Raw genomic sequence first — 57,671 nt, 5'->3', positions numbered from 1 at the left:
GTAACCACAGTGAGGTCCACCGTATGACATTGGTATACCAAATGGTTGCACGTCCCCAACAACAATATCTGCACCTAAATTACCTGGTGCTTCTAGAACACCTAAAGCAAGCGGATTTGCTGATACAATAAGTAACGCTTTTGTATCACTCATGGCTGCTTTAATTTCTTTCAGATCTTCAATCGATCCAAGGAAATTAGGGTATTGAATAATAACAGCAGCAACGGAGTCATCTAATTGCTCTTTAAGCTTTTCAATATCTGTCACATCATTTGCTAAAGGAATTTCATTCACTTCATATTCCTTACCAAAGCCATATGTGTTTAAGACATCAATCCCCTGTGGGTTCACCCCTTGAGATATTAAGATTTTTGATGATTTTCTTACAGAACTTATTGCTAAATTCGCTGCTTCAGCAATAGCATTATATCCGTCATACATCCCACAGTTTGCCACTTCCATCTGAGTCAACTCTGCAATCATAGATTGCCACTCAAATAAAGCCTGTAGCTCTCCTTGGCTAATTTCAGGCTGATACGGAACGTATGCTGTTAGAAATTCTTGTCTAGATATTATCGCTTGGACAATAGAAGGAATATAATGGTCATACGTCCCTGCCCCAATAAAGTAAGGCATCTGAGTAGCATTTGTGTTCTTACTAGCTAGCTCACGAGCGTGTTTAAGTAGTTCAAATTCACTTAACTCTTTAGGTAGATCCATTCTTTCCTGGGTTCTAACTGCTTTTGGGACGTCTTCATATAATTCATCCACTGACTTAACGCCAATGGTATTTAACATTTTTTCTCTGTCTTCCTCTGTATGAGGTAAATAACGAAATTTTTTCAACTCATTCATCCTCTCACATTTAAACATTCATTCTGATTACTGGATTGAAAATAAACTTAATCTTCTACAAATTCAGTATATTGTTCTAATGATATTAAATGAGATGTATCAATAGCTGATTCACTTGTTAATTCACAAATCCACCCTAATTCATAAGGGTCTTCGTTAACATTCTCAGGTTCATCTTCTAAAGTTTCATTCACTGCAGTTACTTTCCCAGCAATTGGTGCATAAATTTCTGACGTAGATTTCACTGATTCAATGTTTGCGAATGCTTCTTCTAGATCATATTCCTCATCCATCTCGGGTACTTCAACATAAACGATGTCCCCTAATTGTTCTACAGCGTAATCTGTAATTCCGATACGAACAGTATTGTCATCTAATACTTGAACCCATTCGTGATCTTCTGTGTAAAATAATGTATTTTTATCCATTTTTCTTCCTCCAATTATTTATTTTTTAACCAATCTTTTTTAGTAATCTTCGCTGGTACGCGTTTATTACGAATCTCAACAAAAATTCGATCGTTTATTTTGGCAAATGGTTTTCTAATTTGTGCAAAACCGATTGCTTTTTTAAAGGTTGGTGATTTTGTTCCAGATGTTACTTCCCCAATGACTTTCGTACTTTCTTCTAATTCATAGATTTTAAATCCTTGGCGGGCAATCCCTTTTCCAGTAAGTTCAAAGCCACGAGACATATAACGATTCGGATCGTTCATCACTGTCTCAAGGGCTTCCTTACCAATAAAGTTCTCCTTATTTAAATCAACTGCAAAAGCAATCCCACCTTCTATCGGTGTAATTTCTTCGCTAAGATCATTGCCGTATAAAGCCATACCAGCTTCAAGTCGTAAAGTGTCTCTTGCTCCTAGACCACATTCTTTCAGTCCATAAGACTCACCTACGTTAAGCAACGTCTCCCAAACTTCGGCTGTCTCTGACCATGGAATATATAATTCATAACCCAATTCACCTGTGTAACCTGTCTTAGAAATACGCACTGAATCAACACCCGCAATAGTTTGTTGACTGAACATTTGGAAATTATTTAATTCTAACACTTTAGGTGCTGCAATTTCCTTTAATACTTTTTCAGAATTTGGACCTTGAACCGCAATCAATCCGTATTCTGCTGATTGATCGACGATCTCTACTGTGTTATCGGAATTATGCTCATTTAACCATGCTAGAATTTTGTCTTTATTTCCAGCATTGGGAGTGACAAATAATGTATTCTCTGCAACATAATAATAAATCAAATCATCTAAAGTATAGCCATTCTCATTCACGATGGCAGTATACTGTGCGTCGTTTAATGAAATCTTTTGTGTATCGTTCGTGATGATTTGATTAAACCATTCAAGCACATTTGAACCTTTAATTAAAATTTCCCCCATATGAGAAACTTCAAAAATCCCAACCGTTTGACGCACCGCATCATGTTCTTCTTGAATTTTTGTGAATTGGATTGGCAGCGCCCAGCCTCCAAAATCAGTTAATTTTAACCCTTTCTCAACATAATAATCAAAAAGTGGGGTTTGTTTTAAATTTTTTTCAGCCATTCTTAACTACCTCCATCGTATTATTACAGCTTTTATATTGTCAGCTACACACTTTATATTCGATTCTAATAAATTCCTGTCTGTTTTTTAATTATAAGACACCTAGTAAACCTTGCAATACTTCTACGCACGAACATTAATAAAACAATCATATTGTTCGTTATAACTTAGTTTTTTTCAGAAAACCCACTGTAGTATAAGCGTTTTTTAAATATCGTGTGTAAATTTTAGTAGCGGTCTTTACACATTCTCAATTGTATTATAGCCAATTTTTAATCGACTAACAATAAAGGACACACAAGCGGTAAAGCTTGAAAATATACTGAAATAGGAATAGGATGATTTAAGTAAGAAAAACCTTAGGAGGGAAATAATGTTAGAGAAATTACTAGCAAAAATTGAAGAAAATAAAGATCAGATGATTGATATTCGTCGCTACTTACACGAAAATCCAGAACTATCTTTTGAAGAAGTGAATACTTCTAAATACATCGCGGACTTTTACAAAGATAAAGATGTAGATGTTCAAACAAATGTTGGTAATCACGGGGTTAAAGTAACGATTGATTCTGGTAAACCAGGTAAAACGTTAGCTATCCGTGCTGATTTTGATGCACTACCTATCGAAGAAGCCACTGGTTTACCCTTTGCCTCTAAAAACCCAGGTGTGATGCATGCATGTGGACATGATGCCCATACTGCTTACATGCTTATCGTAGCTGATGCTTTAATCGAATTAAAAGATGAGTTCGAAGGTAAGATTGTTATTATTCATCAAGATGCTGAGGAAGTTCCACCCGGAGGGGCTATCGGTATGATTAAAGATGGTGTCTTAGACGGTGTTGATAATGCCTTTGGTATCCATGTGATGTCTAACAAACCATATGGAGAAATTCATTATGTCCCAGGTGAAGCACAAAATGGTCGTGCGAAATTTGTTCTTAAAGTACAAGGTGTTGGTGGACATGGTTCAAGTCCTCACGAAGCGAATGACGCGATTGTTGCGGCTAGTTACTTTGTTACAGCGATACAAACAGTTGTTTCACGTCGTTTAAGTCCATTCGATACAGGTGTTGTAACCATCGGTTCTTTCGACGGTAAAGGGTCGTTCAACGCTATTAAAGATTCAGTAGTCCTTGAAGGTGACGTTCGTGGTATGTCTGAAGAAGTACGTAAAAAAATAGAAGACGAAGTAAAACGTATCATTAAGGGGCTTGAAGTTATGTACAACGTCACTTGCGAACTTGACTACGCAAATGACTATCCTGTTCTATACAATGATCCAGAATTAACAGAACACATTGGTGCAGTTTTATCTGAAGCTAATCTTGAAGATGTTACAGAAGTTGTTAAAGCAGGACCAATGTCTCCATCAGAAGACTTCGCTTACTACGCTAAAGAAGTTCCAAGTTCTTTCTTCTATGTTGGTGCAGCCCCAGTAGATAAAGAAGCTTTCCCACATCACCATCCTAAATTCGATATCGAAGAAGGCTCAATGATGATTGCTGCCCGTGCAATGGCGACGGTTGTAGCTGATTACTTCAGTAATGATCAAAGCGAGAACAAATAGATGATTACAGGCGTAGAGATTGATTTCGTTGTTGAAGACTCACTAAAAGCACTTGAAATGTATCAAGCAATCTTTGCTGATGCATTAGAAGTCATTGAAAAAACAAGTTTCCCTACAGGTTTAAACGAAGCAGTGTTTACTTTATACGGCACTCGCTTCCATCTTTTAGATGCTAATGCTGAGTATAATTTATTAGCACCTACAGAAGATGATCCTAAAACTTTATGGTTCAATGTGATGGTACCTAACATTAAAGACACGTTCCAAAATGCAATTGATAATGGCGCTTCTGTCATTCAAGAACTTATGCATATGCCTAAGATGGGTGTAACTAATGGAATGTTCTTGGATAACTCAAATTACATTTGGATGTTACATGAAATCCACGAAGAAGTTAGTTTTGAAAAACGCGAAGAATTTTTCAAAGATGAATTTAATTTAGATTAGTAACATTTACATAAATACACCTTATTATTCAAATGAGTAAGAATATTGAATAATAAGGTGTATTTGTATGTATATAATAAGTGCTGATTAATCGAAACTATCTGAATCGGTCATTAAACGCTCGCGTTCTTCCATATTCGCGTTCTTTACTTCCCAGTGAACGACAAAACTTAGAACTATTCTTAGAATTACAACTACGGTTAATACAATCAGTTCTTGGAAATCTCGAATAACGACCGTCTTAATAACCTCTGCCCCAAGTTTAAACTGTAAACTCAAAGCGAGGACTTCACCTAAAGTAATCGTAATCGCCTTATCATGAAAGTTAAAGCCAGATTTCATAAAAATCCAAAGTACCTTTAAACTACCGAAAAAAAATAATAAAAATTCCGATTAATTCTAATATATGAATAATGGGTGGGCTAACAATTTGAATCAATTCTTCTAGGAACACTGATTCACAACTCCTTATACTTTTTATTTAATTTTACCGATATCTATCTAAAAGTACAAATGAAAAATAAGTTTGACAAAAAGAAATGAGATTCTTAAAATGAATGCATATTAAACTATTTTTTTATAACTAATATATTATAAAGTGAGGTAAGTAACTAACATGGAATATATTCAAATTCTTGGTCCGAATCATTTATTATATATTGCTGTTTTAATTTTCTTTACCTGCCTCTTATTTATGAATCAATCGTATGTTAGAGACCACCGCAATACTATTTCAAAATACATTGTGACTATTTCAATCCTTCAACAAATTTTATTATACGGTTCTTATGTCCTACTCGGTGAATTTACATTACAAGAATCCTTACCCTTCCACATTAGTCGGATTAATACCATTCTAGGTATCATTTTCTTATTTACTAAATCTGAAAAATTATTTAACATCGTTGCCTATTTCTCAGTGTTTGCTTGGTTAAGTTTCTTAGTACCATCAAACATTGAACCGATTACGCATCCTAGAGGGGTAAGTTTTTTAACGAATCATGTTATTACATTGCTACTACCCTTCTACGGTATGATTGCCTATAACTATAAAGTTTATGCATCCGCACGTAAGCGTGTCATTCTATTGTTTTTAGTATACTTTGTCTTCGTGGCGTTATTTAATCCAATTGTTAATGGTAATTACTTTTATCTTAGAGATAAACCCATCTTTTCTTCCGTACCTATTATCTTTTATTATCCGGGCTCAATTTTAGTATCTATCTTGCTGTTCTTTATCATTGAACAGATATTTCACTTAGTTCAAAGCAAATTTATTCACAAACAAACAGAGGAACGAGTTCTATTATGATCTCGTCCCTCTTTTATTATATTATTTAAAAACTTTATTTAACCAAGCTTTTGCTTGCATAGCTGTTTCACCATTTAACTCATGGGAATTTACCCAAAACGTTGTGACTTCTGCGCCGCGTGTCTCGAAGATATCAACAACATTCTCGCTATCATTTAACGAAACGATGGGATCATTTTCTCCCATTGATAAATAAATTGAAACATCTTTCATATCTTTTGTATTATGAGACACGTCCACTGGATACATTGGTGCAAAGAGTGTCCCTTTATTCACTTGACTGTCTTCTCTTAATAAGATATTCATTGCAATGTTTGATCCGTTTGAAAAGCCAACAAAGACTGCATCATCTAAATTAAAGTTATATTCTTTACTCGATTCAACGATAAACTGATGTAAAGCTTCTCCGCGTTGATTTAAGTCTTCAACATCATATACGCCTTCTTCTTTACGTTTAAAGTAGCGTAACATGCCATTCTCTACAACATCTCCACGGATGGCTAAGATTGCTGCCTCAGGATCTAAAATCTCACCTAAGGGTAGTAAATTTGTTTCATTTCCACCCGTTCCATGCAACATAATGAATACAGGATGGTTTGCTTTTCCTTCTCTAAAGATATGTTCCATAAATTATTAACTCCTTTAATCTGGTCGAACTAAATCAAATTGCGAACCTAATTTGGCATAATCCGCACCGGCTAATCGACTCACAGGTTTCAGTTTGTCTGCTATAATATAGCCTGTGTCAACATCGTAAATCTCTTCTGCAAGATGAAAACCAACCACCTCTAGGATGATTAAATCCGCAACGATTAACCCTGATGCATCCGTAATTTCAACAGCTTTGTACAACTGTGTCTCATAGCGGACGAGGGCTTCTTTAATCCCTGGTGTGCCAATCAATTTTGAGTCAATTAAGTTAAAGTTTGATACACTTAACTCACTCTCATCTGTAGACAATGTTGCTGATGTTGCATTTGCATCGTTTACGATTTGCTCATCTACAACATGAACCGTCGCTTCTTTCTTTGCGAGAATATTTCTTGAAGTGTCTTTTAGTTCACCATTCGATCGTTGTATCGCAATCGAAATGAGAGGTGGGTTGTTAGAAACAATATTAAAGTAACTAAAAGGTGCAATATTAATGACTTCATCAAATTGCGTCATCACTAAGGCAATCGGCCTTGGAATAATTGTTCCTGCTAATTTCTTTTTATTGTCCTTAGAGGACATATTATCTGCTTTAAAAAAATGCATAAACCCCTCCTATAATCGACTTTTGGTAAAGTTCGCTCGATTTCTTCTCGATGGCTTTCATATTGTTCTGGAAGCATGAGCTTTTGGCCTAAGGCATCTAAAGGTTCATCGACAGCAAAGCCTGGACCATCGGTCGCATATTCGAATAGAACATGGCCTTTTTCTCGCATGTACATCGCATTAAAGTAATTACGATCCTTAACATCTGTCACGTGGAATCCTTCATCTTGTAGGTATTCACGCCATTCTTGCTGTTTAAGATCGTCTTCCATTGACCAAGCCACGTGATGAACTGTTCCAACACCGTCTCTACCTCTCGCTGGTGCTTCTTTAGGTATAATAATGTGATGACGTTGTTCTCCCACTGTTTCTAAGTGGAAGAATTCTAATGTGGCTTCTAATTCCTCTAAACCGAGTTGGTTACGTAATGTATCTCTTGTTGCTTCTGGTTGGCTTGATAGCAACTCCACGCCGTAGAAACCTAAGATATCTGAATCATTATTCTCTTCATCAGTTTCGACGATTGCTAGGCGTAAAGTATGATTATCTTCAAAGATAATTCCACGATTTCCAAACATATTCGATTCTTCAAAAATAACATCATGAGTTTCTAAATGTTTCTTCCAATTTTCTAATGACCCATTAGGTACTGAGAAAGCAATTCTTCCAACTTGCCCACTACCTTTAACACCACGATTACGTGTATCCCATGGGAAGAACGTTAAGATTGTTCCATCATCCATACCCTTATTTGAGAAATAAAAATGATATGTATTTACATCGTCAAAATTAACTGTTTGCTTAATTAATTTTAAGCCTAAAACATCACGATAAAAGTGTAAATTTTCTTGAGGTGGACCTGCAATCGCAGTAATATGGTGTAAATGTTTCACCGGTTCCATATTATCAGCTCCTTATATTGTATTAAAGATTTCAAAGTCGCCTGGCTATTATTTATTGCGCGTTGTATCAAATGGACGTACAGATGCTTCGATTTCGTCACGTTTTTCTTCTAAGAATGGCGGTAATGATAATTTTTCTCCTAATGTTTCATATGGTTCGTCGCCCATGAAGCCTGGTCCATCTGTTGAGATTTCAATTAAGATGTGGCCAATTCGTGCATATAGTGCTTCAAAGAAGAAACGATCTACCCAACCAGAGTGGCGAACACCGATTTGGTCATATTTTGCTTCCCATGATTTAATTGCTGCATGGTCTTCAACTCTAAATGAAACGTGGTGAACTTCTCCGTAACCTTGGATTCCAACGGGTGTTTCCTCATCTTTACGTAAGATAACACGACCACCATTTCCACCTTCACCAACTTCAAAGACTGCAACTTCCTCTTCTTCAATCATTGGTTTCATATTATAGATTACTTGTAATAATTGTTTGAAGTCATCAAAATAACTTACAGTAATTTCAATCGGTCCAAGCCCGTAGATAGCTTTATCTGTTGGTACTGGTCCATCTTGCCATGGTCTTCCAGCCTCTACTCCTTCATTATTCTCATCTGAGAATAAACGGTAGCGCTGCCCATCTTCTTCTTCAAATTCTAAAACTTTCGTACCGAATAAATCTTCAATTTCGCCGTGTTTTACATCAAATTCTTCAAAACGGTTTAAGTAGTATTCTAATGCTGCATCGTTAGGAACACGTAAGCCAATACGCGAAATTGAGTTTGATCCATAAGTTCCTGAAGGAATATTCGGAAAATCAAAGAATGTTAAATCCGTTCCTGGTGATCCGATGTCATCCGCAAAGAATGTATGATACGTTTGGATATCATCTTGGTTTACTGTCTTTTTAACTAAACGCATACCTAAAATATCCGTGATAAATTTATAGTTTCTTTCAGCACTATTCGTAATCGCTGTAACGTGGTGAATTCCTTTAAGTTCAAAATTGTTCGTCATAATAAAACGCTCCTTTATTTGTTGTCTATGCCGTTCATTTTCTTCAATAAGAACCGTAGTTGTGTGAGTTCATCATCCGATAATTTATCAAATGATTCTCTAATCAATTCAGCATGCGATGGGAAGATGCGTTCAATTAACTCTTTCCCGCTAGGTGTTAAAGAGGCACGAATGATACGACGATCTTGTTCATTTACAATTCGCTCAACAAGTCCCTTTTCACATAATTTATCAATTAAGTAAGTAGTACTGCTGCTCGCAATTAGAATTTTCTCTTTTATTTGTTGAATGGGTTGTGGCCCTTTATTCAATAATAATTCTAGTACGGCAAACTCATTTAAGTTTAGACCGTGTTTTCTTGAGTCTTTTCTAACTGTTCTATCTAAAGTTTCGCTTGTTCTTTGGATCCCTACAAATGCTTTTAATGATTCATCGGTTCTGTTCATTGTTGCTCCTCCTAAAAGATTGTTCATATTTTGTTATCTCGTTTTCGAATTATAAGTTAATAATTATAACCGAGCAAAAGCATTTAAAATTTTACTTTAAATGTTTACATCTCGATTTCGAATTAATATTAACATGAATCAATTTAGAGGTCAAGTCTTTCACTTTTATTAGTGATCAATGAAGTGTTATCTCGACTTCGAAATAATACTAACATGGATATTTGTTCAATGCAAGTATTATTCTTGAATTCGTTTGAATGTCTTCAAATTGACACCCTCCACCATTATTGATAAATTCAATAGAGGAATAATTAAAGGATTGGTGAACGAAGTGACAATGAAACAAACGTTAAAAACAAATATCAATGTAATTAAAGAAACGATTGAAAATCATCTACCCGCTGGAAACAAGGAGCCTATTGTAGTTGCGGTCACTAAGACCGTTGATGAAAAAACGATGCGTGATTTGCACGCTCTTGGAGTAAAACACTTTGGGGAGAATCGCCCCGATGTATTCTTAAAGAAATATGAACATTTGGCAGATATTAATGACGAGATTCAATGGCATTTTATTGGTAATTTACAAACGAGACAAGTGAAGAAGATCATTAATGATATTGATTATCTCCATTCTCTGGACCGTCTCTCTTTAGCAAAAGAAATTCAAAAACGCGCTGATAAGCCAGTTAACTGCTTCATTCAAGTTAATGTGAGTGGTGAAGATAGTAAATCTGGTTTCCACCCCGACGCGTTGGATGACACTTTAAAAGAGTTAGAAGCATATGATAAGTTAAATATCATTGGCCTAATGACGATGGCTCCTATTGATGCCAGCCAAGAGGAAATTCATGAATATTTCCGTTCTTTAAAGGCATTACAAGTTAAAGTGGAACAAGGTAACTTTTCAAATGCTCCTTGTACCGAAGTTAGCATGGGCATGAGTCAAGACTACCCCATCGCTGTAGCTGAGCGAGCTACTTTTATTCGTGTAGGTACTGCCTTTTTCAAAGATACTTTATAAGTAAAAAAAACAACAGTTCAAAAAATTCGAGCTGTTGTTTTTTGTATATTAATAATATGGTTGACCATTCGATTGTGTCCAAAGCACAACTTTATCTTGCGCCAAACTCTGTTGGACGTCGATAATACGTTGATTTGTACTGCCTCTGAATTGCCTTGTGAGGTCTTTTTTATTAATGTCAAAACGCCCATCGACTAAAACATCGATAAGGGATAATAGTTCCAACTTATCTTCAGATTCTGAAAGTAATTCTTCCCATGTATAACCAGTCCATGACCAAATATCTTTAGTCTGCTGGTATTTTTCTCGGATTGCTCTACATAAAGGGACTACGATATTAGTATTTAACATAGGCTCGCCGCCTAGTAAAGTTAAGCCTTGGCAATATGATGCCGCGAGATCTTCAATGATTCGCTCTTCTAGTTCTTGCGTATAAGGTGTGCCGTAGTTAAAGTTTTGTGCGACACGATTGTAACAACCGACACAAGCAAAGGGACAACCACTGACGTAAAGACTACATCTGACTCCTTCACCATCCACAAAATTATACGGTTTGTAATCCGCAATCTTACCTAGACTTAAATCTTCAGCTAGCCATTCTTTGGGTTTTGGATTTTTCATTCGAGTACGCTCCTTGAGTCGTTTGATAATTTCGCTTTCTGATTGCGTTTCAATTTCACGACGCTATCCGGAATATGTTTCACTCGTGCGTTGATTTCTTTATGTCTTCCACGAACCATCGGTCTTTTCTGTGGATTGCCTAAATAACCACAAGTTCTCTTTACAACGTCTGAAGTGTCAGGATTTTGATTGCCACATTGAGGGCATTTAAAACCGCGTTCGGTCGCTTCAAACTCTCCATCAAAATCACATTCATAACAATGATCAATCGGTGTATTCGTTCCTAGATACCCAATCTTGTCATAAGCAAAGTCCCAAACTGTTTCTAACGCTTTTAAATTTTGGCGCATATTCGGATATTCACAGTAATGAATAAACCCGCCACTACAGTATTGTGGATAGTCTTTTTCGAATTCGATTTTCTCAAAGGGGGTTGGATTTTTTCTGACATCATAATGGAAAGAATTCGTATAATAATCTTTATCAGTAATATTAGGAATCGATCCAAATCGTTCTTTATCCATCCGACAGAATCGGTCTGTTAAACTCTCTGAAGGAGTGCTGTACACACTGAAGTGATAACCGTACTGTTCACCTAGCTCATCTGCCTTGGCTTTAAGAGTTTTAATCACTTCTAGTGTAAAATCTTTAGCTTCTTTATTCTCTTCCCAATCGGGACCATAAAAAGCAGTTGCCACTTCATATAATCCGATATAACCCAGCGACACTGTTGCGCGTTTGTTTTTAAATAATTTATCAACGGATTCATCTTCATTCAATCGTTCACCAAATGCACCATATTGATATAAGATAGGTGCATTCTCTGGTAAAGCTTCCTTCACTCTTTCAACGCGATATACTAAAGCATCTGTCATAATATCGAGTCTTTCCTCTAATATTGACCAAAATTGTTCTTTGTTCTCGCTAGATTCAATCGCTATTCTCGGTAAATTCAGTGTGACAACACCTAAGTTCATACGACCGTCATTGACTTCATTTCCATTATCATCTTTCCATCCTTGCAGAAATGAACGGCAACCCATTGGCACTTTAAAGCTGCCTGTTAGCTCAACTAATTTGTCATACATTAGAACATCCGGGTACATTCGTTTAGCAGTACATTCAAGTGCTAACTGTTTGATATCATAATTCGGATCTACTTCTTTTAAGTTCACTCCGTCTCTTAATGTAAAGACAAGTTTAGGGAAAATTGCAGTTCTTTTCTCGCTACCCAAGCCTTCTAATCTAACTTTCAAAATAGCAAATTGGATTTCCCTTTCAATCCATGAAGTCCCTAGACCAAAGCCCAGTGTCGTAAAAGGCGTTTGTCCTTGAGACGTATACAGTGTATTAATTTCATATTCCAAACTTTGCATCGCATCATAAATATCTTTTTTCGTCTTGCTCACCGCAAATGCTTTTTGTTTATCCTCATCTTCAATCCACTGATGCGCCATCTTTAAATTCTTATGATAATTTTTTTCTGCATAAGGAGCTAAAATCTCATCAATTCGGTTGGCACTTGTTCCGCCGTACTGACTACTTGCAACGTTGGCGATGATTTGAGCCATTTGAGCCGTAGCCGTTTGGATCGATTGGGGTGACTCGACTTGGGCATTTCCAATTGTAAATCCTTCATTAAACATTGTTTCAAAATCAATCAAACTACAATTTGTCATCGGTGCATAAGGTTGATAATCCAAATCATGGTAGTGTATTTGCCCTTTTAAATGTGCGTTAGCTACATGAGGTGGAAGCATCTTTAACCCAATTGCTTTAGCCGTGACACCTGCAGTCAAATCTCTTTGAGTATTAAAGACACGACTATCTTTATTCGCATTCTCATTCATTAGTGTACTTTCTTTTGCAGTTAGGGCTTTGATACTTTCATTGATATCAACAGATAGCATGCGTTCTTGTTCTCTTTGTACCCGGTAGCTAATGTAAGCTTGGGCAACTTCGTTGTATTCAGAGGCCACTAGTACCTCTTCTGTTACTCGCTGTATTTGATTAATCGTCAATTCTTGACCATATCTAGTAGATAGTTTTGTGATGATGTCTTTAACCAATTCCGATATTTCAGCATCCTCGCTTGAATATACATGAGTAAATGCTTTGTTAATCGCTGCTTTTATCTTATTCGGATTAAAGTTTACAACTCGCCCATCTCGTTTGATGACGATTGTATTTGTTTTATTTTCCTTAATACCTTTAAATGTTTGCTCCATTTCCATCCTCCTCCAACACAATATATAGTGTTCACTTAATAATAATAGCACATATATTGTGTTAGTCGAGGTTTTTTTAACGTTTTCATAAATATTATTTATTTACAATTGTAAGTAACTGCGATGTGAAAGGATTGGAGATGATATTTTTTTGTGCAATAAAACTCTGACTACGATGATAATGACAGAAATGAACTTAGTCCACGAATGAATCGGACATGTCTCTAGTTGTCCACGTTTATAGGACCAGTATATAGCTGGAATCGAGTACTCGGATTTTTTCGAATGCGTGTTTAGCCGGAATCGAGCACTCGGATTTTTTTCGAATGCGTGTTTAGTCGTAATCTAGGACTCGGATTTTTTTCGAATACGTGTTTAGCCGGAATCGAGCACTCGAATTGAATTCAAATGCACGTTTAGCCGGAATCTAGCACTCGGATTTTTTTCGAATGCGTGTTTAGTCGTAATCTAGGACTCGAATTGAATTCGAATGCAGGTTTACCCATTTTCCCAACAAAAAAAGAGCTGCAACCACAGCTCCTTCATTCAACACTTATTATTCTATGACTAGCATATTATTATCATCGAACTTCCAGCTATCGCCATATGCAACTTCCCAATAATAACCGTCAAGATCTTGGAAGTAGCCACTATACCCGCCCCAATCCGTAGGTTCAGGATATTTCGCGATCGGCCCACCAGCAGACTCAACCAGTTTAACAAATTCATCAACTTCAACTTTAGTTTTAAAGTTGATTGCTAATGTGATTCCACTAAAACCTGTATTAATGACTGGAGGGTTGGTTGGATTTATATCTTTGGCTAAGGCTTTCAGCGAAAATAACTCTAGTTTTGTCCCATCCTTATCAAAAAATACAATCGGTGGGTTATCAGCCTCTTCATAGGTTTTAAAGCCGATATCTTTATAAAATTTCATTGCCCTACCGATATCTTTGACACCTAAAGCAATTAAGTTAATTCGATTCATATTCATGACTCACTTTTTCATATATTTTAAAAAACGCTTAGGCCTACACAATGATTGTTGTAAACCTAAGCGGTAATTAGTTCAAACTGCTTATTCAGCTGTTTCGTCAGTGTTGTTAAATTCATCTAGGCTCGAAATCTCGACACTTTCGCTGCTCTCTTCGCTTTCTTCAATCGTATTGAGTTCCACAATATTCCCGTCAGCATCGACTTCAGCCATGACGTAATCTATTGAGTCAGTTTCATCACTATTTCGAATCCAAGCATACAGCCAACTTTCATCTTCGAATCGATATGTTACTTCTGAAGGTTCACCAATTATTTCCTGTAACTCTTCAAACGTATTAAACTCACGATTGTCACTCTCTGCATCTTGCCAAGTTTCAATTTCTTCTAAGGAAATGTTTAATGGCTCAAAGGCCGTCTCATTCACTAACAAGAAATTCACTTCTGTTAAATAAGGCGTAGCAAAGTCCTCTTCTGTTTCTGTTCTTTCCACAGATTCTGTCGAAGCTGCCTGTCCACTACTTGCTTCCGCTGCCTTTTCTTCTGAGAAGATTTGTGCATATAGAATAGCTGATTCTTCATCATTCATTGAATAATACAATAAGAATTCACTTGCACCTGCGTCAAATGTTTCGGCAGGCTCGCCCACTAATTCAATGACTTCTTCTTTAGTCATGTCGGTTGAACCTTCGGAAATGAACGTCTCAAACGTAGACTTTAATTCATCTAAAGGTATTTGGGGCAGATCGTCATAGGCTCCAAACCAGCGAATATAATTCACTTTATCCTCTTCACTTAATTCTACTTGTTCCAGTTCTTCATCACTTGTACTAGAACTACTTTCTGATGCTGCTATGCTTATTGGGGTGAATAGCATCGCGAATAACATCGCTACTAAAAACCCTTTATTTCTATGACTCATCTCTATCCATCCTCACTTCAGATTGTTACTATAGACAAGTATAGCATAGGCCTCGATTTTTCTAAATATTTACGGTCTTCGCTTATTTATTGTAAAATACCTTGATTGCTTCGTATAAGTAATCTGCTGCACCTTCAGTAATATCTTCATAATATTTCTTGAAACGCTCATCTTGTGTATACATTTGAGCTAGGCCAATGTGTGCTTCTTCAGAGTATAGATCATCTGGCCAAACCATGATTAGCCATTCTTTATGTAATTCAGCAACTCGTTGCCCTTCTGCACTTTCAGGCTTCCCTTCTGGTACGGCATTTACTAAAGCTTCACTGATTTCTTCATTAAGCTTTTCAATACGTTCGTACTGTTCTTGCGTTAAATTTCCGAATTTTTTATTTGATGAATCAATGACATCATCACCGTATTTTTCTCTGATTTCTTCACCATATTTTTCTTCATTAGCTTTAATTTGTTGTTTTTTAAAGCCTTCAAATTCTTTTTTAGACATTGTTAAGTCCTCCTTGTATATTTTAATTGTGTTTTCGACTGTATTCATCAATTGACTGATACGGTCTTTTTCCGATTTGAGGTGTTGGTAATGAGTTTCCAACGCTTTAAGACGATCAAATTCTGAAGAATTAACAATCGCATAAATTTCCTCTAATGTGATACCAAATTCTCGGTAAAACATTATTTGTTGTAGCATTTTCACTTCGTCTTCACTATAAACTCGGTACCCATTCTCTTCGACATACGCAGGTTTTAACAAATCAATCGCATCATAATGACGCAATGTTCTTGTGCTAATCCCGGCTAGTTTTGCTAATTCTCCAATTGAATAACTCATTTCCTCACCTCTTCATACAGATTACACCTTAACGTTACGTCAAGGTCAAGCCATTTTATATAATATTTTCTGAAATAATAAAAAATCAGCCGGTGCATTCAATGCATCGACTGACTTAACTTTATTGAGTTGCTTTTTGCTGTTGTAATTCAACTAACTTCTTATTGCGTTTGTAATAGGCTGGAACTAAAGCAAGTACAGCACCTAACCACGCCATTGGATTGGAAATAACTGGACCGGCAAAGCCAATAAGCCCACTTAAACCAAACGCCGCAATGATTCTCATCGTTAATTCCATCACTCCTGCGACTGTCGGGATAAAACTATCTCCCAAACCTTGCAGAGTGTAACGAAGGATAAAGAGAATCGCTAAAATCCAATAAAATGGACCGGTTAATTGGAAATAGTATTGTCCGTAACTTCTCAGAACTTGTTTGGAAGAACTGTCTCCGAAGACACTCGTTAATTCTCCACCGAATAAGAATAAAACAACTGAGAAGAGTATTGACACTGATATCGAAAGAACAAGCACTTGCTTTACGCCTCTTAAGATACGGTCGTATTTTTTGGCACCGAAGTTTTGTCCAACGTACGTGGCCATTGATACTCCAAATGACATTAGAACAAAGACGACAATTTGATCAATCTTTTGAGCTGCTGAGTAACCTGCAACGGCTTCAGCTCCTAATGTATTTAAGGCAATTGTTACAGACATTGATCCAATCGCAATAATTGAAGATTGAAACGCCATTGGGAATCCAATCCGGCAATGTTGAATCACTTCATCTTTACGCATCTTAAAATGTCTTGCTTTAACTTTTAATAAATAAACTTTCTTTTGAATATAGAATAAGCAAATTAAAGAGGCGATTAATTGTGATACCATTGTCGCAGTCGCTACCCCAGCTACTCCCATATCAAAAACTAGGATAAAGATATAATCTAAGATAATGTTAATCACAACCGCAATGACTAAAGCAATCACCGGTGTCCGACTATCTCCTAAAGCTCTCATTAAGTTACTTAACATATTGAATAGAATGGTAATAGCCATAAATCCAAAGATAATAATTAAATAATCATAGGTGTACTGAATGATTTCAGCCGGCGTATTCATTAAATAAAGAATATCCCATAAGAAAAACATACTTAATGCCGTCATCACAATAACGACTAAAGTCGATAGTACCCCATTGATTGCGACACTTCGACTGACCTTTTCATAATCACGTGCCCCGTACGCTTGCGCCGTTGGAATCGCCATTCCAGCAGTGAACCCTTGCGAGAAACCAACCACAAAGAACATGACACTCCCTGCTGCACCAATACCTGCTAGAGCATTCACGCCCAACGTCCGTCCGACAATGAAGGTATCCACCATGTTATAGAACAATTGAAATATATTACCTATAATTAAAGGTATAGAAAATAATAGAATTTGTTTGATCGGTGTTCCCGACGTCATATCTTTCACAAACGTGTTCCTCCTACTTTATTTATTTCTTACGTAAGTATATGTTAAAAGTTTTTAGGATACAACATTAATCAATGTAAATATAAAAACCTAATGACAGCAACTAGGCTAATCATTAGGTTTAAACTTTTAAATTAAAATGTTAATTCACTTCCATGATCTAACTCATAGTAATGTTCTTTGTATTCAACATTCGAACGAATGAGTTTATATATGACTGATGCAATAGGCACCCCTAGGAAGAAGCCGGCGGGTCCTAAGATTCCCCCACCAATCGTTACCGCAATGAAAGTCCAGATACCTGGTAAACCAATCGATCCACCAACAATTCTTGGATAAATCGCATTACTTTCAAGCTGTTGCAGTACGATATTGAATAGAAGGAAAAAGAGTCCTTGAATCGGGTTTTGAACGAAGACTAACATCGTTCCAATAACAGCTGATAAGATAGCCCCAACCATTGGTACTAAGGCCAGTGCCCCAGAGAGTGCTCCAATCATACCCGCATATGGGAAGTTAAATATCATCATCCCCACCGTTACTAACGTACCATAAATAATCGCTTCGATTAACATTCCCGTAATAAAACTAGAGAATGATTCATTCGTCACTCTTAAAACATACTTCAAACGACGGAAGTGGTCTCTCTTCATATAAGCACGCAGTACGCGTTTAACTTGTCTTTGTATTTTCTCTTTTGAAAATAAGGCGTAAATTGCGACAACTAATATAACAACTAATCTAAATAAAGATGAAGTTAATAATTGGAATGTCGTAAACGTTGACCCTAAAATGTTATTAGCAAAACTTGCCGCATCTCGGGCAATACTTTCCCAATTAATGTTTAAATTATTTATCAATGTATCAATTTGAGGATAAATTTCTTCTAAATCCTCAATCCACCTTTGAATATATTCAACCATTAATGGTAGATTTTCTAATAAAGTTTGTACTAGGGAGATTAATTGTGGAATGATGAGCCATAACACTAGAACAATCACAATAATAACTGTAATCAGTGCCAGTAATATCGATACTGGACGTCTTGCACGAATAAGTAGCTCATTATCCGTTTCTGGAAACCAGAACCCCTCATACATCACCATAATTAAATTCAAAATATATGCAAATACAAATCCATAAACAACAGGAGAAATTATATCCCAAAGCTCTCTCAAACCAGCGAAAATGTGCTGATAATTAAAAATAACTAGAATAAATACTGCAGCTAAAATAACGTACTTCATGACCATTCGATCCAAACGGCCTAATTTATCCATTAAATCCCCCCTCTATATGCACATATACTATACCATGTTTTTATTAGCGATTACGAACAGTTTCATTACAATATGGAGTTATTTTATACTTGCCAGACAACTAATAACATTGACATAATAATAATCGAAATGATAATAGATATTGAATTTATAATTGCTGATAATTCAAAATTCTCCCCATACATCCGTGTATACATTGTTGCAACGCCTGAAACCGGCGCAAAGGCAAGTATCGCTAAAGTTTGTCGAATTTCTAAACTAAATGGCAATAAAAAATATAATAATGTTGAAATCCCTGCTGCTACAATATAACGACCAGATAATGTCTTAATTAAGAGCCGGACATGTTCCTTATGAATCCTTAAATCTAAGGCAACACCAATCATAAACATCGACAAGAACGTATTCCCATTCCCAATAATTTGGGTCACATCCGTAATAAAACTTGGTAATTGCAGTGAAAAAAGCGATAAGGTAATCATCACAATATAGACAATAACTGAAGGTGAACTCATCATCATGCGGAGGATATACCTAATATTAATCTTACTCTCCCCGTCCCTGACACTCTTTGCCATACCGTAGTTTCCACCTAAAACCATGAAGGCACTTCCGGCATCGAACAAGCTTACTGCCAAAATCGCTACTTCAGAGAAAAAGAAAGAAATAAACGGTAAAGAAAAGTTTCCAATATTATAACCATTCATATTCAACATTAAAAAACCTTTCTCTGTTGGTGTTTTACCCAACACATGCGAGAATATAATATACACCCAATTACATAAAAACCCAATAATACTAATAATAATCAATGTCGGTGGGAAGCTCAAACCGTTTAAATTTGAAATAATGGCACTTGGTAAAGTTAGATAAAAAATTAATTTAGAAATCGTGTCAAAATCTCTTTCTCTGATAAAGTAGCCTCGAGTTGTTAAGATATTTGCCAATATGATAATTGATACTAGTACTGCTGCTTTAATAATTGTTTCGACCATGATGTTGTCCCTTCTGTCCGTTTGATATGTGCGTCATAAGCGCATGTATACTAAATTACCATGTAAACTCTTGATGATTATAATTTGCTTGATCAATTAAAACTTGTAGATAACGGTTCATCGACTCTGTATCTGGACTAATCAATTTCTCGAATGTATCTTCATATGCAGAGACAGTTGCTTCCCAAATATTAGAGATATTTCCAGCAAAGAAAGCTAAATTTAATTCCTGTGTTAATTGTCTTAATTCATCATTTTGATCTTTATTAGAATCCAATTTCTCATTAGCTTTAGTAAAGACTTGTTTAAGGTAAGTATCATAATCGAGTAAATTTGGATCTTCTGTCTTAGTCTCTTTTGCCCAAGCATCCATATCTAATTTTATTTGTTGATACGACTTCTGGTTATTATCAATCACAACCTCGCCAATCACACTCGGTTGAACAGCAAACGCTCCTGTCGCAATGTCAGTCACTTGCCCTTCTTGCGCGATATGTTGGGCATGCATATGCCCACTCAATGTTACAGGTATTTGATATTTTTCTAAAATATTCTTCAACCTATCATGATTACCCACAACAAAATTCTGACCCATCAATTCAAAATGCGGAATAGAACTATGGTGTAAAACAACCGTCACTTCAACGTCTGCTCCCGTAATAGTCCCTAATTTATCCTCCAACCAAATGAGGGTTTCGTCTCTCAATTCTCCTTTAGACACAGGCGGTTGGTCATTGCCTTCTCCGTGATAAATATTACTATCTAACATTACTAACCAATGATCGCTCATTAATTGAGTAATATAACTTAAACTCACATCATCTTGGTAAGTTGCTTCTTCATAACCAAAGGAATTCATTAATTTTTGAAATTCTACGGGAGTAATTTGTTTATCCCTCACAGCTCTACTATCAGTAAATGAACTTGCCCATCCATTGTTAATATCATGATTGCCAGGTATCACAAAAACTTCCGTACCTAAAGCTTCGATTTTCGCAAATACTTTCTGAAGGTCGACTAAACTTTGATACTCACCGTTTAAAGTCAAATCACCTGCAACTATTAAAGCATCCGGTTGCTGTTCTGCCTGTTCGATTTGATAAGCAAGGGCTTCAAGTCGTTCATTGGAGTAAAAAAATTCCAAACCAGCACCAGTATCTTGTAATTTCTGAATGCGGGGCCCTTCAACATATAAGCTAGGTGATAAATGATGGATATCAGTCACAACCCATAATCTCAAATCTGACTCCGCTTTAGACGCTTGTGCGCCAGTCATTGCAAAGAAAATACAAAGAAAGAATACTAAACATTTCCAAACCTTTCTCATTATCAAACCCTCCTTTCAATAACAAACAAAAAAGACTATGAGAAATCTCATAATCTTATTATCCTATATTATTGAATGAATTCAATCTAATTATGTTTTTGATTCTGTTTCTTTCTTAACCTCAATATCTACGTCATAAACGGGGATGGGCTCTCGACTTGCTTTATCAAGTGTTTGTAATAGTAGCATCAACCAAGTAAAGGCAAGAATAAATGAAACTATTTCAAATCCTGTTAAAGTAATATACCAGCCTGTTAAATAATAATAAGTAACAAAGAACAACATAATGCCTAACACATAAGATGTAATCACAAATTCTCGTGACACCTTAGGCACAAACCACTTAATTCCGATAATCATCGCGATAATCATATATACTAGCATGGCTGCAGATTGGTTATGATATTTAGGCATATTTCCCGGTCCATCACTTGGGAAATAACCAACAAGTCCTAGGCAAATTGCTGTAATCGTCAGTAATATTCTTAGAATTGTTAGTGGACGGTGTTTTGGATAAATCTTCTTTAAACCAACAAATAAATAATCCACTAAAGCAATCATCATAAACGCAGACAGCATCAAAGTGAAGTTAAATTGCCAAGCACCGCTCGCCTCTTGTGTTCCTAAGAAACTTAAATTTCGCTGCCACCACTGTGCCTCACTGTTGGTAATCATTGAGATAATCACACCACTTAAAATGACCACAACTAATAATTTGGTCATTAAAGACGGCGAAAGGACCATCACAAAACTGATCATGACATAATTAATAATCGATATAAAGATAAAAGTCAGTAAGGCTGATAAGTAAATATCTAAAACTAAACCTTCAAATAATAAACCTAAGAGGTAGAAAAAGAATAATATAGCTAAAGCAATGATGATGGCGAAAGATAATAATATCGTTGGAACATTCCGCCAATAGATATTCTCCAAATTGGCTAATTTTTTTCTTTTACCTACGATAAAAGCAATCGCAAAAGTAATGACTCCACTTATCACCCCAATCAGCAATATCGCACTCGCAATCGAAATACGTCCCATTAATTGAATAAATAATTGCTCTCGGGAATTGAAAAAAAGAAAATATATCAAAGTTCCAATCACTGCTGGTATTAAGAAATAACGTAAAGCAAGTTTTTGATGATTGCTTGAATGATTATTTGACTTTAGTACATATTCTTGACCATCTATCTTAAGTATCGCTTGATTGACTTGATTTACGTCAGACACTTCATCATTCACTATAACCCTTAGTTCTTTATCCTCATTGCTTCCCATTATGCACCTCGTATTTTGTTAATATTATGCTCACTTATTCAACTTCTTCAATCATATAAAATCTAATTGCTTTAATTAAAGCTTCTTTTTTTGTATTTTCAAATGTATAAAATGAAGCAAAATGTATTCTCTGTCCTGGTTTTGCAATAATAACACCATCCGCTGCTCCATATTTCCCATGGGATAAAATACTCAGTAAGTTTAAACTACTTAACTGTATATCTTTTTTATCAAAATAAGTGATTAATTCATCAATCCCATTTATTGTTTGGTCGCCGTTAATTTCCGTTTCTACAGCTGGATTAAGTGTTTCCTCTAGATTAGATTGCTTTCCAACAAAAAGTCCTACGACAAAGTCTCTAATAACACGTCTTTTCGGCGCATTGTCACAACTTAAATCACCTAACAATAAAAAATCTGGCTTATATGGATGTGCTTCAGCGTCACTAAAAGTTAAATTACTTTCAGTTAAGGCAGATTCTAATATGTTGATCGACTTTTGTCCCATTCCATGTAGCTTTAATAATTCATCTTTACTAAAAGCAGCCACTTCCTCAAGTTGTGTGACATCAATAGTTTGAAGTGCTTTGGTAGCAGCTTTTCCAATATTAGGTAAACCGTGTGACATAATACCCTCTCCTTCATTTTCTTCACTTTATATCACTATCTTAATATATATAAGCCCATACTAAAAGGAGAAAATGCCTGAATTCAAAGATAAGCGTAAATAAGCTTACCTCAACAAGTGGAAGAATTAGTTTATATTCTTCCACTTAAGCACCTCAGTTGGAACAATTGGTATTTATTCTTCCAGTTAATCACCTCAGCTAGAACAATTTATTTTTATTCTTCTAGCTAGGTACAACTCAAAATCAAAAAACGTATATGCCTTACTTGCGCAAGTAAGGCATATACGTGTATAAAAGGGGATCAAATTTAGGTATTACTTGATGCGTCGGATACTATTAATTGTAGTTTGCTTGTCTTTCTTTATATCCATAATATGCATCTTCAAGGATTTCTTGCATTTCATTTACTAAAGCTAAGCGCGGATTCACTGGTGTACACTGGTCCTCAAAGGCTAAGTAGGCGATATCTTCTGTTTTATCCATGAAGGCAGATTCATCAACGCCCTGGTCTTTTAGACTCATTTGAATTCCAACACGTTCTCCAAGTTCGAACACAGCTTGTGCTAAGTTTTTTACTCCTTCTTCTGGAGTTTTTGCATCAAGTCCGATTAATTTAGCGATGTCTTGGTATTTTACATCTGCTTTGTAGTAATTGTATTTTGGCCAGTTCGCCTGTTTCGCTGGTCGGGTTCCGTTATAGCGAATAACGAATGGAAGTAAAATCGCATTTGTTCGACCGTGAACTGTATGGAAAACTCCACCAATCTTATGAGCCATTGAGTGGTTAATTCCTAAGAAGGCATTACCAAATGCCATACCCGCCATAGTTGAAGCGTTATGCATTCTTTCACGTGCTTCTGGATCATTATATTTTACTGAAGCTTCTAAGTTTTCGAATACAATCTTAATTGCTTGTAAAGCCAGTCCATCAGTAAAGTCGTTAGCCATCACTGATACATACGCTTCGATTGCGTGTGTTAACACGTCCATCCCTGTATCAGCTGTAACAAAATCTGGTACAGTCTCAACTAAAGCAGGATCTACAATTGCGACTGTTGGTAGTAATGAATAGTCCGCTAATGGGTATTTCATATTATTTTTTTTATCAGAGATAACCGCAAATGGTGTCACTTCAGATCCTGTTCCTGATGTCGTTGGAATACCTACATACTTCGCTTTAGACCCAAGTTCTGGGAACTTAACTGCTCTTTTACGAATGTCTAGGAATTTTTGAACTAAATCTCTAAAGTCTACTTCTGGTTGTTCGTAGAATAACCACATGACTTTAGCCGCATCCATAACAGATCCACCACCTAGGGCTATAATTGTATCGGGTTGGAATTGAGCCATCGCTTCAGCTCCACTTCTAACAGTTGTAATATCTGGATCTGGCTCAATGTTATGGAAGATTTGGTAATTTACTTTGTTTTGGCGCGCCTCAAGTTGGTCGATAATTCTTTGAGTAAAGCCGAGTTTCATCATTGATTCATCCGTAATAATCATGACACGTTCAACATCAGCCATTGTTTTTAAATATTGGATTGAGTCACGTTCGAAATAGATTTTTGAAGGTACTTTAAACCATTGCATGTTATTGCGTCGTCTCCCAACTGTTTTAATGTTAAGTAAATTCAATGCTCCGACGTTTCCACCAACTGAGTTGCGTCCGTATGATCCGCAACCTAGAGTTAATGATGGGATGAAAGCATTGTATACATCTCCGATTCCCCCGAATGTTGAAGGAGAGTTCCAAATAACTCGAATGGCTTTAACTTGACGGCCGAATTCATTTGCTAATTCTTGATTTTGTGTATGAATCGCAGCTGAGTGACCTAATCCAAAGAACTCAACCATTTGTGCAGCTTTTTGAATTCCATCTTCAGTTGTTTCTGATTTCAATAAGGCTAAGACTGGAGATAGTTTTTCGCGCGTTAATGGTTCGTTTGGTCCAACTTCTGACACCTCTGCTACTAGAATATTTGTTTCTTCCGGAACGGTGAAACCTGCTTGTTCTGCAATCCATGTCGCTGGTTTCCCAACAATTTCATTATTTAATTTTGCGCCAGCACAGTTTTCACTGAATGCTTTAGAACCGAAACAAAATTCCTCTAATAGTGCTTTCTCTTTTGAATTTACGATATAAGCATGATAGCTTACTAATTCATCTTTAAATTCTTTATAGATTTCTTTATCAACAATTGCGGCTTGTTCAGAAGCACATACCATTCCGTTATCGAATGATTTACTTAATATGATGTCATAAGCTGCTTGCTTAACGTTTGCTGTCTTTTCAATGTAAGCTGGCACATTCCCTGCCCCAACTCCTAACGCTGGCTTACCACATGAATAAGCTGATTTAACCATGGCATTTCCACCAGTGGCTAAGATTGTCGCAACCCCATCGTGATTCATTAATGCATTCGTTGCATCTAACGATGGTTCTGTAATCCACTGTACACAGTTTTCTGGTGCACCTGCTTCAATCGCTGCATCTCGAACGATTTGAGCAGCGTGAGCTGATGACTCAAGTGCTGCCGGGTGAAATGAAAAAATGATTGGGTTACGAGTTTTTAATGCGATGAGCGCTTTGAAAATAGTTGTCGACGTCGGATTCGTTGTCGGAGTGATGGCGCAAATAACTCCAACAGGTTCAGCAATTTCTGTGATCCCCGTCACTTCATCATCACTGATAACACCGACAGTCTTCATATTTCGCATGTAATTTACAACGTGCTCACAAGCAAATAAGTTCTTTGTTGCCTTGTCTTCAAATACACCACGGCCAGTTTCTTCAACCGCATGTCTTGCTAAAGTACCATGTTGATCTAAAGCTGCAACTGAAGCTTTCGCTACAATGTGATCAATTTGCTCTTGATTAAAATGATCGAATTCCTCTAAAGCAACCAAACCTTTTTCTACTAAACCATTAATCATGTAATTAACATTTCCAATAACTTCTTTTTCAATTAATTCCGTCATTGTTACGCTCCCCTTTTCTTTATCTTTGATTACATGTTACTCTTTTCACAAATGAAAGTAAAGAGGTTTATTGTTAAAAACGCTAATATAATAGGTTTTTATTAGGTGTTGTAACAGTTATCTATGCTGTTTCATTCAATGATAATTCTCGATATGTGATTAAATGAGCATCTTGCCGCTTCTGTTATATAACAATATTGATATTGTTTTATTGATATAAATATTTCTTTGAATATACTGGTAATATTTGCTAGAAATACATAAAAAGCGCAACACTGTTTTAAAGTGTTACGCTTTAATTATGTCGCTTTATTTAATCATCTAAATATCCTTTATAGCGTTCTGTTCTCAATAATCTTTTAGCATTTTCGACCCGTTCTGTAGTCGGTGGTTCAACTCCTTCTAAACGGTATTTAATTCCCAGTGCCTCATATTTGTAGACACCTAGTTTATGATATGGAAGCACCTCGAACTTGCGAACATTTGATAAAGTTTCAACATAATCGCCTAATCGGATCAGATACTCATCATAATCCGTACGCGTTGGTACAAGTACGTGTCGAATCCAAACAGGTATATTCAACTCTGAAAGTAACTCAGCCATTTGCATGATATTCTCATTGCGCACGCCTGTTAATTTCGCATGACCTTTTGGATCAATATGCTTAATATCAAATAAGAACAGATCAGTATACTTCATCAGTTCTTCAAATTGTGAGCGGAATGGTTCCTCTAAAGTAAAGGGCGCGCCACACGTATCAATCGTTGTGTGAACACCATGTGCTTTACAAATTTTGAAATATTCAATCAGAAAATCGATTTGAAGTAAAGGTTCTCCCCCACTTACAGTTACCCCGCCGCTATTACCCCAAAAAGAACGGTATTGTTTGGCTTCATCGAATAATTCTTGCGGAGTATAAGGTGTTCCCCCACGCATATTCCAAGTATCCGGATTATGACAAAACTGACAACGTAGACGACATCCTTGCATAAAAGAGATGAATCGTATCCCTGGTCCGTCAACTGATCCGAAACTTTCAGTCGAGTGGACGTTCCCAATAATTGGTGTTTTAACTTCTGACAAGATATATCCCCCTTTCAACAAGATATCTAAAACTTAAGTGATTACATTGAACTGTGCATTGTACGGTTAATAACATCCATTTGTTGCTCTCTAGTTAATTTGATGAAGTTTACAGCATAACCAGATACACGGATAGTTAATTGTGGATATTCTTCTGGGTGATCCATCGCATCTAATAACGTTTCGCGGTTAAACACGTTAACGTTTAAGTGGTGTCCACCTTCTTTAATATATCCGTCTAACATATTCACTAAGTTATCTTTTTGAATTTCTTCATCTTTACCTAATGCTTTTGGAATGATTGAGAATGTATTTGAAATTCCATCTAAAGCATATTCGTAAGGTATTTTAGCAACTGAAATTAAACTTGCTAACGCTCCGTGAGTATCACGTCCATGCATTGGGTTCGCCCCAGGTGCAAATGGCTCTCCTTCACGACGTCCATCTGGCGTGTTACCAGTTTTCTTACCATAAACAACGTTTGAAGTAATTGTTAAGATAGATGTTGTATGGATTGCATCACGGTAAGTTGGATGTTTCTTAACTTTAGTCATGAATGCTTTAAGTAAATCAACACCGATCTCATCGGCACGTTTATCGTTATTACCGTATTGTGGGAATTCCCCTTCGATTTCATAATCGACTACCAAGCCATTTTCATCACGGATTGTTTTTACTTTCGCGTATTTGATTGCTGATAAAGCATCAATCGCTACTGAGAATCCAGCAATACCTGTAGCCATCGTACGTTTTACATTTGTATCATGTAAAGCCATTTCGATACTTTCATAGCTGTATTTATCGTGCATATAGTGGATAACATTTAATGAATTGAGATACAATCCTGCTAACCATTCTAACATGTCATCATAACGTTCCATCACTTCTTCATATTCTAAGTATTCTGAAGTAATTGCTCGATAGCTTGGTCCAACTTGTCCTTTCGACATTTCGTCGACACCACCGTTGATTGCATATAATAATGCTTTTGCTAAGTTCGCGCGCGCACCGAAGAATTGCATTTGTTTACCAACTTCCATCGCTGACACGCAACATGCGATGGCATAGTCATCACCGTAAATTGGACGCATAATGTCATCATTTTCATATTGAATAGCTGATGTGTCGATAGACATCTTCGCAACAAATCGTTTGAAATGAGTTGGTAAGCTTGGTGACCATAACACTGTTAAGTTTGGTTCTGGTGCTGGTCCTAAGTTTGATAATGTATGTAAGAATCTAAATGAGTTTTTAGTTACTAGTGGACGTCCATCTATCCCAACACCACCGATTGCTTCAGTGACCCAAGTTGGATCTCCTGAGAATAATTGGTTGTAATCAGGTGTACGTGAGAATTTAACTAGACGTAATTTCATAACGAAATGGTCAACTAATTCTTGCGCATCTTTTTCTGAAAGCATACCTGTAGCAAGATCACGTTCAATATAGATATCTAGGAATGTAGATGTACGACCCAATGACATTGCTGCCCCATTTTGATCTTTAATTGCCGCTAAGTATCCTAAGTATAACCATTGGAATGCTTCTTGCGCTGTTTCAGCTGGACGAGTTAAATCAAAGCCGTAAATATTACCTAATTCAATTAAATCTTGTAAGGCACGGTATTGTTCACTAACTTCTTCACGTAGACGCATAACTTCTTCGTTCATTTGTCCGTTACCAATATTTGCGAAGTCTTTTTGTTTCTCTTCCATTAAACGGTTTACTCCGTATAATGCAACACGACGGTAATCTCCGATAATACGTCCACGACCGTAAGCATCTGGAAGTCCTGTAATTACTCCTGAACGACGAGCAGCACGCATCTCAGGTGTGTATACATCAAATACACCTTGGTTATGAGTTTTGCGGTACTCTGTAAAGATATGTTCAATTTCTGGATCAATCTTATACCCATATGCTTCTGCTGATTGAACAGACATACGGATTCCACCGAATGGTTGTAAACTACGTTTGAAAGGTTTGTCAGTTTGAACACCTACTACTTTTTCAACGTCTTTGTTCAAGTAACCCGCATCATGTGACGTAACTGTTGATACAACTTTAGTATCCATATCTAGAACGCCACCAGCATCACGTTCTGCTTTTGTTAGTTCCATTACTTGATCCCATAATTGGAAAGTTTCAATCGTTGCACCTTCTAAGAATGAATCATCACCTTCGTATAAAGTATAATTCTCTTGAATAAAATCTCTAACATCAATTGACTCTTGCCATTTAGTCCCTGTAAAACCTTCCCAAGGATTTACATTCATCTTTTCGTTTTCTAATTTTTCCATGGTATCCCCTCCATATAAATTCAAAGCAAACATCTAAACTTGTGATTCATTACACATATATGATAAACTATTTTTATACCTAAAGCAATAGGATATAACAATTATTTATGTGAATTTTAGAACATTGTACAAAAATAGCCCCATCGTTAGACAGGACTTTTAAATATTAATTTAATTCGGAATAAAATCACTCGGAATACCTAAAGCAATACGAGCAAAGCGTGAGATGCGAGATAAATCCCAATGCGGTTCAAAGACAACTTTTATATCGATTTCAGTAATTTTATCAAAGTTAGCTAATTGATATCTCACGTCACTATCAATGAAGTCTGCTAAGGGACAACCGGCAGTTGTTAAAGTCATTATGACTTCAACCTTCCCTGCTTCATCCATATCTACTTCATATATTAGGCCTAAGTTCGCAATATCTATGCCTAACTCTGGATCGATGACTCCTGTTAATTGCTCTAGTAATTCTTCTTCGTACTTTAATGCTTCGTTTTTGAATAGAATACCAAATTCTTCATTCATAAAAGACGTTCCTTTCGTTTAAATAATATATTTATTTTATTCATATTGCTTATGAAGTTATTGTTCGCTAGTATTATATAATATAGTACGTTTAGTTTATACATAAATAGATTTAATATCAATCGAATTTTATAAGGAGTAAGAAAATGGAAAATCAAGTAGACCTTAATAGACCTGTGAAACAAGTCCTTGATTCACACCCTGAACTTCTCGACATTCTTGTCGATTTAGGCTTTAAACCTTTAGCTAATCCAGCCATGAGACAATCAGTTGGAAAAGTTGTCACACTAAAACAAGGCTGCAAATTAATCAACCTTCCTTTGGAACAATTAGTGAATGAACTACAATGGAACGGCTATACTGTCATCGGAGGTGACGTGAATGAGTAATAATACAGACAATCGCATAGATATATTAGAAGGTATTCTTCTTAAACTGCATCATGGAGCAGATCCTGAATCAGTTCAGGATGAATTTAATGAGCATTTCACGGGTGTGAGTGCCATTGAAATCTCCATGATGGAGCATCAATTAATGTATGGGGATAGTGTGATTACGTTTCAAGATGTTCTTAAGCTATGTAATGTTCACGCGAATCTGTTCAAAGGTACGATTGAAGATGGTAAAGCACCCGATGCTGATCACCCCGGACACCCCGTAACAGTATTCAAAGAAGAGAATATGGCGTTACGCTCTGCCCTGCTACGGATTAACAATATTCTGGATACCTTTGAAGAAATGCCGGTTGAAGAATTGTCTGATGGAATGATTAAAGGACTTAAACGTCAATATGATATCATCGGGCAATTTGATAACCATTACAACCGGAAAGAACATTTATTCTTCCCGGTTATGGAAAGTTACGGCCACGACGCTCCACCAAAAGTTATGTGGGCAAAAGATGATGAGATCCGTGACTTATTCAAACGCGCCTATAAAGCCATGGAAAAATTTTCCGATATTAAATTTTCAAAAGTAAGAGATACGTATGAAGCTTTCCAATTTGAATTCAATGAAATGATTTTTAAAGAAGAAGCTATATTAATTAATATCTTACTTGAAAGTTTCAATCAATTGGATTGGTACAACATCGCCCAGCAAAGCGATAATTACGGCTATGCAATTATTCCTCCTCGCGAAACTTGGGAACCAGAAAACCTGGCAGACTTACTCGAAGAAGATACGAAAAAAGCTGAAGAATTAACAATTCAAGAAGTACCTACACCAACTAAGTCAGTTCAAAAAACAATGAATACAGTGGAAAGTAAAACAATCGAAACACGAAAAATTACCGTTAATGGCGGTCAATTTACCGTTCTTTGGGAACCAGATGAGACGCTTGACTCAAGCAGTAACCAAATCATGAACCCAACAGTGCCTCTTTCGATAGGTGATGGTTACTTGAGCTTAGAACAAATCAAAGTCATCTTTGATTACATCCCAGTGAAAGTTACTTTTGTTGATCAAAATGATATCGTACAATACTTCAATCACAAGAAGGAGTCATCAATATTACCACGACACGCTGAAAACATCGGTGCTAAGGTAGAAGATGTCTATCCAGAAGCTGTCTGGGATACATTAGAACCCATTGTTCAAGCTTTCAAAGATAACACATTAACTGAAGAAAGCTTTTGGTTTGAACATGAATCAGAATTCTTATATATTTCGTATAAAGCACTCTTTAATGAAGCCGGGCAATATCAAGGGTTCGTTGAAATAATACAAAACATCCAACCTATCTTAGATATTCAAACGGATAAATGGCGTAATTTACTCCCTCAAAGTAAGGTTGATTTAACACTTAAGGATCCAGCTAATTTAACTCAGGTTAATCACAAACATCAGTCTCAAGCAGAATCACAAGTACTTCAATTTGGTAAAGGACAGTTGGAATTCAACTGGTCTGTAAGCAATGAGACAGTAGTCAATGAGCCAAAGGATTTTTCTAATGAGCAATTGATTAGTATCGGCGAAGGATATTTAAGTTTAAAGCAAGTGAGACTCATTTTGGATTCAATGCCCTTTGAGATTACTTACGTTGACGGCGATCATAAGTTTAAATACTTTAATAATATCGGTCCTTATGACGAGATGCTCTTCCAAAGATCACCTTTAGAAATTGGACGTGACTTAGAATATTGTCACCCAGCTAGAGTTTGGCCAAAGGTTAAACGCTTATCTGAAGACCTTCAAGCACAACGTCGTTTTATTGAACCTATGTGGTTCTCACCTGGGAATAAACTTATTTATATCTTGTATATTGGTGCGCAAGATCAAAATGATAATTATCATGGTATTGTGGAGACCGTTCAGGATGCTTCAATGTATGTTGAATTGGACGGAACAGAGAAACGATTGTATTAAAAAAAGGAACTTGCTATTTTGTAGCAGGTTCCTCTTTAATATACTAACGCCAGTTTAATGGTAGTATCTCTTCTTCAATAACGTCTGTAAATTCATTCTTTACATGTTTCCAGAATTTCAATCGATTAACTCCATTTTCAGTGTTTTCTTTATAGGCATTATAATCAGCACTTCTTTTTAATTCTGTCTCACCGATTTGTTTTTTCTTAGCTGGGTTATAGTTTTCTACTAAGAAAGCGAAATCTTCCTTATTTAAGAAATATTCTTTAGTAATCTTCTTTTCAATCGTATCTATCTTTTCTTCAATCTTTAACTGAAGTTTTTGAGATACATCTAAGTTTTTCAATTCTTCTTTTGGTAAATGTTGAATTTCATTCCAGATATCGTCAATAATGACAGCTAATTTTGGATTTGTTTGTTTAAAGTCAGAAATATACTTTTCAATTTCATTAACTCTCTTTTTACTTGGTTTATCATCTTTTTGATTGTATCTTTCATTCGATAAGTTTTGAATGAGTAGAATAAGATACTCGTAATCAATCTTATCCGTTCCAATTGATGATAATTTATAGTCAATATCGAATAATATTTCTTCTACATCATTCTCGCCAATCCGTTCTTTAATTTCTTGCAATGCATTTTCGTATTTACCGTGGTAATCTTCAATCAACTCTACTTTTAATCCGAATTCTTCTCTAAAGTAATATTCATCATAATTAGAGTATGCTTTGATTGCACTGAACGTTTTATCAAATTGTTGATAGTTTTTCACAAAGAGCTTTAGTGCTTCTGTCTCATCATTCATATCAATATTATCTGGATTGGGAGCTATAAATCTTAACTCCTCTAAAGCAAAAGTGAATTTACTAAACGCTTCATCCCAATCTGGAGCTTGAATAGCATTTTCGCCTCCATTAGAATACAAGAGAAAAGCTTCTTGAACTGCCTCTTTAAATGTAGCTGGTGATTGGAATGTCATGATTTGTCCGTATTGTTTAGTATGGTCATAAATACGGTTGGTTCTAGAAAAAGCTTGGATCAGACCTTGTGGTCTCATCGGTTGTCTATCGACAAAAAGTAATGCTAAAGAAGGCGCATCGAACCCAGTTAATAGTCGATCAACAACTATAACAATATCAATTTGTTCTTCTCTATATTTATATATTTCCTTTTTCCGAGCTAATCTATCATTTAAATTTCTATTGAATCCTCGAAGATTACTTAAATCATAATTCGTATTGTACATCTTGTTATAATCCTCTATGACACCTTTTAAATGACTTTGGTTCTCAAATGAACTCTCCTCAGTTTCTGTTACTGAATAAGTGACACTCACTTTAGGAAAGTCAACCACTGCTTTTTTCACTTTGTCAGAAATAACAACTGAACTTCTGCTCTCGATGACTTCTCTAAATAAATCATAATATCGTTGAGCTTCTTTAATAGAACTCGTCGTCAATATTGCACTGTAAGTATTTCCGATTCCTTGATCCAGGTTAAATTTATTTTTTGAATGATTAATAATTGTATCAATCACCTCTAATTTATGTTCATCAGAACAATAAATTTGTGTGGGTATATATTTTTCTTTCTGAACCTCATCCATATGTAATACACTATCGACTTTTGCTTCATGTTTAACAATATCTATTAAATCATCATCACTAATAGTATTGTTGTACTCTACTTGAAACCCAAGTACAGCATTATCATTAATTGCTTCTTTGACTGTATATTCATGTAATCTAGGGCCATATTGTTCTTCAGTAGTTCGTGCTAAATTTCCCTGTTCTTGACGAGCATTCTCTACAAAAAGTGGTGTTCCTGTAAAACCATACCAAAGAGCATAAGGAAAGAACTTATTAATCTCCTGTTGTTTTTCTGGTGAGACCGCCCTATGACATTCATCTACTACAAAGGCTACATTCAATGATTGTAACTTTTTATAATTCCGATTGTTTTCGTTATCTCCATATCTTTTCATAACATAATTCAATTTTTGAATGGTCGTCACTATAAGTGTTCTATCATTTGAAACTAGTTTTTTTACTAAATCAGAGACATTATCAGTCTGATCTATATCAATAACATCATTCTCTGCATAAGACGTAAAAGATGCCGTCGTTTGTTGATCAAGATCTATTCTATCAACGATAAATATTGTCTTATCTATTGAAGGTATTTGAAGTAAGTTTCTCGCTACCTTATAAGAAGTCAAAGTCTTTCCTGATCCAGTCGTATGCCAAACATAACCTGACTCTCTTCTTCTAGATGCCCTTTCCACTGCTTCGATGGCATGAATTTGATAAGGTCTCAGTAAAATTAATGATTTCTTTTCGTTATCTATTACAGTAAACTGTGTAACTAATTTATGCGCATGAGGAATAGATAGAACGTGTTCAGTAAATTCTAAATAATTATTCACTCGTTTATTATCCTTATCAACCCAATTTGTAAGGAACTTAGAATTAAGTTTTTCTCCTCGACCTGCTGCAATGTACCGTGTGTCGGAACCATTTGTAACGACAAACATCTGAGTCGTTGAATAAATTCCATTAAACTTACCTTCGTTTAAGTACTTATTAATTTGTTCATAAGCAGACATATACCCATCTGATTTGTTTTTCAATTCAATATGAATCATAGGTAGCCCATTAATTAATAAAGTTACATCAAAAATCCTTTGACGATCAACAGGACTCACTTGAGTAGTCCGATACTGATTAATCACCTCATAGACAGATGTACCACCTGCAATATCTTGGCGACGAATGACTTGCAATATTATGGTTCCCTTGCTAGCATCTTCTCGTTGAACTGTTGCCTTAGCAACACCATTCTCTCCTGTTAACCAAACTGCAGCAGCATAAAAAGAGCTAAAGTTTAATTCTGCTTTAACTTGTTCAAATTCTTGGTCAGTTAATGGAACACCATCCAGAACGCTTACATTATTCGCTTCCAAAATTTGCCTGAAATTGTCCCATAATTGATCCTCAGTCTTTAAATCATTACGATAAGTCCACTGTGACTCTCCTTGAATCAATTGATTTATTATATTTTTTTCAAATTCTGCTTCACTAGTAAAAGACGGCATAGCTCTCCCTCATTCTTTATTAATAGTCTAATTTATCCCATTATAGCATGGAAAGCTCATTAAAATAGTATTTAAGAGTAGTATTTTCGCTCTATCAAAGGAAACATATTTTTTTGGAAAATATTTTAGTTATACCGGGCTAACTAAAATTAAACGTGGGAACAGCGAGAACTTTCTGACATAGTAGAAAGAGTAAAATCTTATTCACTCTCTCGAAGTGTAGAAACACCAAACTATACAGGTACTAAATATGTTCACTATGGTGATATTCACACAAAAGTTGCAGACAAAATTACAAATGAGACCAATTTACCGAATATAGTTCCGGGTGATTATGAAACATTAAGAAAGGGCGATATAATCCTTGCTGATGCTTCTGAAGATTATCAAGGAATTGCTACCCCATCAATTATTATTGATGAGCCTATATCAAATATAGTTGCTGGTTTACATACTATTGCCCTCAGACCGACTGAAATATATCCTTTGTTTTTATACAACTTATTTAAATCAACTACATTTAGAAAATATGGCTACAAAACCGGTACTGGTATGAAAGTATTTGGCATATCTGTAATTAATCTTATGAAGTTTAAAGGATACATACCATCGTATAAAGAGCAGGAAAAAATTGCTTCAATATTATTTCGCATAGATAATGCAATAGTTCTTCATCAGCGTAAGTTTGATATATTAAAAGATTTAAAGGAAGCCTATCTACAACAAATATTTCCTGAAAAAAATCATAGTGTTCCTAAACTGAGATTTTCAAATTTTTCAAATGATTGGAAAAAAAGAGTGATAGGTGATATTTTCATAGAAAGAAAACAGCGTGGTGCTGAAGGTGAATTAATTTCTGTTACCATAAACTCTGGCGTAGTAAAAGCACATGAACTAAATAGGAAAGATAACTCAAGTAGTAATAAGTCAAATTATAAAAGAGTTGAGGTAGGTGATATTGCTTACAATTCAATGCGTATGTGGCAAGGAGCTAGTGGCTTTTCAAAATATAGTGGTATTCTAAGCCCGGCATATACTGTTATTACACCTAAAAATGATGTTCATTCTTTATTTTTTTCATATTATTTTAAAAATATTAATATGATTCAAAATTTTCAAAAATACTCTCAAGGCTTGACCTCAGATACATGGAATTTAAAATTTCCAAGCTTAAAAGAAATAAATATCAATGTTCCTGACTATAGTGAACAAAAAAATATCGCAAACTTTATTGTAAAAATAGATCAAATTCTATTACAGTATGAGAATAAATTATCAAGACTTGAAAAAATTAAAACCTCTTTGTTAAGTAAAATGTTCATTTAGAAGATTCTTTATCAAAAAGGGTTGATGACAATTCTATTTTTTGCCATCAACCCTTTTATTTTAAAACCATTAAAAAGCATAATTTGTGTTTTTTTATATAAGCATCGATAAATGACGCATAATTTTATCATTATCCTGATTCTCTAATTCATGAATGATATGTAAATAAGTTTCTTGTGTAGTTGTCATGCTAGAATGACCCAACCTTCTAGCAACTGATGCAATGGATACTTCGGCATAAAATAGCAAGGAAGCATGTGTATGACGTAAACTATGAATAGTTATTTCTGGAACCCCAGCATCATTACATAGTTTCGAAAGTTTCTTGTTAATCGTAGTGTTAAAGATTCTCTCACTTACAAATATCAATTGATCAGAAGGTATATTACGTACTAGCTGAGAAAATTGCATCGCTGTTTGCCAATCTAATTGAATTGTTCTTACTGATGATGGATTTTTTGTTGGCAAATATTTTCCTTTAGGTGATTTATAATCCCATGTTTTGTCTACTTTTAATTTTTGAGTAGAAAAATCAAAATCTTTTGGTGTTAGTGCTAATGCCTCTGAAAAACGTAATCCTGTCTTTAAAATTAAAAGAAAGAACCAGTCCCAATTAATTTCACTTGTTAATTCAAATTCTTTGATTAAAGATTGAACTTCAAATTGATTTAAATATTTTATTTTTTTGGTTCTAGGTTCTTTGCCTTTAATTATTACTTTACGAGTTGGATTATAGGGTAATATACCTTCATCTACAGCATCTAATATTGCACCTTTGAGTTGGTGGTGGAAATCCATTGTAGTTTGTCTTTCATGTGTTAATGCATAATCATTCAACAATTGTTGATACGAAGTTCGCGTTAGTTCTCCCATTTTTAAATTTGGTGCTAATTCTTCAATTCTCCTTTGATTAATATAATATTTTTGAAGAGTAACTTGCCTCACTGCAGCTTCCTTGTATAGCGCCACCCAATCTTTAAAATAGACTGAAAATAATTGGTTTGTTTTTCTATTCTTTACCAAAATGAAACCTCCTTGAATATATTAGGAAAAATCCTAATTCTGATTATCAAGGAAAGATTGTTTTAATCAAACAAATAAATTATTTAGTAATGATTTTTTAATTTTTTGAAATTCTGTTAATTTTTCTTTTTGAAGAGTGGTAAGTTCATCAAGGTGTTTGAAAAAGGTGCCAATCTTTTGTTGTTCTAATAATAATGGAACATAGTTTTTAAAATTTTCTACAGAACTTTTCGAAAGATTTAGTTGTGACATTCCTGCTCCTTGGGATTTAAAATAGGATTGATGTGTATTGATGTATGTGAATAAAAATTCTGGATTTACCGTCTCATTTGGTCGCAAGCGTGCAACCCGCTGATTAAGTACAAATCTATTATCTTCAGGAATTAATGCAACTCTACCAAGTAAATTACCATGTCCAATATCGCTTAAAATCATCACTATATCATTTTTATGAAGAGTATCTTTTGCTTCTGCCACATACTTGCCTGAATATTTCAAACCACCATCAAGACTAATTGAATTTAAATTTATTAATTCTAACTCACCTGACTCTGCTTGGATATCTTCATATCCTTTACCATTCTTATATTTAGTCATAGTAGATAATTCACGCTGTTTCCATTCGTCCGAGAAAGATTTAAATCTTAATTTTGGAATATTTTGAGTTTTTTCAGGGAACATTTGCTGCAGGTAAGCTTTTTTTAATGTTTTTAGTTTTTTCAATTTTCGCTGATGAAGTGTGAGAGTATAATCAATTAACTTAAACAATTGACCAATTAATTCTTGCTCATTTGTAGTTGGAATAAAAAAAGAGGAATTTGATACTTTGTTCCAGTCCGAACGAGGCATTTTTGTTCCAGAAGTATCATTAGCTATTCTTTGATAATGATTTGTTTGTATTAAATAATATATAAACCTTGAGTTTGAGTTATTTTCTTCAAATACCCAAAAATCACCTATAGCTTTTCCCTTAAAATCTACTAATAACCAGTTTTTTAAATATGGACGTAATTTCCCGTAAAGAATATTTCCAGGTCTAAATACAATTCCTTTTCTGTCATCATAAATTTCTATAAAATTACTATCTAATCTACCTTGTCCAGCGACTATATCTTGAAACTCAACCTTTGGTAATTGATTTGAATTTGATGTTTTGCTCACTCTTTTAACAATTTCTTTAAATTCTCGCTGTTCCCAATCAGCCGTAAATCCTTTAAATCTAAGTTCCGGTTGTCTTCTTTCTTCCTTAGCCATTATTGAAACACCTCTTTCATCGCTTGAATGATATCTCGTGTTTCATCCGTCACTTGAAAGTCATCAATCATTGAAAGTAATTCTTTCTCAGTTTGCTCAATTTCAGCATCAATTTCGCGAATATCTTTACTCAATTGAACCACATCAATGGGTTCTGGTTCTTCAAAAGTATCTACATAACGTGGGATATTTAAATTATAGTCATTCTCTACAATCTCATCATAAGGTGCTAAATAAGCATACTTATCTACAAATTCGCGCTTCTTATAAGTTTCAAGTATCTTTTCAATGTTTTCTTCAGTTAAGATATTTTGATTTTTCTCTTTCGTGAATTCATTTGATGCATCAATGAACATCACATCACGGTTTACTCTGTTTTTCTTTAGGATAATGATTGTGGTTGGGATACTTGTATTCACAAAAATATTAGCGGGTAAACCAATCACCGCGTCAATAGCTCCGTTCTCTAATAGAGCTTTACGTATCTTCCCTTCAGATGCACCACGGAATAATACGCCATGTGGAAGTACAATTGCCATAACTCCATCATTACGTAAATGATAATAACCATGTAGTAAGAATGCAAAGTCTGCCTTAGATTTCGTTGGTAATACCCCAAATGAAGAGAATCTTGGGTCATCTAAAAAGCCTTTAGATGCTGACCATTTTGCTGAGTATGGTGGGTTCATTAATACACCTTGGAAGTTAGTTGGCTCATCTATTGGCCAATCCTCATCAAGTGTATCACCATTACGTAACTTCTGATTCTCGATAGGAACTCTATGAAGAAACATATTCATACGTGCTAAGTTATAGGTAGAAGTGTTTAATTCTTGTCCAAAATAGCGGACACTTAATGGTTCATTGGAATAGCGTTGTGCGTTTAGAAGAAGCGATCCCGATCCCATAGTTGGGTCATAAATTGTGAATCCCTTTTGATCCTCTTTATCCATTAATACAATTTGTGTCATTAATCTAGCTACTTGTTGCGGTGTATAGAATTCTCCCGCTTTCTTCCCTGATTCTGAAGCGAACTGACCAATAAGGTATTCATAAGCATCTCCAAGCGCATCTCCGTCATAATCAACAAGATTTAAATCAGCAAGTTCTTTCATTAATTGTGAAATTGTTTGGTTTTGTTTCTGAGGATTAGGTCCTAGCTTTCTTGAGTTTAAATCAATATCTTCAAATAAGTCCTCAAAGATAGGATTTGACTGTTCAATGTCTCTTAACCCTTGTTGTAGATGCTCTCGTTGGAATGTATTATTGTTAATTTCATCAATAAGTGCAGAGAAAGTTAGCTCTGGTTTAATGTCATAGGCAATATCATCTTTCAATGCTTCCCTTAAATCTTCATGAGTATCTGCATCTCTATAAGCATTGGCATAAATCAACTGAGCTTTTTCTAAATCATGTGACTCTTCTTCTAGTAACTCTGTAGAATGTACCAACATTCTATCAGATAAATACTTATAAAAGACCAGCCCCAATAAGTATGATTTGTATTCATTGGCATCCATTTTTGATCTTAATATATCAGCTGAATTCCATAATGCTTGGTATAAACTTTGCGAATTTGACTTTTCCATCATGATTCTCCGTTCTAATTTAACTTACGCTGTGTTTCAGCGAGACTATTCTTAGTATATCATAGAACTCTAATTTTCCTCTACACAGTTGTTCATAAATATAGTCACAAAAAGAAGTGTTGTGCAAAAGCTACAACACTTCTTAAATAATCTCTATTCAAACTCAGCCGACGTTTGTTTTTTTATCAACTGTTCTACTTCATCGTAATACTCATTGTATAACTCCATTGTGTCTGGAATAGGTTTGTTATCAATAATCGCAGAAATTTTTTGCATACAAATTAACCAACCCGTCACATCTTTCGGACTATGTTCTTCATCAATATGATGAATCCATTGAGTATAATTCAGTTGCGTCGTTAAGTCGTCATTGCTAACAAGGTCAAAGGTTACAATGTTTCCTTCTCCCCATTCAAATGACAAGTGAGACGGCACTTCAACGTCATAAATCATCATATCTATATGCATGTCGCCTGAATTAAACATCAAGTTTCCGCCAGCTTTGAGTGATTCAAATTCAAGTTCAGGGAACCATTGTTTGACGTATTCATTCGATGTTAACACTTCCCAAACTCGCTCAATATTAGCATTTAACTCACCTTGTAATACAATGTCTATACCATGATTATGTGTTAAATGATCTAATTCAGAGTGATGATGGTGGTCGTGATTGTGATCATGGCCATGTTCATGTGCATGTTCGTCTTTATGTGAATCCATATTATCTCTCTTTTCTCTTTAGATTATTTTTGGAATTTAGGTTTATAGATTTGACGGCGGTCTAGTGCAAAGATTTGTGATGTAAATTCGCCTGGCTCAGTCTTATCTAGGACTTCAGTAATCATGTTGATTTTAGCGTCCATATCGTCAATATAGTGAATTAACTCTGCTTCTAGTAATTGTGGTAATACAGGACTACCAAATTCCATTTTACCATGGTGAGCTAATACCACATGTTTCAGTAATAAGATTGACTCGTTCTCAGGATCAACGCCAATTTCAGCACACGCACGGTCAATCATCTCTGAGATAATGACGATGTGTCCCATCATCTTCCCTTTAAGGGTATACTCTGTTGAGATGGCTCCACTTAATTCAACAGTTTTACCAATATCATGAAGGATGATTCCTCCAATTAATAAACTTGGATTCAGTTGTGGATAAATCGTTAATAAATTACGTGCGATTTTAACCATTGATAATGTATGGAAGCTTAGTCCACCTGCCATGGCATGGTGTAATCGTTTGGCTGCTGGATGGACAAAGAAGTCTTCCTGCGTTTGGTGAATGATTTTACGAACGACACGTGCAATGTTTGGTTCAGTTATAAGTAATAACGCATCATCAAGTTCTGCTTCCAAGTCTTCACGTTTAACCTTCACTTTTTCTACATAAAGCGTTGGATCATCCGGCTCACCCGCTTCTGCTAGGCGCATGGATTCAATCTTTACTTGCGGTGTTCCTTGATATGTATCTCTCTTACCTCTCAGAAAAACAACTTTACCTGCTTGGTATAAGTTCACTTCTTCTTCAGTTGCTGACCAGAACATACCGTCCATCGAACCTGAACGGTCTTGGAATCGAAAGGCTATGAATGGTTTCCCATTACGCGCTGTACGAATATCCGCTGCTTTAATTAGAACAAAAATACCGAATTGTTCTCCGTTTTTAATTTCAAATAATTGTGCCACAATATACCTCCTTGTATATATAAAACATCTAGTTATGTTAAACAGATATACATAATAATCACTCTTTTATTCTATCATATTATACGGATAAAAAAATATCCGAGCCCTTAAATAATAATGAAGTCATTATTATTTAAAGACTCAGATATGGACTGATCTTATTCAACCTGTTATTCAGATTTTTCTTCCTTTGCTGCTTCTAACGATTCAACCAAAGCTTCTTTATAATCTTGAGTGTTCTCATTAGGTAAATCAATTGAGTTAATTTCCTCTAGATTAATAATAAATTTCGGATGGAATGTTTCATTAGCTTGCTGGTCAAAAGTAAAGAATAGCACTTGTATGTCTTCACTAATATCTTGCAGCACTTTATACATGCTAGTTTTGCGGAATTCATCAAAGTTTACAAAGGCATCGTCAATGATGATTGGCATCTTAATCATTCTCTGAGCACTAATGACAAAGGCTAATCTTAAGGCAACATATAATTGCTCCAAAGTACCTTGTGATAATTCGTGTGGTGAGAATAAGACGTCACTAAATTGTTTTACTTTAATATCTTTCTTATTCATCTTAATTTGTGTATAGCGACTGAAACTTAAGATATTAAAGATACGATCAGCAATATCATTCATTTCATTGACTGGATTATCCAAACCTTTACGAAGTGTTTGATTAATCATATCCATTGCCAAACGTTTAGTTCCCCATTCATGAATCACTTCAAGAATTTCTGTCTTTTTATTCTCAAGTTGTTGTGATAATTCTTGGAAAGTACCGTCTTGCTCAAGTTGTTGAATCTCCACGACGAGATTCGCTCTCTCACGAATATTCGGATCTAACTTCCCTTTCAGAATTGAATGCTCACGTTCTGATTCATGGAATGACTCGTTAAGACTTTGTTTACTTTCAATCGAAGCTAAATCATCTTCGTAGCCAGTAATTTGTTCTTTATAGAGTTCTTTTTTATTCGTTAAGTCTTCAATTTCTTGGTTAATTGACACTCGTTGTTCAAATTCTAAGCGATTTATAACATCCGTTTTATTATAGATGTCTTGAATCTCAACTTGTCGTGCGTCAATTTTGCCTTTGTTTTTCTCAATGCGTTCTCTAGCTTCAACTAAACGCTCCTTCAAGCTATTCCCTCTTTGTTGCGCTTGAATTAATGACGCTTCGACTTCTTCCACGTGACGAATTAACACGCGGGTAGTTACATCCTTGGCTGGGAATCGTTCTAGAAGTGGCGAGATTGCATCTTTCCAATCTTCAATTTGCGATGCTAATTTGGCCAATTCAGCCTCATAAGTCTCGCGTTTTTCCATCTCAGAGAAGTAGCTTTTCACTGGATTTGTCTTTAGAATCCATTCTGGATCAGCTGTTGGATAAAAACCAATCTCAGTTAACCAATGATTTTGTTCTTTTACAATTTCTGCTTTCGCTTCTTCTAATTCATTAATTGTATCTTCTTTTTCATTGATTTCTGTACCAAGTTCACGACTTTGCTCACTCACTTGTTTCTCTTCTTCTTTCAGCTGGTTTGCTCGATCGAGGACTGGACTATTATTAAACTCATTCATTAAGTTACGGTGTTTTATAAACACATAAGACATTGACGCAATTCCAATAAGGGTCATAAAAACACCCAACCAGAATATTATATTCGCCATGCTTGCTTCATTAACTAAATTAAAGAATACGACAATAAGCCCAACAACTAACAGTGTTAATCCGATAAAGTACTCTGATAATCGCGTATTTTGAATTAGAATTTCTTCTTCATTTACACGCTGATTCTCAATCTTCGCCACATTTTGACGCAAGTTTGCGCTTTTATTTTGCAGATTTTTTCTCTGTTCTAAAAGCATCTTACGTTGAATTCGAATGGTTTCAATTTCAGAATTGCTGTCGATTAATTTAGTTTGGATGATTAGACCTTTTTCAACTTTTTCTTCATATGCTTGGCTGTTCTCAATCTTTTCTGGATAGAATTGTCCTTTTACCGCTAATTGAGTCATAGATTCGTTTGTTTCGTGAATACGCTGATTCGTTTGCTCAAATTTGGTTTGAACTTCTTTAATTTGCTCTGTATGAGCTAGCCATTTCTTACGGTCTTGTTCATGATTATTCGCCCAGTTAAATCGTGTTAGCTGGCCTAATTCGTTTTGAATGTGAGAGATACGTTCTGTTAAAGCTATATTCTCTTCCTCCAAGTTTTGGATGGAGTCCACATTATCTTTCAATTTCTTTGGAGCGTTCTCAGGAATAGTCGTAAATACAAGTCCCTGTAAGGCTTTCTCTGTCGCTTTGAGTTTCAAGTAAGTGTCATAACGCGAGATGAGTTTATCTTTTTCTCGTATGTCTTGTTCAACTTGATTGAGTTGTTGATTTGTTTCTTTGATGACAACATCAATTTGGTCCCGACGTCTAGTTAAATCATTGTAGCGTCCCGTGTTTCTTTTAGCTTCATTGGCTTGTTCAGAAAGAAGATCATAATCATTAAGCAGACGGTTTAGTTCAGGTTTAACTCCCCTAGGTTTGAATAATTCATCCGTTTGTTTCTCAAGATCCTTAGAGATGCTTAAGAACTTATCGCTTCCAAGGGTTCCAATACTTAGAAAGTAATCATTTAACTGATCCGCACCAACATTCGCTAATTCTTGTAAATTCGCTAAGTTAAAAGCATAAAAGTTATCAAATAATGACTCGTCTAAGCCACCTAATATTTCATTCAGTTTAGATATAGCTAATTCTTCGCCTGAATCTGTATAAAGTTTCAATTCTTTATCCGTTCTTTCGATCCAAACATCACCATAGATTGTTTCTGTTAACAGAATGCGTCCACCGTATACGTCACTATTCTTAGGTTCATAACGATTAGGTTGGTTTACTTTTTTACGTCGACTTGGAAAACCGAAGAGAATCGAACGAATAAATGATTGTAAAGTTGATTTACCTGACTCATTACGGCCATAGAACAATTGAATGTCATCGTTAATATCAAACTTTTGGTTAATCCAACGTCCATATCCATAGATATCTAATGTTTTAATTCTCATGAGTCTCATCCTCCGTCTCTTTATCTAGCCCGATCATTTGTGCTATTAATTGTCGAGCAGAATAAATCATATCTTCCTGTAAGGATTCATCATGTTCTAAGTTAAAGTGACGTTTAATTAGTGGATGTTGATACAAATCAGATACGACTGTCTTAAAGCGGTCGCCCCCTTCTAATTCTTCCACCACTTTATTAAAACTTTCCTCCAAACCTGGATCAAAATGGAAGACATCTAAAGATACATTTAATTTGGGTGTCATTCGATGAATGAGTACAAATGGACTTTCCTGATAATCTTGGTCTAAGACTTGGAAAAATTCGCCATCTTGAATTTGTTCAAGGAGTTGAGGTTCAAGTCTTTGGGCTTGAGTTAACTCCACATGAATAAAGTAAGTTTGTTGATTTGCGTTCGCTTCATCTTGAAAATTAGCCCTGATTTGTTGTAATTCTTCAATAATATCATTCGCTTGCCAATCAGATTGACATTCTAATTTAGCATTTTCCCAAACAATTGAAGCAAGAGAGTAAAACGTATTTATCGTTTTTTGACCCTTCTCTAATTCAACGATATAGCACCCTTTATCGCCAGTTTCATTAATATGACGCCCTTGAATTGTCCCAGCATATTGAATCAATGGTTCTTGGTTCATTACTTCAGATTTATGAATATGTCCTAAAGCCCAATAATCATAGTTTTTTGAGAGTAGTTCCTCGATACTAAAAGGAGCATAATTTCCTGAATCTGATTCAATACCTTCTAAAGCTCCATGTAACAGCCCGATATTGAAAGCGTCTGGGTTGTTATTCATTGGATAATCATTAACCACGCGTTCGTGAATCCATTTAGTTGTATAACTGAAACCATGAATTTGAACTAAACGTCCATCCTCTAGATTGAATTCATAACTTGATACTTGTCGGGAATCTAGAGCATGCACATTGTTGGGATAGACCATGCGTGCTTTATCTGGACGAATATAATCATGATTACCGTGTATAAGTACAACAGGAATGTCCACTTTATCTAAGCGTTCCATTTGTTTCATAAAAAAATGCTGAGCGACGATTGATTGCCGCTCGCTGTTATACACATCACCTGAAATTAGCATGACATCAACGTCTTCATTAATCGCAATACTTACACAGCGCTCAAACGCTTTAAACGGGGCATTGATTAACTCTTTTTGTAATTGAGGCGAATCATTACCTAGCCCTGCAAAAGGACTATCTAAGTGTAAATCGCTGACGTGTAATAATTTCATCTTGTTTGCTCCTTTCATTGAATAGTTTTATATAAGAGAGAAAATTTACGTAAAGAAAACCAGCCAAAAGCATCGATCGTCTCGAAAACTTCCAGCTGGCAATAAAGTTCAGCAAATAATTACTGGCTCATGTTTTGATAAACTTCATTTAATGGCTTCGTAATAATTTGGTTGATGTCATTAATCGTTTGGCTTACTTGTTGCTCACTAGCCATTAAACGGTTAATGTTCTCATCTTCTTGAACTTTAACAGACATTGCTTGAATGTTTGCAATCTCTTCTTCTGTAGGTGCTTCACCTTGCATTTGTTTCTGTTGTAATTGTTGCGAAATCGCGCGGAATTCTTTGAATAACTCACGACTCTCATCGTTCGCTTCAATGGCAACAACTGATTCTTTTAAATCATTATATGCTGGTAATGCTCTTAAGTCGCGCTCCAATTGATTCGCAGTATCATAAATATTATTATTTTCTGTCATATTCTCTCTCCTTTTTTAACTTCTATCTTAATATTAGCAAAATTAGACTCTCTTTACTACCAGAAACGGTTATAAATCTGAATTAATTTGAAAGTTACATTAGTTAGTTTTCCACACAAATTAAACTAATTTATCCAACCCGAAACTTCTTCAACTACATTCGAACCAATTCTACCTATCTCATTGAGTAGATTCCCACCGTGTTCAGTAATAAACTCACCCGCATCATTCAAGAAGTACGTTGCTTGTTCTTGCCAATTATTCGCATTCTCCACAATGTTTGTAGACTCTTGAGTTTGTGACGCATAAGTGACATCGAAAGGCGTCTGCGGTGATTGATTCATTAGTGCCGTTGTCTGAAGATTGAATAAGGCACCCATACCAGTTGGCATGAGTTCATCTAAAGACGGTTGGCCTTCGACGTCTACTTCGTCTAAGCCTGACCATGACACGACGACAAAGTCTGGTGTGTAACCAACCATCCATCGATCACGTGTATCCATATTTCCTTCTGCTACTTCGGTGCTTCCGGTTTTACCAGCTAACATACCATAATCTGGTCCGGATCCATAACCGGTCCCGTATCCACCATAAGTATCTAACATCATGCTTGTCATATCTGCAGCGACATTAGAAGTCATTACCATATGTTTTGTTGGTGATTCATTGTTGTAGACCACTCGTCCCGATGCATCTTCAATTCGACGAATAAAACTACTTTCATAACGAATACCTTCATTAGCAAAGGCTGAATAAGCATTCGCTATTTGTAGTGGTGAAAGCCCTGGATTAATAACTCCAAGTGCTAAGGATAAATCTTGATTTTCTTTCGGGACATTAATACCAAATTGTCTTAATTTTCTGACCGATTCACTAATTCCAATATCATCCATTAAGTGAACAGCCGTTGTATTCTTACTTTGCGCTAAGGCGTAGTATAATTCGGTTTCGCCACCCGGTTCCGTATAATTATTATAATTATTTGGCGCATAATCATTCGCACCATGGCCTTCCACGACATCCGGAACGATTGAATGCATATTGTAACCATTCTCAAGGGCGGGTACATAGACAGCCATTGGTTTAAGTGTTGATCCTGGTAAGCGGTACATGTCCGTTGCGCGGTTAAAGCCGCGATAGACATAATCCCCTCGGCCGCCGTAGACTGCCATAATCCCACCAGTATTTGGATCAATAACGACACTTGCACTTTGAACTAATGGTTCTCCTGTCCTATCATCTGGGAATATCCATGTATTATCATATGACCTGTCTATGGCATTTTGATATGCAGGGTTTAAATTCGTATAAATTTTATAACCTTTTGATAATAAATCATCTTCTGGAATATCAGTCACTTCCACTACTTCATTAATGACACCATCGAAGTAATACGGATAAGTGTAACTATCCTCGACATAGTAATTATCATAAAGATATATTCCTTCAGCCATTATGGCATCAGCATCTTCTTGGGTGATGACATTATCTGAAGCCATCAATTGAGCTACAACATTCCGTCTTTCAATCGCCGCTTCATAATCATCAATCGGGTTAAATATTGAAGGTCCCTTAAGAGTTCCTGTTAGGACCATACTTTCATTATAGTTAAGTTGCGAAGCTGGATGACCAAAGTATTTCTGAGAAGCATCTTCAATCCCCCAAACTCCGTTACCATAGTAGGAATTATTTAAATACATTTCTAAAATCTGGTCTTTTGTATAGTGCTTTTCAACTTCTATAGATAGAAAGAGTTCTTTAATCTTCCGTTGGAAGGTTTGATCGAGCGTTAAGAAGGCATTCTTCACAAGTTGTTGGGTAATCGTACTCCCACCACCGCCACTCGTGTCTCGATTGATTAATAACCTAACAAACGCACGTCCGATCCCGATAGTATCGAAACCGTTATGTTCATAGAAGCGTTTATCCTCAACGGCCACTAACGTCTCTCGCATCTGGGGCGAGATTTGTTCTAAAGGAACATAAGTCCCTTTTTGAGCCATTAAAGTTCCAGCACTTGTATCATCGTAAGCATAAATAGTTGTTTGAGACATAAGTCCTTCTTGCAAGGTAGCGACACTCGTTGTCTTAGCAATAAGAACAGAATAACTTGATAGCAGTAAGGCAAACGTTAAGCCAATAAAGATTAACCACTTCCAACCACGGTAATATTTCCACATGGATTTTACTTTATCCCAGGTTGCATTACTTTTTCTCGTTGGTTTCGTTGGTTGATTGTTATTTTCTTCCATAGTTTGCCTCCTTTCATTTTATTATTGTATAAATTAATATAGTATTATCCTACTGATTTGTTATCAGCCTAAGGAATGATAGCCTTACTTATTATATAGATAAATTCCAGCATGACAAGTTAGTTTACACTAATTTAACTTAAGGACATTATAAGCAATAAGTGTGAAAAATAAATGAAATATTCGCTATCTTTAATAGGTAAACGTCTTTTAAGATATTTGATATCTATTGATATTGCCTAAGCAATTAATGTAAAACAAAAAACTACTGGATACACATAAGCTATCCAGTAGTTTTATTAATTAATTATTCATTGAGTAACTCTTCGTATAAATTAATATAGTCTTGAGCTGGGCCTTTCCAACTAAAGTCACTCTTCATTGCTTGCTCTACTAGCTGGTTCCAAGTTTCTTGATCATTGCGGTAGATAAGTAGGGCTAAATTAATTACATCCATCATCGTTTGAGCATTAAAAGGCGAGAAGCTGAACCCCGTCCCTTCACCAGTGAATTGATTATATGCCTGAACAGTATCTACAAGGCCGCCAGTTTCGTGAACGATTGGTAAAGTCCCATATCTCATGGCCATCATCTGTGATAAACCACAAGGTTCAAACGCACTTGGCATTAAGAACATATCCGAACTCGCATAAATCATTTGAGCTAGCTCAACATCAAACATAATGCAAGAACGCATCTTATCGCGATAAACGTCTTCAAAATATCTAAACGAGTTTTCAAATTGCTCTTCACCCGTACCAAGTAGGACAACTTGGACATCTTGTTGAAGCAAGTCATTTAATTTTTCTTCAATTAACTGAAAGCCTTTTTGGTCTGTTAAACGACTTACCATTCCAATGATTGGCACATCCGGGTTCTCTGGTAAACCTAAGCGTCGTTGAAGTTCAAGTTTATTCTTAGCTTTCCCTGACAAGTCTTCAATTGAAAAATGATGTGGAATAAGTGGATCAGTTTCTGGATTATTTGAATCATAGTCGATACCATTAATAATCCCACGTAATTTCCAACGATTATGACGAATGACATCGTCTAATCCTTCACCAAATTCAGGTGTCGTAATTTCATTCGCATAAGTTGGGCTAACTGTCGTTACACGGTCAGAGAAATTAATCCCACCTTTTAAGTAATTTACTAAATCATGGTATTTAACACCGTCATCCGTAAAAGTATTAAAACTTGTCCCAAAGACATTCGTTAATATACTAGGATCGTATATTCCTTGGAAGCGAATATTATGAATAGTAATAACTTTACGGATTGATTTCAATGCATCCTTCCAATGGTATCTATCCACCAGCATTACTGGAATCATAGCTGTTTGCCAATCATTACAGTGAACAATATCTGGAATAAAGTCAACCACTTCCATCATCTCAATTATTGCTGTTGAGAAATATGCAAATCGTTCTCCATCATCCCATTCTCCGTAAAGATCCGGACGATCAAAATTACTTAAGTTATCAATAAAATAATACATCACATTATCATGTGATAACGTTTTTATACCACAATAAACATTTTTATTCCCTAATTGAAAACGGAAATGTGAGTGTTCTTTTAGTTGACTCTTATATTTTTCTGGCATCTTAGTATAGTTTGGTAAAACTACTCTAATATCAACACCTTGTTTGACTAATTCTTTAGGTAGTGCAGCGGCAACATCTCCAAGTCCTCCAGACTTAAAAAATGGTGCTGCTTCGGCTGAAGCAAATAAAACCTTCATTTTTCCCCTCCTAGTCAGCATAAATGTGCGAGTTTTTTCCGATTACTTTTATATCGTCAGGTGATCCGATAATTTTGGCACCTGCTTCTACCGTTGTATTCTTATCAAGAATTGCATACTCGATTTGCGCACCTTCACCGACTTTAGTTCCTTGTAAAAGGATACTGTTCATAACAATAGCGTCTTTTTCAACAACAACACGACGGTTTAAAACCGAGCGTTTGACTGTTCCTGAGATAAACGTATCACTTCCGACAAATGATTCTCTTACTTCAGATTCAGGTGAATAATAAGTAGGCGAACCGTGTTTCGTTTTTGTTAAGATTGGAATACTTGTTTGGAATAATGAAGCGAATGTCGGGAAACTCAATAACTCCATGTTCGCTTTATAATATTTATCAATTGTGTCAATATTTGATGCGTATCCTGTATATTCAAAACTATTCAACGAACAAGTAGTTGAATAATGTTGTAACAATTCATTTAGTTCTAGATAAACTCCTTCTTCTGTAGCTTTGTCTATAATACTAAGCATTTTATCAACACCTAATAAATACATATTTAAACTTAGATTTACTTTTCCATCTTCTGAAGGTGTAACATAATCTGTGAATTTTTCGATGTCATCACCGTCAAAGACGATACCATGAGCTAGTAATTCTTGATCAGAAATTTGATTTTTATCAAAGTGTTTATAAACAACTGTCACGTCTTTTCCGCTTTGAATATGTTGTTTTCTCACTGCTATTATATCTAGATTAGCAATAATTTTACTTCCTGCTACAAAAACATACTCAGATTTTGATCTTTCTAAGAATAAACGATGGTTATAGTAAAAATCTTCATATTCATGCGCATTTGGATTATTGCGCTTCCAATCTTGATGAGAAAAAGTAAATATACCTCCAGCTACTTCAGATTGTAAATCCCAAGCAGCTCCTGAACGAACGTGGTCATAAATAGAACGACCAGATTCACCAATGAATAATCCGACAGATTCAATCTTAGCATACGCTAAGTCTGAAAGCATAAAGTCAATAATACGGTAACGTCCTGCGAATGGTAATCCAGCGATAGGACGATTGTTTGTTAAGGGTTTTAGTTGAGTTGTATCTTCTGTTAAATTTATAATTGCACAAATATTATTTTTCGCCATCATTCTTTGGGCCTCCTACCTTATCATAAAATCCAACTACAGCAATTTCATCTCTTGTTCCGACAACTTTCGCTCCGTCTGCGATCACTGCACCTTCACCAATGATTGCGTAATCTATCTCACAGTTTTCTCCAATGACAGCGTCAGACATAATGACTGAATTTGATACTGTAGTACCATGAGAAACGGTTACGTCTTGTGAAATAATTGAATCTGACACTTTACCAGCTACATAACTTCCGTCTACAATTAAAACATTCGAAATTTCTGCATCTTCAGTTAAGAACTGAGCACCCGTTACTTTATTTGATGTGTAGACTCTCCAAGAATTTCGCGTTTCATTTAATGGATGATCAGGGTTTAAATATCCCATATTCGCTTCCCATAGACTTTCAATCGTTCCTACATCTTTCCAGTAACCTTCGAATGAATAAGCAAAACAGTTCTCAGCGTTATCTAAATATGTTGGGATAACATCATGACCAAAGTCTTCTAATACACGGTCTTTAGCTGAATCTTTCACTAAATATCTACGAAGTGTTGGCCAGTCAAAGATATAAATTCCCATTGAAGCTAAGTTGCTCTTTGGCTCTGCTGGTTTTTCTTCGAATTCAATAATGCGGTTACTGTGATCTGTATTCATAATTCCGAAACGTGATGCTTCGCTCATATCAACTGGGATAACCCCAACTGTTAAACTTGCATTATTCTCAACGTGGAAATTATACATTTCACTGTAATCCATCTTGTAAATATGGTCTCCTGATAAAATTAAGACGTTGTCAGGATTTAAAGAGTCTATATAACTTATGTTTTGATAAATAGCGTTCGCAGTTCCTTTAAACCACTTTTCGCCATCTGTACTTGAGTAAGGTTGTAGTATGGTTGCTCCACCATCACGACTATTTAAGCCCCAAGAAGCACCTTTTCCAATATGTTCATTTAACTCTAATGGTTGGTATTGCGTAACAACCCCAACGTTTTTAACTCCAGAGTTAGCACAATTACTTAAAGCAAAATCAATAATTCGATACTTTCCACCAAAAGGTACGGCTGGTTTAGCGATATTCTTCGTCAGGACTCCTAATCGAGTTCCTTGTCCACCAGCTAAAATCATTGCTATCATTTCATGTTTCATTTTACAGTTAGAATATTGTTGATCGTTGGCGAGACGGTTTAACTATGTTAACCAATATTCTATCTCCTTTCCTATTTCTTTACGCCTGAAATACGTTTGGGACGGATGTAAAGGACTGAAGTAGCAGGAATAATCGTCTTAATCGAAAACGGTTGGTCATTTGTGTCGATTGCTTCGGTTTTTAAATCTGCTATCGGGTCAACCCACGCACCACCGAATTCTTTCATTTCTGAATTTAATAAAACTTCATAAGTACCCTCGAATGGAACGCCAATGCGAACATCTTCTCTTTGTACAGGAACGAAGTTACAAATAATTATTAAAAAATCATTTGTTTTTTTACTATGTCTAATAAAGGTTAAAACACCTTCGTCATAATTATCTGCATCTAATACCGTCAACCCATCTACGGAATGATCCAATTCATGCAGTGATTTTTCTTTAAGACCTAAATGGTTTAAAGTACTCATGTAGTGTTGATATTCACTATTGTATTCTCTTTCCAAATCAATCCATTCTAATTCGTTATAGTATCGCCACTCTAAATATTGACCAATTTCATTCCCCATGAAATGCAGTACTTTACCAGGTTGAGCCATCATATAACCATGAATTAGTCTCAATGTTGCGAATTGATTGTAGCGGTCTCCTTGAATTTTACCTAACATAGAATTCTTACCATGTACGACTTCATCATGTGAGTATGGTAGGATATAGTTTTCATTTAACTGATACATGAAAACAAAGGTAATCAATGTTAAATTTTTTGGCCGATAGAGTGGATCCATCTCAAAGAATTTCAACGTATCATTCATCCAACCCATGTTCCATTTGAAGTCAAAACCAAGGCCACCTTCCTCGACACTCTTTGTGATGCCGTTCCAATTAGTACTTTCCTCAGCCATCATGATTGCTTGGGGCCATTCTTCATGAACAACGGTGTTTAATTTCTGTAAGAAATCAACACCTTCAAGCTTAATGTTCGTTCCTTCTTCATTTGGAGTCCACGGCCCTTCATCAAAATCTAAGTAAAGCATATTAGATACGGCATCCACTCGAATGCCATCTATGTGAAACTCTTTTAACCAGAATAATGCGTTGGACATTAAGAAGCTTTGAACTTGAGTTCTCCCTAAGTCAAAATTAAGTGTTCCCCAGCCAACATTATTCGCTTTATTCAAATCTTGGTATTCAAACGTTGGTGTACCATCAAAATATGCTAACCCATTTGAATTTCGTGAATAATGTCCTGGAACCCAATCTATAAGAACGCCGATGCCGTTTTGATGAGCGTAATCGACGAATTCTTTTAATTCATCAATCGTTCCATATCGTCCACACACTGCATAAAATCCAGTGATTTGATAACCCCAAGAGGCGTCTAAGGGGTGATCCATTAATGGCATAAACTCGATATGCGTGTAACCCATCTTCTTCACATAAGGTACTAATGTTTCAGCAAGTTCTTGGAAACTATAACTTCTTCCATCTGTATGTTGACGCCAAGAACTAAAATGCACCTCATAAATTTGTAAAGGTTCTTCTAGTATGTTCTTCTCACGCTGTTTTTTAATCCAACTTGAGTCATTCCACTCATAGTCGGGTAAATCCCAAACAATTGACGCATCTTTCGGTGCCGTCTCGTGTCGGTAGGCAAAGGGATCCATCTTATATTCAATATGTCCGACACCGTTATCAATACCATATTTATAATGTTGCCCCTTTAAATCTTCATTAAAGTATATTGACCAAATGCCGCCATCAATATATTCTAATTCCTTCAAATTCCAATTTGTAAAGTCACCTTGAATAAATACTTGTTTCGCGTATGGTGCCCAAACATTAAATCGGTAACCAATCTTATTGCCGTCTTCAACCCGCTGACTTCCTAAAAATTTATAGGCTTGTCTATGGGTTCCTTGATTGAAAAAATAAATATCCTTTTCAAAATTCGAAGCTTTGGCAAGTTCACTATTCATTTAATCCCCTCCTTATTAGCATCTAGTACTATAGTTTTATTATAACATGAAAGCGCTTTTTTCTGTATCATTCTGTTAACTCCCGTAACAATATTTTGTAATAAAATATATTTAACAATGTTCATATTTTCATTATAACCTATATCTCATTTTTATTTAATCAAAAAATGAAAATTTACATTTTCTTAACAATTAAATTCGTTTATGGCACAAAAAAACCACGAAGAATTAATTCTTCGTGGTTTTATTCGAACGGCGAAATTAATATAATTAATCGAAGTCTCTGTTCACAGCAGAGAGCTTGCTATACTCGTCTTCCCGACGTTGATGTTAGTCAGTAGTATATCACCTTGCAATCTACCTGATCGCTTTTCGACTCATCGCATAATACTATTATATAGCATTATCATTTTTTAGCAATTACTTTTTTAACGAATTTAATTAGATTATGATTAAATCAATTTCTTTTTTTTATTTGTACTCATTAATTTAATTTTATCTTGAGTTTTATTTAATTTATATAGTTAAAGTTTTCATAAAAGATTTTAATTCAGCGATGAAATCTGTTTCATAAATACTTTTTTAATTAATTAATTTTCCCTTTATGAAGATAGGAAACTATATCTACCATTCTTTGGCGGTGATGTGCCAGGTTTATTAGATTAAGATTAAAATAAGTGTTGATTTTTAATTTTAATTATTATACACTTACTTTATCAACAAAAAGGAGGCAAAGTATTATGCAAAAATCTAACCCAAATATTCAATCTAACATTCAGCGATGCTTTGCTATCCAAAATATAGCTTTATTATTAGACATGCCTTAGGATTTTAATCATTAATGATTAGAGTCCTATTCTTCGTGAATACGGGCTCATGTCACATGACGAGCCTGAATAACTCAGGCTCGTTTTTTTTGTTGACTATTACTAAATAAATGAGGTGGTAAACGTGGATAGCTTATCAGACTTATCAGATTTATCGGACTTATATATGACTTTAAAATACACAATTTACCAAATTAAACTAGGAGGAACTTAAATGTTCAATTCAATTAGAAAAAAACTTACAAAAATTATTGCTACTGCTACCATTGCTACTAGTGCATTCACACCTACCTTTACAGCTTTTGCCCAGGACGAAGATCCAATTAATCTAGGTGTTATTTATGAATTATCCGGTGCCGTAGCAGCATACGGAATTACACAATCCAACGCGATTAAGATGGCGGTTGAAGAAATTAATGAAGATGGCGGAGTGATGGGTCGTCCTTTTAATATCGTTGAGTACGACACTAAATCAGATGATACAGAAGCTGCCATGATTGCGACTCGTTTAGCAACCCAAGATGATGTTGTTGCAATGATTGGTCCTGCGACAACAAGTCAAATGCAAGCAGCAATCCCAGCAGCAAATGAATATCAAATCCCATTAATTTCTCCATCAGTGACTAATAATGATATTACCTTTGATGACGATGGAAATGTTCAGCCCTTCGTATACCGTTCATCATGGCCAAATTCATTCCAGGGTTCTGGGATTGCTAAATTTGGATACGAAAATATGGAAGCAGAAAAGATGGTCGTTCTATATGATAACTCAAGTGATTATGGTTCTGGGCTATATGATAATTTTGTTGAAGGTTATGAAGGAGAGATTGTCCATACTGAAACTTTCACACCGGAGATGAATGACTTTAGTGCGATTATCTCAAACATTGCTGCTCAAGATTTTGATGCAATTACTATACTAGCCTTTTATCAAACTGCTGGTCCAATTGTTAAACAAGCTCGCGAGTTTGGTATCGATGCTCCAATATTAGGTTCTAATGGATTCGGTAATGATATTATTTATGAATTGGCTGGCGCTGAGAATATGAATAACGTCTACTACGCTTCACTTTACCCTATTCAAGATGAATACGAATTTGTTGAAAAATACCGTGATCAATTTGACTCAGATCCAGATATGTTTGCTGCTCTAGCTTACGACACAATTTATATGCTTAAGAGTGCCATTGAACAAGCAGGTAGTGATGACCCAGTTGCAGTCAATGAAGCGCTTGAAAATCTTGAAGAATTCTCTGGAATTACCGGCGACTTTATCTTTGATGAAAACCATAACCCGACAAAAAATGTTGTAAATATGATTGAAATTCAAAATGCTGAAGAAACTGCAGTTCATGAAGTGGTCTTTGACTAAAAATAGAAGTACCCAAAAAACCGGGTTCTACAATAAATAGGGTTGATGACAAAAATTAAAATGTCATCAACCCTATCTTTGTGTCTTCTAAAAGACGCAGATATTCGTTATATTAAAAGTACCACCAAATAACATAAGGAGAATATCTACGCATGAACCATTTTATCCAAAAAACCTTTCAATTAAAAGA

At 35.6% G+C, this 57,671-nt stretch carries 45 protein-coding genes and 2 pseudogenes (1 of these 47 running past the window's edge); 9 read left to right on the top strand and 38 right to left on the bottom strand.

Features of this window, described 5'->3' with window-relative positions; genetic code table 11:
- The 3 genes in view from gcvPA to gcvT are tightly spaced (at most 56 nt apart) and all read right to left on the bottom strand, a layout consistent with a single transcriptional unit that may run on beyond the window.
- On the bottom strand, positions 1 to 846 hold the 5' portion of the coding sequence (gene gcvPA, locus FEZ33_RS03520) for an aminomethyl-transferring glycine dehydrogenase subunit GcvPA (protein ID WP_138404016.1). 510 nt of this gene lie to the left of the window's left edge; the window shows 846 of its 1,356 coding nt (coding positions 1–846); the start codon lies at positions 844 to 846; its stop codon lies beyond the left edge, outside the window.
- A 56-nt stretch (positions 847 to 902) separates the two neighbouring features.
- Positions 903 to 1,283, bottom strand: a complete 381-nt coding sequence (gcvH, locus tag FEZ33_RS03515) for a glycine cleavage system protein GcvH (protein WP_138404015.1) — start codon at positions 1,281 to 1,283, stop codon at positions 903 to 905.
- A gap of 14 nt (positions 1,284 to 1,297) precedes the next feature.
- On the bottom strand, positions 1,298 to 2,413 hold the full coding sequence (gcvT, locus tag FEZ33_RS03510) for a glycine cleavage system aminomethyltransferase GcvT (protein ID WP_138404014.1): 1,116 nt from the start codon (positions 2,411 to 2,413) through the stop codon (positions 1,298 to 1,300).
- A 373-nt stretch (positions 2,414 to 2,786) separates the two neighbouring features.
- On the opposite strand from gcvT, the gene FEZ33_RS03505 reads away from it, so the two are divergent.
- Together FEZ33_RS03505 and FEZ33_RS03500 are read left to right on the top strand one after the other, a co-directional pair.
- Entirely contained in the window at positions 2,787 to 3,983 is a 1,197-nt protein-coding gene (locus tag FEZ33_RS03505) for a M20 family metallopeptidase (RefSeq protein WP_138404013.1), read from the top strand.
- Positions 3,984 to 4,430, top strand: a complete 447-nt coding sequence (locus FEZ33_RS03500) for a VOC family protein (protein ID WP_138404012.1) — start codon at positions 3,984 to 3,986, stop codon at positions 4,428 to 4,430.
- A gap of 87 nt (positions 4,431 to 4,517) precedes the next feature.
- Here the strand turns inward: FEZ33_RS03500 and FEZ33_RS03495 are convergent.
- A pseudogene (locus FEZ33_RS03495) lies at positions 4,518 to 4,784 on the bottom strand (DUF1622 domain-containing protein); the annotation flags it as partial.
- A 262-nt stretch (positions 4,785 to 5,046) separates the two neighbouring features.
- Here FEZ33_RS03495 and FEZ33_RS03490 point away from each other — a divergent pair.
- Positions 5,047 to 5,742 (top strand): YwaF family protein, encoded by a 696-nt coding sequence (locus FEZ33_RS03490; RefSeq protein ID WP_138404010.1) that lies wholly within the window; start codon positions 5,047 to 5,049, stop codon positions 5,740 to 5,742.
- A gap of 21 nt (positions 5,743 to 5,763) precedes the next feature.
- Here the strand turns inward: FEZ33_RS03490 and FEZ33_RS03485 are convergent, their stop codons facing one another.
- Genes FEZ33_RS03485 through FEZ33_RS03465 form a run of 5 tightly spaced genes read right to left on the bottom strand, consistent with a single transcriptional unit; the run spans position 5,764 to position 9,361 of the window.
- Positions 5,764 to 6,369, bottom strand: a complete 606-nt coding sequence (locus FEZ33_RS03485) for an alpha/beta hydrolase (protein WP_138404009.1) — start codon at positions 6,367 to 6,369, stop codon at positions 5,764 to 5,766.
- A gap of 15 nt (positions 6,370 to 6,384) precedes the next feature.
- Entirely contained in the window at positions 6,385 to 6,999 is a 615-nt protein-coding gene (locus FEZ33_RS03480) for a flavin reductase family protein (RefSeq protein ID WP_138404008.1), read from the bottom strand.
- On the bottom strand, positions 6,945 to 7,901 hold the full coding sequence (locus FEZ33_RS03475) for a ring-cleaving dioxygenase (protein ID WP_138404007.1): 957 nt from the start codon (positions 7,899 to 7,901) through the stop codon (positions 6,945 to 6,947). The genes FEZ33_RS03480 and FEZ33_RS03475 overlap by 55 nt, the downstream gene beginning before the upstream one ends.
- Before the next feature lie 48 nt (positions 7,902 to 7,949).
- Positions 7,950 to 8,915, bottom strand: a complete 966-nt coding sequence (locus tag FEZ33_RS03470; RefSeq protein ID WP_138404006.1) for a VOC family protein — start codon at positions 8,913 to 8,915, stop codon at positions 7,950 to 7,952.
- Positions 8,916 to 8,929: 14 nt separating this feature from the next.
- Complete coding sequence (locus tag FEZ33_RS03465) at positions 8,930 to 9,361, bottom strand: MarR family winged helix-turn-helix transcriptional regulator (protein WP_138404005.1); 432 nt, start codon at positions 9,359 to 9,361, stop codon at positions 8,930 to 8,932.
- Positions 9,362 to 9,698: 337 nt separating this feature from the next.
- Here FEZ33_RS03465 and FEZ33_RS03460 point away from each other — a divergent pair, with 337 nt between their 5' ends.
- Complete coding sequence (locus FEZ33_RS03460; protein WP_138404027.1) at positions 9,699 to 10,382, top strand: YggS family pyridoxal phosphate-dependent enzyme; 684 nt, start codon at positions 9,699 to 9,701, stop codon at positions 10,380 to 10,382.
- Positions 10,383 to 10,430: 48 nt separating this feature from the next.
- On the opposite strand, the gene nrdG is transcribed toward FEZ33_RS03460, so the two are convergent.
- From nrdG to FEZ33_RS03385, 15 genes are all read right to left on the bottom strand, one after another.
- Complete coding sequence (gene nrdG / locus FEZ33_RS03455; protein ID WP_171031268.1) at positions 10,431 to 11,003, bottom strand: anaerobic ribonucleoside-triphosphate reductase activating protein; 573 nt, start codon at positions 11,001 to 11,003, stop codon at positions 10,431 to 10,433.
- Complete coding sequence (gene nrdD / locus FEZ33_RS03450) at positions 11,000 to 13,231, bottom strand: anaerobic ribonucleoside-triphosphate reductase (RefSeq protein WP_171031267.1); 2,232 nt, start codon at positions 13,229 to 13,231, stop codon at positions 11,000 to 11,002. The genes nrdG and nrdD overlap by 4 nt, the downstream gene beginning before the upstream one ends.
- Positions 13,232 to 13,787: 556 nt before the next feature.
- Complete coding sequence (locus tag FEZ33_RS03445) at positions 13,788 to 14,219, bottom strand: VOC family protein (RefSeq protein ID WP_138404002.1); 432 nt, start codon at positions 14,217 to 14,219, stop codon at positions 13,788 to 13,790.
- A 90-nt stretch (positions 14,220 to 14,309) separates the two neighbouring features.
- The gene (locus FEZ33_RS03440; protein ID WP_138404001.1) at positions 14,310 to 15,146 is read right to left on the bottom strand and encodes a hypothetical protein; all 837 of its coding nucleotides are present in this window, start codon (positions 15,144 to 15,146) and stop codon (positions 14,310 to 14,312) included.
- Positions 15,147 to 15,228: 82 nt separating this feature from the next.
- Positions 15,229 to 15,990 (bottom strand): MerR family transcriptional regulator, encoded by a 762-nt coding sequence (locus FEZ33_RS03435; protein ID WP_138404000.1) that lies wholly within the window; start codon positions 15,988 to 15,990, stop codon positions 15,229 to 15,231.
- Positions 15,991 to 16,111: 121 nt separating this feature from the next.
- Positions 16,112 to 17,455 carry an MATE family efflux transporter gene (locus FEZ33_RS03430; RefSeq protein ID WP_328590769.1) on the bottom strand — a complete coding sequence of 448 codons (1,344 nt, stop codon included), beginning with the start codon at positions 17,453 to 17,455 and terminating at the stop codon, positions 16,112 to 16,114.
- A 143-nt stretch (positions 17,456 to 17,598) separates the two neighbouring features.
- Complete coding sequence (locus FEZ33_RS03425; RefSeq protein ID WP_138403998.1) at positions 17,599 to 18,744, bottom strand: AI-2E family transporter; 1,146 nt, start codon at positions 18,742 to 18,744, stop codon at positions 17,599 to 17,601.
- A gap of 83 nt (positions 18,745 to 18,827) precedes the next feature.
- Positions 18,828 to 19,739, bottom strand: a complete 912-nt coding sequence (locus FEZ33_RS03420; protein WP_138403997.1) for an AEC family transporter — start codon at positions 19,737 to 19,739, stop codon at positions 18,828 to 18,830.
- A 55-nt stretch (positions 19,740 to 19,794) separates the two neighbouring features.
- The gene (locus FEZ33_RS03415; RefSeq protein ID WP_138403996.1) at positions 19,795 to 21,066 is read right to left on the bottom strand and encodes a metallophosphoesterase; all 1,272 of its coding nucleotides are present in this window, start codon (positions 21,064 to 21,066) and stop codon (positions 19,795 to 19,797) included.
- A gap of 90 nt (positions 21,067 to 21,156) precedes the next feature.
- Complete coding sequence (locus tag FEZ33_RS03410) at positions 21,157 to 22,347, bottom strand: DUF998 domain-containing protein (RefSeq protein ID WP_138403995.1); 1,191 nt, start codon at positions 22,345 to 22,347, stop codon at positions 21,157 to 21,159.
- 34 nt (positions 22,348 to 22,381) lie between these two features.
- The gene (locus tag FEZ33_RS03405; protein ID WP_138403994.1) at positions 22,382 to 22,975 is read right to left on the bottom strand and encodes a helix-hairpin-helix domain-containing protein; all 594 of its coding nucleotides are present in this window, start codon (positions 22,973 to 22,975) and stop codon (positions 22,382 to 22,384) included.
- A gap of 337 nt (positions 22,976 to 23,312) precedes the next feature.
- Positions 23,313 to 25,955 (bottom strand): bifunctional acetaldehyde-CoA/alcohol dehydrogenase, encoded by a 2,643-nt coding sequence (adhE, locus tag FEZ33_RS03400; RefSeq protein WP_138403993.1) that lies wholly within the window; start codon positions 25,953 to 25,955, stop codon positions 23,313 to 23,315.
- 313 nt (positions 25,956 to 26,268) lie between these two features.
- Positions 26,269 to 27,039, bottom strand: a complete 771-nt coding sequence (pflA, locus tag FEZ33_RS03395; RefSeq protein WP_138403992.1) for a pyruvate formate-lyase-activating protein — start codon at positions 27,037 to 27,039, stop codon at positions 26,269 to 26,271.
- A 41-nt stretch (positions 27,040 to 27,080) separates the two neighbouring features.
- Positions 27,081 to 29,339 carry a formate C-acetyltransferase gene (pflB, locus tag FEZ33_RS03390; RefSeq protein WP_138403991.1) on the bottom strand — a complete coding sequence of 753 codons (2,259 nt, stop codon included), beginning with the start codon at positions 29,337 to 29,339 and terminating at the stop codon, positions 27,081 to 27,083.
- Between the two features lie 171 nt (positions 29,340 to 29,510).
- Positions 29,511 to 29,870 carry a metal-sulfur cluster assembly factor gene (locus tag FEZ33_RS03385; RefSeq protein WP_138403990.1) on the bottom strand — a complete coding sequence of 120 codons (360 nt, stop codon included), beginning with the start codon at positions 29,868 to 29,870 and terminating at the stop codon, positions 29,511 to 29,513.
- A gap of 146 nt (positions 29,871 to 30,016) precedes the next feature.
- Between FEZ33_RS03385 and FEZ33_RS03380 the strand changes: the two genes are divergently transcribed.
- The gene (locus FEZ33_RS03380; RefSeq protein WP_003142510.1) at positions 30,017 to 30,259 is read left to right on the top strand and encodes a DUF1858 domain-containing protein; all 243 of its coding nucleotides are present in this window, start codon (positions 30,017 to 30,019) and stop codon (positions 30,257 to 30,259) included.
- Positions 30,252 to 32,237, top strand: a complete 1,986-nt coding sequence (locus FEZ33_RS03375; protein ID WP_138403989.1) for a DUF438 domain-containing protein — start codon at positions 30,252 to 30,254, stop codon at positions 32,235 to 32,237. The genes FEZ33_RS03380 and FEZ33_RS03375 overlap by 8 nt, the downstream gene beginning before the upstream one ends.
- 43 nt (positions 32,238 to 32,280) lie before the next feature.
- Here the strand turns inward: FEZ33_RS03375 and FEZ33_RS03370 are convergent, their stop codons facing one another.
- The gene (locus FEZ33_RS03370; RefSeq protein ID WP_138403988.1) at positions 32,281 to 35,331 is read right to left on the bottom strand and encodes a type I restriction endonuclease subunit R; all 3,051 of its coding nucleotides are present in this window, start codon (positions 35,329 to 35,331) and stop codon (positions 32,281 to 32,283) included.
- Positions 35,332 to 35,496: 165 nt separating this feature from the next.
- Here FEZ33_RS03370 and FEZ33_RS12845 point away from each other — a divergent pair.
- Positions 35,497 to 36,003: pseudogene (locus tag FEZ33_RS12845) on the top strand (restriction endonuclease subunit S); the annotation flags it as partial.
- The gene (locus FEZ33_RS12840; protein WP_268951493.1) at positions 35,983 to 36,657 is read left to right on the top strand and encodes a restriction endonuclease subunit S; all 675 of its coding nucleotides are present in this window, start codon (positions 35,983 to 35,985) and stop codon (positions 36,655 to 36,657) included. The pseudogene FEZ33_RS12845 and the gene FEZ33_RS12840, both read left to right, overlap by 21 nt.
- Before the next feature lie 93 nt (positions 36,658 to 36,750).
- Here the strand turns inward: FEZ33_RS12840 and FEZ33_RS03360 are convergent, their stop codons facing one another.
- The 13 genes from FEZ33_RS03360 to glgB all read right to left on the bottom strand — a co-directional run bounded on the left by FEZ33_RS03360 (position 36,751) and on the right by glgB (position 55,279).
- Positions 36,751 to 37,680, bottom strand: a complete 930-nt coding sequence (locus FEZ33_RS03360; RefSeq protein WP_138403986.1) for a site-specific integrase — start codon at positions 37,678 to 37,680, stop codon at positions 36,751 to 36,753.
- Between the two features lie 66 nt (positions 37,681 to 37,746).
- Positions 37,747 to 38,934 carry a restriction endonuclease subunit S gene (locus FEZ33_RS12565; RefSeq protein ID WP_212746662.1) on the bottom strand — a complete coding sequence of 396 codons (1,188 nt, stop codon included), beginning with the start codon at positions 38,932 to 38,934 and terminating at the stop codon, positions 37,747 to 37,749.
- Positions 38,934 to 40,526, bottom strand: a complete 1,593-nt coding sequence (locus tag FEZ33_RS03350) for a type I restriction-modification system subunit M (protein ID WP_438943002.1) — start codon at positions 40,524 to 40,526, stop codon at positions 38,934 to 38,936. The genes FEZ33_RS12565 and FEZ33_RS03350 overlap by 1 nt, the downstream gene beginning before the upstream one ends.
- 150 nt (positions 40,527 to 40,676) lie before the next feature.
- Positions 40,677 to 41,243 (bottom strand): SRPBCC domain-containing protein, encoded by a 567-nt coding sequence (locus FEZ33_RS03345; protein ID WP_138403984.1) that lies wholly within the window; start codon positions 41,241 to 41,243, stop codon positions 40,677 to 40,679.
- 23 nt (positions 41,244 to 41,266) lie between these two features.
- Complete coding sequence (locus FEZ33_RS03340) at positions 41,267 to 42,214, bottom strand: 3'-5' exoribonuclease YhaM family protein (protein WP_138403983.1); 948 nt, start codon at positions 42,212 to 42,214, stop codon at positions 41,267 to 41,269.
- Between the two features lie 170 nt (positions 42,215 to 42,384).
- Positions 42,385 to 45,270: an ATP-binding protein gene (locus FEZ33_RS03335; RefSeq protein WP_171031266.1), complete on the bottom strand. Its 2,886-nt coding sequence runs from the start codon at positions 45,268 to 45,270 to the stop codon at positions 42,385 to 42,387.
- Positions 45,260 to 46,531 carry a metallophosphoesterase family protein gene (locus FEZ33_RS03330; RefSeq protein ID WP_171031265.1) on the bottom strand — a complete coding sequence of 424 codons (1,272 nt, stop codon included), beginning with the start codon at positions 46,529 to 46,531 and terminating at the stop codon, positions 45,260 to 45,262. Before FEZ33_RS03330 ends, FEZ33_RS03335 begins: the two co-directional genes overlap by 11 nt.
- Before the next feature lie 119 nt (positions 46,532 to 46,650).
- Positions 46,651 to 47,010 carry a YlbF/YmcA family competence regulator gene (locus FEZ33_RS03325; protein ID WP_138403980.1) on the bottom strand — a complete coding sequence of 120 codons (360 nt, stop codon included), beginning with the start codon at positions 47,008 to 47,010 and terminating at the stop codon, positions 46,651 to 46,653.
- Positions 47,011 to 47,135: 125 nt separating this feature from the next.
- On the bottom strand, positions 47,136 to 49,262 hold the full coding sequence (locus FEZ33_RS03320) for a transglycosylase domain-containing protein (protein ID WP_138403979.1): 2,127 nt from the start codon (positions 49,260 to 49,262) through the stop codon (positions 47,136 to 47,138).
- Between the two features lie 307 nt (positions 49,263 to 49,569).
- Positions 49,570 to 51,006 carry a glycogen synthase GlgA gene (gene glgA / locus FEZ33_RS03315; protein ID WP_138403978.1) on the bottom strand — a complete coding sequence of 479 codons (1,437 nt, stop codon included), beginning with the start codon at positions 51,004 to 51,006 and terminating at the stop codon, positions 49,570 to 49,572.
- Positions 51,007 to 51,016: 10 nt separating this feature from the next.
- Positions 51,017 to 52,165, bottom strand: coding sequence for a glucose-1-phosphate adenylyltransferase subunit GlgD (glgD, locus tag FEZ33_RS03310; RefSeq protein ID WP_235888758.1), 1,149 nt, complete (start codon positions 52,163 to 52,165; stop codon positions 51,017 to 51,019).
- Positions 52,149 to 53,300 carry a glucose-1-phosphate adenylyltransferase gene (locus FEZ33_RS03305; RefSeq protein WP_138403977.1) on the bottom strand — a complete coding sequence of 384 codons (1,152 nt, stop codon included), beginning with the start codon at positions 53,298 to 53,300 and terminating at the stop codon, positions 52,149 to 52,151. The genes glgD and FEZ33_RS03305 overlap by 17 nt, the downstream gene beginning before the upstream one ends.
- Positions 53,301 to 53,371: 71 nt before the next feature.
- The gene (gene glgB, locus FEZ33_RS03300) at positions 53,372 to 55,279 is read right to left on the bottom strand and encodes a 1,4-alpha-glucan branching protein GlgB (protein WP_138403976.1); all 1,908 of its coding nucleotides are present in this window, start codon (positions 55,277 to 55,279) and stop codon (positions 53,372 to 53,374) included.
- Positions 55,280 to 56,320: 1,041 nt separating this feature from the next.
- Here glgB and FEZ33_RS03295 point away from each other — a divergent pair.
- Positions 56,321 to 57,481 (top strand): ABC transporter substrate-binding protein, encoded by a 1,161-nt coding sequence (locus FEZ33_RS03295; RefSeq protein ID WP_138403975.1) that lies wholly within the window; start codon positions 56,321 to 56,323, stop codon positions 57,479 to 57,481.
- The last annotated feature ends 190 nt before the right edge of the window (positions 57,482 to 57,671 follow it).

Source organism: Ruoffia tabacinasalis, assembly GCF_005864045.1.
Lineage (GTDB): Bacteria > Bacillota > Bacilli > Lactobacillales > Aerococcaceae > Ruoffia > Ruoffia tabacinasalis.
The sequence above is the reverse complement of the archived record's forward strand: the minus strand, read 5'-3'. Positions and strand labels throughout refer to the sequence as shown.

Excerpts from the sequence above, each read along its gene's own strand:
- gcvH (WP_138404015.1), bottom strand. The coding sequence starts at position 1,283 with ATGGATAAAAATACATTATTTTACACAGAAGATCACGAATGGGTTCAA.
- gcvT (WP_138404014.1), bottom strand. The coding sequence starts at position 2,413 with ATGGCTGAAAAAAATTTAAAACAAACCCCACTTTTTGATTATTATGTT.
- FEZ33_RS03505 (WP_138404013.1), top strand. The coding sequence starts at position 2,787 with ATGTTAGAGAAATTACTAGCAAAAATTGAAGAAAATAAAGATCAGATG.
- FEZ33_RS03500 (WP_138404012.1), top strand. The coding sequence starts at position 3,984 with ATGATTACAGGCGTAGAGATTGATTTCGTTGTTGAAGACTCACTAAAA.
- FEZ33_RS03490 (WP_138404010.1), top strand. The coding sequence starts at position 5,047 with ATGGAATATATTCAAATTCTTGGTCCGAATCATTTATTATATATTGCT.
- FEZ33_RS03485 (WP_138404009.1), bottom strand. The coding sequence starts at position 6,369 with ATGGAACATATCTTTAGAGAAGGAAAAGCAAACCATCCTGTATTCATT.
- FEZ33_RS03480 (WP_138404008.1), bottom strand. The coding sequence starts at position 6,999 with ATGCATTTTTTTAAAGCAGATAATATGTCCTCTAAGGACAATAAAAAG.
- FEZ33_RS03475 (WP_138404007.1), bottom strand. The coding sequence starts at position 7,901 with ATGGAACCGGTGAAACATTTACACCATATTACTGCGATTGCAGGTCCA.
- FEZ33_RS03470 (WP_138404006.1), bottom strand. The coding sequence starts at position 8,915 with ATGACGAACAATTTTGAACTTAAAGGAATTCACCACGTTACAGCGATT.
- FEZ33_RS03465 (WP_138404005.1), bottom strand. The coding sequence starts at position 9,361 with ATGAACAGAACCGATGAATCATTAAAAGCATTTGTAGGGATCCAAAGA.
- FEZ33_RS03460 (WP_138404027.1), top strand. The coding sequence starts at position 9,699 with ATGAAACAAACGTTAAAAACAAATATCAATGTAATTAAAGAAACGATT.
- nrdG (WP_171031268.1), bottom strand. The coding sequence starts at position 11,003 with ATGAAAAATCCAAAACCCAAAGAATGGCTAGCTGAAGATTTAAGTCTA.
- nrdD (WP_171031267.1), bottom strand. The coding sequence starts at position 13,231 with ATGGAGCAAACATTTAAAGGTATTAAGGAAAATAAAACAAATACAATC.
- FEZ33_RS03445 (WP_138404002.1), bottom strand. The coding sequence starts at position 14,219 with ATGAATCGAATTAACTTAATTGCTTTAGGTGTCAAAGATATCGGTAGG.
- FEZ33_RS03440 (WP_138404001.1), bottom strand. The coding sequence starts at position 15,146 with ATGAGTCATAGAAATAAAGGGTTTTTAGTAGCGATGTTATTCGCGATG.
- FEZ33_RS03435 (WP_138404000.1), bottom strand. The coding sequence starts at position 15,990 with ATGAGTTATTCAATTGGAGAATTAGCAAAACTAGCCGGGATTAGCACA.
- FEZ33_RS03430 (WP_328590769.1), bottom strand. The coding sequence starts at position 17,455 with ATGACGTCGGGAACACCGATCAAACAAATTCTATTATTTTCTATACCT.
- FEZ33_RS03425 (WP_138403998.1), bottom strand. The coding sequence starts at position 18,744 with ATGGATAAATTAGGCCGTTTGGATCGAATGGTCATGAAGTACGTTATT.
- FEZ33_RS03420 (WP_138403997.1), bottom strand. The coding sequence starts at position 19,739 with ATGGTCGAAACAATTATTAAAGCAGCAGTACTAGTATCAATTATCATA.
- FEZ33_RS03415 (WP_138403996.1), bottom strand. The coding sequence starts at position 21,066 with ATGAGAAAGGTTTGGAAATGTTTAGTATTCTTTCTTTGTATTTTCTTT.
- FEZ33_RS03410 (WP_138403995.1), bottom strand. The coding sequence starts at position 22,347 with ATGGGAAGCAATGAGGATAAAGAACTAAGGGTTATAGTGAATGATGAA.
- FEZ33_RS03405 (WP_138403994.1), bottom strand. The coding sequence starts at position 22,975 with ATGTCACACGGTTTACCTAATATTGGAAAAGCTGCTACCAAAGCACTT.
- adhE (WP_138403993.1), bottom strand. The coding sequence starts at position 25,955 with ATGACGGAATTAATTGAAAAAGAAGTTATTGGAAATGTTAATTACATG.
- pflB (WP_138403991.1), bottom strand. The coding sequence starts at position 29,339 with ATGGAAAAATTAGAAAACGAAAAGATGAATGTAAATCCTTGGGAAGGT.
- FEZ33_RS03385 (WP_138403990.1), bottom strand. The coding sequence starts at position 29,870 with ATGAATGAAGAATTTGGTATTCTATTCAAAAACGAAGCATTAAAGTAC.
- FEZ33_RS03380 (WP_003142510.1), top strand. The coding sequence starts at position 30,017 with ATGGAAAATCAAGTAGACCTTAATAGACCTGTGAAACAAGTCCTTGAT.
- FEZ33_RS03375 (WP_138403989.1), top strand. The coding sequence starts at position 30,252 with ATGAGTAATAATACAGACAATCGCATAGATATATTAGAAGGTATTCTT.
- FEZ33_RS03370 (WP_138403988.1), bottom strand. The coding sequence starts at position 35,331 with ATGCCGTCTTTTACTAGTGAAGCAGAATTTGAAAAAAATATAATAAAT.
- FEZ33_RS12565 (WP_212746662.1), bottom strand. The coding sequence starts at position 38,934 with ATGGCTAAGGAAGAAAGAAGACAACCGGAACTTAGATTTAAAGGATTT.
- FEZ33_RS03350 (WP_438943002.1), bottom strand. The coding sequence starts at position 40,526 with ATGATGGAAAAGTCAAATTCGCAAAGTTTATACCAAGCATTATGGAAT.
- FEZ33_RS03345 (WP_138403984.1), bottom strand. The coding sequence starts at position 41,243 with ATGGATTCACATAAAGACGAACATGCACATGAACATGGCCATGATCAC.
- FEZ33_RS03335 (WP_171031266.1), bottom strand. The coding sequence starts at position 45,270 with ATGAGAATTAAAACATTAGATATCTATGGATATGGACGTTGGATTAAC.
- FEZ33_RS03330 (WP_171031265.1), bottom strand. The coding sequence starts at position 46,531 with ATGAAATTATTACACGTCAGCGATTTACACTTAGATAGTCCTTTTGCA.
- FEZ33_RS03325 (WP_138403980.1), bottom strand. The coding sequence starts at position 47,010 with ATGACAGAAAATAATAATATTTATGATACTGCGAATCAATTGGAGCGC.
- FEZ33_RS03320 (WP_138403979.1), bottom strand. The coding sequence starts at position 49,262 with ATGGAAGAAAATAACAATCAACCAACGAAACCAACGAGAAAAAGTAAT.
- glgA (WP_138403978.1), bottom strand. The coding sequence starts at position 51,006 with ATGAAGGTTTTATTTGCTTCAGCCGAAGCAGCACCATTTTTTAAGTCT.
- glgD (WP_235888758.1), bottom strand. The coding sequence starts at position 52,165 with ATGATGGCGAAAAATAATATTTGTGCAATTATAAATTTAACAGAAGAT.
- FEZ33_RS03305 (WP_138403977.1), bottom strand. The coding sequence starts at position 53,300 with ATGAAACATGAAATGATAGCAATGATTTTAGCTGGTGGACAAGGAACT.
- glgB (WP_138403976.1), bottom strand. The coding sequence starts at position 55,279 with ATGAATAGTGAACTTGCCAAAGCTTCGAATTTTGAAAAGGATATTTAT.
- FEZ33_RS03295 (WP_138403975.1), top strand. The coding sequence starts at position 56,321 with ATGTTCAATTCAATTAGAAAAAAACTTACAAAAATTATTGCTACTGCT.